The 55102-nt window shown below is 71.8% G+C and carries 56 protein-coding genes and 1 pseudogene (1 of these 57 cut by a window edge); 27 read left to right on the top strand and 30 right to left on the bottom strand.

Translation table 11 applies throughout. From position 1 onward, the window contains the following. The 3 genes from cofD to AC3RJ7_RS00275 all read left to right on the top strand — a co-directional run. A protein-coding gene (cofD, locus tag AC3RJ7_RS00285) for a 2-phospho-L-lactate transferase (RefSeq protein WP_491453859.1) crosses the window boundary here: on the top strand, positions 1–960 show its 3' portion. Its footprint begins 57 nt before the window's first position; 960 of the gene's 1017 nt are visible here — the last part of the coding sequence; its start codon lies off the left edge, out of view; its stop codon occupies positions 958–960. Between the two features lie 77 nt (positions 961–1037). Next, positions 1038–1940, top strand: coding sequence for an EamA family transporter (locus tag AC3RJ7_RS00280; protein ID WP_491453858.1), 903 nt, complete (start codon positions 1038–1040; stop codon positions 1938–1940). Between the two features lie 126 nt (positions 1941–2066). Beyond that, the gene (locus tag AC3RJ7_RS00275) at positions 2067–2285 is read left to right on the top strand and encodes a hypothetical protein (RefSeq protein ID WP_491453857.1); all 219 of its coding nucleotides are present in this window, start codon (positions 2067–2069) and stop codon (positions 2283–2285) included. Between the two features lie 106 nt (positions 2286–2391). Here AC3RJ7_RS00275 and AC3RJ7_RS00270 read toward each other — a convergent pair whose 3' ends face one another. The 5 genes from AC3RJ7_RS00270 to AC3RJ7_RS00250 are packed head-to-tail and all read right to left on the bottom strand — an operon-like array spanning position 2392 to position 6657. Then, positions 2392–2739 (bottom strand): hypothetical protein, encoded by a 348-nt coding sequence (locus tag AC3RJ7_RS00270; protein WP_491453856.1) that lies wholly within the window; start codon positions 2737–2739, stop codon positions 2392–2394. Beyond that, complete coding sequence (locus AC3RJ7_RS00265; protein ID WP_491453855.1) at positions 2739–3578, bottom strand: DODA-type extradiol aromatic ring-opening family dioxygenase; 840 nt, start codon at positions 3576–3578, stop codon at positions 2739–2741. Before AC3RJ7_RS00265 ends, AC3RJ7_RS00270 begins: the two co-directional genes overlap by 1 nt. A 49-nt stretch (positions 3579–3627) precedes the next feature. Continuing rightward, positions 3628–4488, bottom strand: coding sequence for an amidohydrolase family protein (locus AC3RJ7_RS00260; RefSeq protein WP_491453854.1), 861 nt, complete (start codon positions 4486–4488; stop codon positions 3628–3630). Then, a complete protein-coding gene (locus AC3RJ7_RS00255) occupies positions 4485–5648 on the bottom strand; it encodes a CaiB/BaiF CoA transferase family protein (protein ID WP_491453853.1) in 1164 nt (387 codons plus the stop codon). Before AC3RJ7_RS00255 ends, AC3RJ7_RS00260 begins: the two co-directional genes overlap by 4 nt. Beyond that, positions 5638–6657, bottom strand: coding sequence for an alcohol dehydrogenase catalytic domain-containing protein (locus AC3RJ7_RS00250; protein ID WP_491453852.1), 1020 nt, complete (start codon positions 6655–6657; stop codon positions 5638–5640). Before AC3RJ7_RS00250 ends, AC3RJ7_RS00255 begins: the two co-directional genes overlap by 11 nt. A 234-nt stretch (positions 6658–6891) precedes the next feature. Between AC3RJ7_RS00250 and AC3RJ7_RS00245 the strand changes: the two genes are divergently transcribed. Further along, positions 6892–7971 (top strand): ABC transporter substrate-binding protein, encoded by a 1080-nt coding sequence (locus tag AC3RJ7_RS00245; RefSeq protein ID WP_491453851.1) that lies wholly within the window; start codon positions 6892–6894, stop codon positions 7969–7971. Between the two features lie 74 nt (positions 7972–8045). Here AC3RJ7_RS00245 and AC3RJ7_RS00240 read toward each other — a convergent pair whose 3' ends face one another. The 8 genes from AC3RJ7_RS00240 to AC3RJ7_RS00205 all read right to left on the bottom strand — a co-directional run bounded on the left by AC3RJ7_RS00240 (position 8046) and on the right by AC3RJ7_RS00205 (position 15685). After that, on the bottom strand, positions 8046–8897 hold the full coding sequence (locus AC3RJ7_RS00240; RefSeq protein WP_491453850.1) for a helix-turn-helix domain-containing protein: 852 nt from the start codon (positions 8895–8897) through the stop codon (positions 8046–8048). A gap of 189 nt (positions 8898–9086) precedes the next feature. Continuing rightward, the gene (locus AC3RJ7_RS00235; protein ID WP_491453849.1) at positions 9087–9335 is read right to left on the bottom strand and encodes a putative antibiotic biosynthesis monooxygenase; all 249 of its coding nucleotides are present in this window, start codon (positions 9333–9335) and stop codon (positions 9087–9089) included. A gap of 284 nt (positions 9336–9619) precedes the next feature. Beyond that, positions 9620–10459 carry an ABC transporter permease gene (locus tag AC3RJ7_RS00230; protein ID WP_491453848.1) on the bottom strand — a complete coding sequence of 280 codons (840 nt, stop codon included), beginning with the start codon at positions 10457–10459 and terminating at the stop codon, positions 9620–9622. Next, the gene (locus AC3RJ7_RS00225; RefSeq protein ID WP_491453847.1) at positions 10456–11292 is read right to left on the bottom strand and encodes an ABC transporter permease; all 837 of its coding nucleotides are present in this window, start codon (positions 11290–11292) and stop codon (positions 10456–10458) included. Before AC3RJ7_RS00225 ends, AC3RJ7_RS00230 begins: the two co-directional genes overlap by 4 nt. Continuing rightward, positions 11289–12128, bottom strand: a complete 840-nt coding sequence (locus tag AC3RJ7_RS00220; RefSeq protein ID WP_491453846.1) for an ABC transporter ATP-binding protein — start codon at positions 12126–12128, stop codon at positions 11289–11291. The genes AC3RJ7_RS00225 and AC3RJ7_RS00220 overlap by 4 nt, the downstream gene beginning before the upstream one ends. Positions 12129–12280: 152 nt before the next feature. After that, positions 12281–13273 carry an LLM class flavin-dependent oxidoreductase gene (locus AC3RJ7_RS00215; protein WP_491453845.1) on the bottom strand — a complete coding sequence of 331 codons (993 nt, stop codon included), beginning with the start codon at positions 13271–13273 and terminating at the stop codon, positions 12281–12283. 1 nt (position 13274) lies between these two features. Then, the gene (locus tag AC3RJ7_RS00210) at positions 13275–14708 is read right to left on the bottom strand and encodes a dihydroorotase (RefSeq protein ID WP_491453844.1); all 1434 of its coding nucleotides are present in this window, start codon (positions 14706–14708) and stop codon (positions 13275–13277) included. Further along, complete coding sequence (locus AC3RJ7_RS00205) at positions 14705–15685, bottom strand: alpha/beta hydrolase (RefSeq protein WP_491453843.1); 981 nt, start codon at positions 15683–15685, stop codon at positions 14705–14707. The genes AC3RJ7_RS00210 and AC3RJ7_RS00205 overlap by 4 nt, the downstream gene beginning before the upstream one ends. Positions 15686–15962: 277 nt before the next feature. Here AC3RJ7_RS00205 and AC3RJ7_RS00200 point away from each other — a divergent pair, with 277 nt between their 5' ends. The 5 genes from AC3RJ7_RS00200 (at position 15963) to ggt (ending at position 21713) form a co-directional block, all read left to right on the top strand. Further along, entirely contained in the window at positions 15963–16967 is a 1005-nt protein-coding gene (locus tag AC3RJ7_RS00200; protein WP_491453842.1) for a putative F420-0 ABC transporter substrate-binding protein, read from the top strand. Further along, positions 16967–18130, top strand: a complete 1164-nt coding sequence (locus tag AC3RJ7_RS00195) for a putative F420-0 ABC transporter permease subunit (protein WP_491453841.1) — start codon at positions 16967–16969, stop codon at positions 18128–18130. Before AC3RJ7_RS00200 ends, AC3RJ7_RS00195 begins: the two co-directional genes overlap by 1 nt. Then, positions 18127–18999 carry an ABC transporter ATP-binding protein gene (locus tag AC3RJ7_RS00190; RefSeq protein ID WP_491453840.1) on the top strand — a complete coding sequence of 291 codons (873 nt, stop codon included), beginning with the start codon at positions 18127–18129 and terminating at the stop codon, positions 18997–18999. The genes AC3RJ7_RS00195 and AC3RJ7_RS00190 overlap by 4 nt, the downstream gene beginning before the upstream one ends. A 284-nt stretch (positions 19000–19283) precedes the next feature. Beyond that, positions 19284–19787, top strand: a complete 504-nt coding sequence (locus AC3RJ7_RS00185; protein WP_491453839.1) for a nucleoside/nucleotide kinase family protein — start codon at positions 19284–19286, stop codon at positions 19785–19787. A 90-nt stretch (positions 19788–19877) separates the two neighbouring features. Next, a complete protein-coding gene (ggt, locus tag AC3RJ7_RS00180; RefSeq protein ID WP_491453838.1) occupies positions 19878–21713 on the top strand; it encodes a gamma-glutamyltransferase in 1836 nt (611 codons plus the stop codon). Positions 21714–21801: 88 nt separating this feature from the next. Here the strand turns inward: ggt and fgd are convergent, their stop codons facing one another. The 4 genes from fgd to AC3RJ7_RS00160 form a co-directional block, all read right to left on the bottom strand. After that, on the bottom strand, positions 21802–22830 hold the full coding sequence (gene fgd, locus AC3RJ7_RS00175) for a glucose-6-phosphate dehydrogenase (coenzyme-F420) (RefSeq protein ID WP_491453837.1): 1029 nt from the start codon (positions 22828–22830) through the stop codon (positions 21802–21804). 38 nt (positions 22831–22868) lie between these two features. Further along, positions 22869–23615 carry a 2-phospho-L-lactate guanylyltransferase gene (gene cofC / locus AC3RJ7_RS00170; RefSeq protein ID WP_491453836.1) on the bottom strand — a complete coding sequence of 249 codons (747 nt, stop codon included), beginning with the start codon at positions 23613–23615 and terminating at the stop codon, positions 22869–22871. Continuing rightward, on the bottom strand, positions 23612–24610 hold the full coding sequence (locus AC3RJ7_RS00165; protein ID WP_491453835.1) for a TIGR03557 family F420-dependent LLM class oxidoreductase: 999 nt from the start codon (positions 24608–24610) through the stop codon (positions 23612–23614). Before AC3RJ7_RS00165 ends, cofC begins: the two co-directional genes overlap by 4 nt. Positions 24611–24746: 136 nt before the next feature. Next, positions 24747–25493: a GntR family transcriptional regulator gene (locus AC3RJ7_RS00160; protein ID WP_491453834.1), complete on the bottom strand. Its 747-nt coding sequence runs from the start codon at positions 25491–25493 to the stop codon at positions 24747–24749. Between the two features lie 182 nt (positions 25494–25675). Between AC3RJ7_RS00160 and AC3RJ7_RS00155 the strand changes: the two genes are divergently transcribed. Beyond that, a complete protein-coding gene (locus AC3RJ7_RS00155) occupies positions 25676–27112 on the top strand; it encodes a cell wall-binding repeat-containing protein (RefSeq protein WP_491453833.1) in 1437 nt (478 codons plus the stop codon). A gap of 61 nt (positions 27113–27173) precedes the next feature. Here AC3RJ7_RS00155 and cofE read toward each other — a convergent pair whose 3' ends face one another. Continuing rightward, positions 27174–27971: a coenzyme F420-0:L-glutamate ligase gene (gene cofE, locus AC3RJ7_RS00150; RefSeq protein WP_491453832.1), complete on the bottom strand. Its 798-nt coding sequence runs from the start codon at positions 27969–27971 to the stop codon at positions 27174–27176. Between the two features lie 133 nt (positions 27972–28104). Between cofE and AC3RJ7_RS00145 the strand changes: the two genes are divergently transcribed. From AC3RJ7_RS00145 to AC3RJ7_RS00125, 5 genes are all read left to right on the top strand, one after another. Next, positions 28105–28596 (top strand): DUF6328 family protein, encoded by a 492-nt coding sequence (locus AC3RJ7_RS00145; RefSeq protein WP_491453831.1) that lies wholly within the window; start codon positions 28105–28107, stop codon positions 28594–28596. Between the two features lie 116 nt (positions 28597–28712). Further along, positions 28713–30245 (top strand): cell wall-binding repeat-containing protein, encoded by a 1533-nt coding sequence (locus AC3RJ7_RS00140; RefSeq protein WP_491453830.1) that lies wholly within the window; start codon positions 28713–28715, stop codon positions 30243–30245. Between the two features lie 96 nt (positions 30246–30341). Then, a complete protein-coding gene (locus AC3RJ7_RS00135; RefSeq protein ID WP_491453829.1) occupies positions 30342–31184 on the top strand; it encodes an exodeoxyribonuclease III in 843 nt (280 codons plus the stop codon). Between the two features lie 58 nt (positions 31185–31242). After that, positions 31243–32577 (top strand): serine/threonine-protein kinase, encoded by a 1335-nt coding sequence (locus tag AC3RJ7_RS00130; RefSeq protein WP_491453828.1) that lies wholly within the window; start codon positions 31243–31245, stop codon positions 32575–32577. Between the two features lie 76 nt (positions 32578–32653). After that, entirely contained in the window at positions 32654–33472 is an 819-nt protein-coding gene (locus tag AC3RJ7_RS00125) for an alpha/beta fold hydrolase (RefSeq protein ID WP_491453827.1), read from the top strand. Between the two features lie 39 nt (positions 33473–33511). On the opposite strand, the gene AC3RJ7_RS00120 is transcribed toward AC3RJ7_RS00125, so the two are convergent. Then, positions 33512–34282: a DNA alkylation repair protein gene (locus tag AC3RJ7_RS00120; protein ID WP_491453826.1), complete on the bottom strand. Its 771-nt coding sequence runs from the start codon at positions 34280–34282 to the stop codon at positions 33512–33514. A gap of 56 nt (positions 34283–34338) precedes the next feature. Between AC3RJ7_RS00120 and AC3RJ7_RS00115 the strand changes: the two genes are divergently transcribed. After that, positions 34339–34839 (top strand): GNAT family N-acetyltransferase, encoded by a 501-nt coding sequence (locus tag AC3RJ7_RS00115; protein ID WP_491453825.1) that lies wholly within the window; start codon positions 34339–34341, stop codon positions 34837–34839. A 55-nt stretch (positions 34840–34894) separates the two neighbouring features. On the opposite strand, the gene AC3RJ7_RS00110 is transcribed toward AC3RJ7_RS00115, so the two are convergent. Both AC3RJ7_RS00110 and AC3RJ7_RS00105 read right to left on the bottom strand, forming a co-directional pair. Then, on the bottom strand, positions 34895–35353 hold the full coding sequence (locus AC3RJ7_RS00110) for a hypothetical protein (RefSeq protein WP_491453824.1): 459 nt from the start codon (positions 35351–35353) through the stop codon (positions 34895–34897). A 185-nt stretch (positions 35354–35538) separates the two neighbouring features. Further along, positions 35539–36105, bottom strand: coding sequence for a hypothetical protein (locus tag AC3RJ7_RS00105; protein ID WP_491453823.1), 567 nt, complete (start codon positions 36103–36105; stop codon positions 35539–35541). Positions 36106–36472: 367 nt separating this feature from the next. Here AC3RJ7_RS00105 and AC3RJ7_RS00100 point away from each other — a divergent pair, with 367 nt between their 5' ends. The 3 genes from AC3RJ7_RS00100 to AC3RJ7_RS00090 all read left to right on the top strand — a co-directional run bounded on the left by AC3RJ7_RS00100 (position 36473) and on the right by AC3RJ7_RS00090 (position 40454). Next, positions 36473–37924 (top strand): DUF6421 family protein, encoded by a 1452-nt coding sequence (locus AC3RJ7_RS00100; protein WP_491453822.1) that lies wholly within the window; start codon positions 36473–36475, stop codon positions 37922–37924. Positions 37925–38035: 111 nt separating this feature from the next. Beyond that, positions 38036–38707, top strand: coding sequence for an SDR family NAD(P)-dependent oxidoreductase (locus tag AC3RJ7_RS00095; protein ID WP_491453821.1), 672 nt, complete (start codon positions 38036–38038; stop codon positions 38705–38707). 127 nt (positions 38708–38834) lie between these two features. Then, positions 38835–40454: an FAD-dependent oxidoreductase gene (locus tag AC3RJ7_RS00090; protein WP_491453820.1), complete on the top strand. Its 1620-nt coding sequence runs from the start codon at positions 38835–38837 to the stop codon at positions 40452–40454. Positions 40455–40457: 3 nt separating this feature from the next. Here AC3RJ7_RS00090 and AC3RJ7_RS00085 read toward each other — a convergent pair whose 3' ends face one another. Continuing rightward, on the bottom strand, positions 40458–41201 hold the full coding sequence (locus AC3RJ7_RS00085) for a hypothetical protein (RefSeq protein WP_491453819.1): 744 nt from the start codon (positions 41199–41201) through the stop codon (positions 40458–40460). 119 nt (positions 41202–41320) lie between these two features. After that, a complete protein-coding gene (locus AC3RJ7_RS00080; RefSeq protein WP_491453818.1) occupies positions 41321–42652 on the bottom strand; it encodes an MFS transporter in 1332 nt (443 codons plus the stop codon). On the opposite strand from AC3RJ7_RS00080, the gene AC3RJ7_RS00075 reads away from it, so the two are divergent. Beyond that, on the top strand, positions 42570–43082 hold the full coding sequence (locus tag AC3RJ7_RS00075; RefSeq protein WP_491453817.1) for a phage holin family protein: 513 nt from the start codon (positions 42570–42572) through the stop codon (positions 43080–43082). The two genes, AC3RJ7_RS00080 and AC3RJ7_RS00075, sit on opposite strands and share 83 nt — an antisense overlap. 63 nt (positions 43083–43145) lie before the next feature. Here AC3RJ7_RS00075 and AC3RJ7_RS00070 read toward each other — a convergent pair whose 3' ends face one another. The 3 genes from AC3RJ7_RS00070 to AC3RJ7_RS00060 are packed head-to-tail and all read right to left on the bottom strand — an operon-like array spanning position 43146 to position 45189. After that, positions 43146–44045 carry a hypothetical protein gene (locus AC3RJ7_RS00070; RefSeq protein WP_491453816.1) on the bottom strand — a complete coding sequence of 300 codons (900 nt, stop codon included), beginning with the start codon at positions 44043–44045 and terminating at the stop codon, positions 43146–43148. Continuing rightward, the gene (locus tag AC3RJ7_RS00065) at positions 44042–44836 is read right to left on the bottom strand and encodes a hypothetical protein (RefSeq protein WP_491453815.1); all 795 of its coding nucleotides are present in this window, start codon (positions 44834–44836) and stop codon (positions 44042–44044) included. Before AC3RJ7_RS00065 ends, AC3RJ7_RS00070 begins: the two co-directional genes overlap by 4 nt. After that, positions 44833–45189, bottom strand: coding sequence for a PadR family transcriptional regulator (locus AC3RJ7_RS00060; RefSeq protein WP_491453814.1), 357 nt, complete (start codon positions 45187–45189; stop codon positions 44833–44835). Before AC3RJ7_RS00060 ends, AC3RJ7_RS00065 begins: the two co-directional genes overlap by 4 nt. 93 nt (positions 45190–45282) lie before the next feature. Here AC3RJ7_RS00060 and AC3RJ7_RS00055 point away from each other — a divergent pair, with 93 nt between their 5' ends. From AC3RJ7_RS00055 to AC3RJ7_RS00030, 6 genes are all read left to right on the top strand, one after another. Continuing rightward, positions 45283–46716: an AAA family ATPase gene (locus AC3RJ7_RS00055; protein WP_491453813.1), complete on the top strand. Its 1434-nt coding sequence runs from the start codon at positions 45283–45285 to the stop codon at positions 46714–46716. Positions 46717–46782: 66 nt separating this feature from the next. After that, complete coding sequence (locus AC3RJ7_RS00050) at positions 46783–47256, top strand: hypothetical protein (RefSeq protein ID WP_491453812.1); 474 nt, start codon at positions 46783–46785, stop codon at positions 47254–47256. A 51-nt stretch (positions 47257–47307) separates the two neighbouring features. Beyond that, positions 47308–47961, top strand: a complete 654-nt coding sequence (locus AC3RJ7_RS00045) for an HAD-IA family hydrolase (protein ID WP_491453811.1) — start codon at positions 47308–47310, stop codon at positions 47959–47961. 85 nt (positions 47962–48046) lie between these two features. After that, on the top strand, positions 48047–48385 hold the full coding sequence (locus tag AC3RJ7_RS00040; RefSeq protein WP_491453810.1) for an ArsR/SmtB family transcription factor: 339 nt from the start codon (positions 48047–48049) through the stop codon (positions 48383–48385). Continuing rightward, the gene (locus AC3RJ7_RS00035) at positions 48382–48903 is read left to right on the top strand and encodes an SRPBCC family protein (RefSeq protein WP_491453809.1); all 522 of its coding nucleotides are present in this window, start codon (positions 48382–48384) and stop codon (positions 48901–48903) included. Before AC3RJ7_RS00040 ends, AC3RJ7_RS00035 begins: the two co-directional genes overlap by 4 nt. Beyond that, complete coding sequence (locus AC3RJ7_RS00030) at positions 48903–49481, top strand: dihydrofolate reductase family protein (RefSeq protein WP_491453808.1); 579 nt, start codon at positions 48903–48905, stop codon at positions 49479–49481. Before AC3RJ7_RS00035 ends, AC3RJ7_RS00030 begins: the two co-directional genes overlap by 1 nt. Positions 49482–49523: 42 nt before the next feature. Here the strand turns inward: AC3RJ7_RS00030 and AC3RJ7_RS00025 are convergent, their stop codons facing one another. Together AC3RJ7_RS00025 and AC3RJ7_RS00020 are read right to left on the bottom strand one after the other, a co-directional pair. Then, positions 49524–50165: a dihydrofolate reductase family protein gene (locus AC3RJ7_RS00025; RefSeq protein ID WP_491453807.1), complete on the bottom strand. Its 642-nt coding sequence runs from the start codon at positions 50163–50165 to the stop codon at positions 49524–49526. Positions 50166–50281: 116 nt separating this feature from the next. Beyond that, the gene (locus AC3RJ7_RS00020) at positions 50282–51679 is read right to left on the bottom strand and encodes an MFS transporter (protein WP_491455201.1); all 1398 of its coding nucleotides are present in this window, start codon (positions 51677–51679) and stop codon (positions 50282–50284) included. 245 nt (positions 51680–51924) lie between these two features. Between AC3RJ7_RS00020 and AC3RJ7_RS00015 the strand changes: the two genes are divergently transcribed. After that, a complete protein-coding gene (locus tag AC3RJ7_RS00015; protein WP_491453806.1) occupies positions 51925–53001 on the top strand; it encodes a threonine aldolase family protein in 1077 nt (358 codons plus the stop codon). Positions 53002–53103: 102 nt separating this feature from the next. On the opposite strand, the gene AC3RJ7_RS00010 is transcribed toward AC3RJ7_RS00015, so the two are convergent. Together AC3RJ7_RS00010 and AC3RJ7_RS00005 are read right to left on the bottom strand one after the other, a co-directional pair. Further along, entirely contained in the window at positions 53104–54441 is a 1338-nt protein-coding gene (locus tag AC3RJ7_RS00010; protein WP_491453805.1) for a flavin monoamine oxidase family protein, read from the bottom strand. A 124-nt stretch (positions 54442–54565) separates the two neighbouring features. After that, positions 54566–55102: pseudogene (locus tag AC3RJ7_RS00005) on the bottom strand (amino acid transporter); the annotation flags it as partial.

The raw sequence follows: 55102 nt of genomic DNA, 5'->3' as shown, positions 1-55102 counted from the left end.
CGTGAGGCGGTTCGGCGTCGCGCCGCCGAGCCGCGCGACGGCGAGGCATCCGATGATGAGATCACCGTCGTCGTCAACACGGGCGACGACGTGTGGCTCGCCGGCGTGCGGCTCATGCCCGACTTCGACTCGCTGCTCTACGCCCTCGCCGGGGTGAACGACACCGAGCGCGGCTGGGGTCGCGCCGGTGAGACCGAGCGCGTCGCGGCGGAGCTGCGCGAGTGGGGCGTCGGCTGGCCGTGGTTCACGCTCGGCGACCTCGACCTCGGCACCCACCTGGCCCGCACGTCGTGGCTGCGCGAAGGACTCACGCCCTCGCAGGTCGGCGAGCGGCTGCAGCGACGATGGCCGCTCGGGGCGCGCCTCATCCCCGCGACCGACGCCGAGGTCGACACGTGGGTGCGCGTCGCCGACGAGGCGGCGCCCGGCGGCGAGCGCGTGATGCACTTCCAGGAGTGGTGGACCCGCCACCGCGCGACCCTCCCCGCCGTCGCCTTCGTGCAGCGCGATATCGCCTCGGCGCGCCCGGCACCGGGCGTCGCCGAGGCGATCCATGGCGCCGACGTCGTGCTCCTCGCCCCGTCGAACCCGGTCGTCTCGATCGGCACGATCGTCGCGGTGCCCGGCATCCGCGAGGCGCTCGCCGCGACATCCGCACCGGTCGTCGGCGTCTCGCCCATCATCGGCGGCAAGGTCGTGCGCGGCATGGCCGACGCGTGCCTGCCGGTCATCGGCGTCGAGACGAGCGCCGAGGCGGTCGGCCGGCATTACGGCGCGCGGTCGGGCGGCGGCCTCGTCGACGGGTGGCTCGTCGACGAATCGGATGCCTCGGCGCTGCCGTCGCTCGCGGAGGCCGGGCTCGTTGCGGCGGCCGTGCCGCTGTGGATGCGCGACGCCGACACGTCGGCGGCGCTGGCCGACGCCGCCCTCGAGCTCGCGGCGGGCATCGCCCGGCGCTGATCGCGGCGACCGGATGTGCACGACTGCGGGCAGATCCGAGCGGGCGCGATGACACCCGGTGCGGGCAGGATTGACGGGTGATCGCGATCGTGGCGCTCGCACTCGGTGCGGCACTCGCCTACGGCGTCGCCGACTTCCTCGGCGGCGTCGCGGCTCGGCGCGCCACCGTGTTCGCCTCGACGACCGTGAACTACGCGGTCGCCGCGACCTTCCTCGCCGTCGCGGTCACCCTCACGGGCGGCGTCTGGTCGGCGCAGGCGATCACCGGCGGACTCGTCGGCGGCGCGCTCGCCCTCGTCGGCTTCCTCGCGTTCTTCGCGGCGCTCGCGGCGGGCCCGATCTCGCTCGTGACGCCCGTCATCGGCCTGCTGAGCTCGGCGGTGCCCGTCGGCGCGTCGCTCGTGCTCGGCGACAGGCTGAGCCCGATCGCGTGGTTCGCCGTCGCCCTCGCGATCGTCGGCGGGGTGCTCATCGGCCTGGAGCACCGGGTGAACGTCGCCGGCCTCAGCGCCCGCACCGTCGCGTTCACCGTGACGAGCGGTCTCGCGTTCGGCTTCGCGACGGTCGCGCTCGATCGGGTGCCCGCCGACGCCGGGCTGATCCCCGTGCTGCTCGACTCGGGCCTCGGTGCGGTCGTGCTCCTCGTGACGGCGGCGCTCGGCGCGGTCAGCCCGCCGGTGCGACGCTTCGTCGGGCTGCTCGACCCGGCGCCCGTGCCCGCGCTCCTCGGCGAGCGCGGCGGCCGGTCGACCGCGATGTCGCTCGCCGCCGTCGCGGGGCTCCTGACGGGCATCGCGAACCTGCTGCTCATGCTGGGTCTCCTCGCGGGCTCGGTCGCGGTGGTCGCGGTGCTCACGAACCTCTATCCGCTCGCGACGATGGTGCTCGCGTGGATCGTGCTGCGCGAGCGGCTCTCGCGCGTGCAGCTCATCGGCGCGATGCTGGCGCTCACCGCCTCGGTGCTGCTCGGCGTCGCCTGAGCGTCGCGAGCGGGCGGTCGCCCGGCCCGGGCTGTCAAGCCCGTTGCCCGACCGGTCGCAGGCTGCGAACGTTGCCGCGTAGCCGATCCCGCGACCGGCTCCGACCGACCGAAGCAGGAGGCAGCCATGACCTCGATGAACGACCCCGAGACGACCGCCGACACCGAAGCCCGCCGCGCCGGCGACCGAGAGACCGAGCGCCTGGCGCGCGACGTCGAGGAGCGGGGCGAGGAGGAACGCGAGCGCGAAGCGACCGACCCCGAGAACGCACCCGACGACGCCGAGCCGATGACCGAGTCGACCGACGGCGGCCTCGAGGGCGGCGACCCCGGGGTCGAGGAGTGAGCGGCTGATCGGTGGCGGTGGTCTCGATACGGCGCTGCGCGCCTACTCGACCGACCGAGCGCCTACTCGGCCGACCGAGCGCGGCTGATCGACCGACCGAGCGCGGCTACGGGATGTAGTCGACGACGCCCTGCGGCGCGACCGCGGCGCGGTACTGCTCGACGAGGTCGCGCCAGCCGAAGCCCTCACCGAACTCGTGCGCGTGCACGGCCTCGGTGAAGTGCCAGAGCAGGTACGGGTGCGCGCCGAGCGCGTAGAGCGCCTCGTAGTCGCGCGCGGCGAACGCCGCCCGCTCCGCCTCGGTCAGCTCCCGGTCGTCGGCGGCGCCCTCCGGCCCCGTGCCGCCCGCGAGCCACGCGCCCACGTACGCGTCGGGGTCGGCGACGTAGTCGGCCACTCGCGCATCGCTGAGCTCGACGTACCGCATGAACTTGTCGACCATGTACTTCGTCATCAGCGGCTCCCCCAGAGGAAGAACGGGCTCGACGCGAACCGCGACTCGGCGACGTCGACGTAGTCGGCGGGCCGACCCATCGCCGCGAGCGCGGTGATCGCGTTGAGGTACTGGTAGGTCATGCAGCCGGCCTCGGTGATCCGTTCGAAGTCGCTGCACACCCGGATCGCGGCGTCGAGGTCGCCGTCGCGCATCCACCCCGCGGCATCCCGGTCGAACTCGGGGTCGGGCGAGCCCGCGAACGTGCGCGGCCCGCCGACGTCGTTGGCCATGTGCCCCGAGGTGAGGATCGCCACGCGCGCGTCGGACTGCCACGACGAGATCGCCTGGCGGAGGTGCTCGCCGAGCGCGATGAACCGGCGCACCGAGGGAACGGGCGGCATCGACGCGTTCGTGTGGATGGGCACGACGGGCACGTCGAGCTCGGGCCGCACGTACTGCAGCGGGATCACGAAGCTGTGGTCGAGCCGCCACTCGAGGCTCACCGAGAAGTCGATCGCCTCGGGCAGCACGGTGCGCCCCGAGATCTCGTCGGCGAGCTCGCGGTGCCCGGTGACCTCGACGTAGTCCATGCCGAACGTGCGCACCTCGTTCTCCCACGTGCCGTGGTACGACTCGGCCTTGCCCACGACGAACGCGGGCGACGTGTCGTAGAAGAACTGGCGCAGGTGGTCGGTGCCGATGACGACGACCACGTCGACGTCGTGCTCGGCGAACGCGCGGCGGAACCGCGCGAAGTTCGCCGCCACGCCCGCGAGGTCGTCGGGCATCGGCTCTCGCATCGCGCGCCAGAGCAGCGGGTTGTGCGGCGTCGCCGCCGCGAGGACGAGTTCGGCCATGCGGGGTGGTTCCTTTCGTTGGGCGGATGCCTCGGGCGGACGCCGCCGCTCAGATTCCGAACAGCTTGCGGGCGTTGTCGAGGAGGATCTTCCGCCGCGACTCGGGCTTGAACGGCAGCTCGTCGAACTCCGTCATCCACCGGTCGGCCGTCATCACGGGCCAGTCCGAGCCGAACAGCACGCGGTCGGTGATGAGCGAGTCGGCGTACCGAACGACCTCGGGCGGCAGGTACTTCGGCGCCCAGCCCGAGAGGTCGAGGTAGACGTTCGACTTGTGCCACACCATCGCGAGGTTCTCGAGGTGCCACGGCCAGGCGGGGTGCGCGCTGATGATCTTGAGCTCGGGGAACTCGGCGGCGACGTCGTCGAGGTACGGGATCGGCCGCGCGTTCTCGAGCCGGTACCCGCCGCCGCCCGGGGTGCCCGCACCCGCGCCGGGGAAGCCCGAGTGAAACATCACCACGAGCCCGAGCTCGGCGCACGCCTCCCAGATCGGGAAGAAGCGGCGGTCGTTCGGCAGGAACTTCTGCCGCGACGCGTTCAGCTCGCCCACGCCCTTGATGCCGTACTCGGCGTGCGTGCGGCGGATCTCGGCGATCGCCGCCTCGCCCTTCCACGGGTCGATGCCCGCGAACGAGAGGAACACGTCGGGGTGGTCGACCTGCGCGCGACCCAGCAGGTCGTTCGGCGCGCCCTTGATGCCCGACGTCGTCTCGGAGTCGGAGTTCACGATGACCGCCATCATCTTCCGCTCGCGGTACTGGTCGGCCTGTTCGGCGAACGAGACGACGGGCCGCTCGCGCCCGAAGTGCTTGGCCATCTGCTGGTGGCGCTTGCCCATCGCGGCGAGGAACTCCTCGGTCTGCGGGTGGGTGTGCACGTCGATCGCGATGAGCTCGTCGGGGGTCATGCGCGGGTCCCTTCTTCGATCATGGATGCCTCGCGGAGGAGTTCTCCGTCGTGTTCGCCGAGCCTCGGGGCGGCGCGCAGGGTCGGCCGCCCGCTGCCGTGGAACACGGTGCTCGGCACCGGCACGCGCAGCGGCCCGTCGTGCCCGTCGATCTCCTCGACGAGGCTCATCGACGCGACCTGCGGGTCGTCGAAGAGATCGGCGACCGTGTTGAGGGGGCCGTGCGGGATGTCGTGGGCGGCCAGCCGGTCGAGCCAGTACTGCCGAGGCATCCGGGCCGTGATCTTCTTCAGCTCGACGTCGAGCTCGTCGTAGTTGCGCACCCGGCCTTCGCGGGTCGAGAATCGCGGATCCTCGGCGAGCTCGGGATGCTCGAGCACCTCGAGGAGGCCGGTCCAGAACTTCTCGGGCACCGACATGTGGATGACGAACGCGCGACCGTCGGAGCCGCGGCAGGCGTACGCCTGCGCGCGCCGCGGACGGGAGTCGGGCCCCGCGACCTGGCCGGTCTCGAGGTACGTCGACGCGGCCTCGGTGAGGAAGTCGATGAGCGAGCCGACCATCGAGACTTCGAGGTGCTCCCCCGCACCGGTCGCATTCCGGGCGTGCAACGCGGCGAGCACGGCCTGTGCGGCCTGCATGCCCGAGAGCAGGTCGGAGAACGCCGGCCCCATCGGACGCAGGATGTGCTCGGGCACGACCTGGCTGTACATGCCGCCGACGGCGGAGATCACCGTGTCGTAGGCGGGGCGCTTCGCGTAGGGCCCGTCGGACCCGAAGCCCGTGATCGAGCAGGAGACGAGGCGCGGGTTCGTCTCGCGCAGCACGTCGGGCCCGAAGCCGAGCCGGCTCGCGACCCCCGGGCGGAAGTTCTCGATGAGCACGTCGGCGTCGCCCGCGAGGCGCAGCAGCTCGGCGAGTCCGTGCTCGCTCTTGAGGTCGAGCACGACGGCGCGCTTGCCGCGGTTGTACGCGGCGAACTGCGGGCTCATCGCGCCGTGGCCCTCCCAGCGGCGCATCGGGTCGCCGTCGGGCGACTCGACCTTGACGACGTCTGCGCCGAGGTCGGCGAGCAGCTTCGCCGCGTAGGGGCCCGAGATGTACTGCCCCAGTTCGACGACGCGGATGCCGGCGAGCGGCCCGGCCTGTTCAGCTGACATCGATGATCACCTTTCCTGGGGACGAGTCGCCGAAGCCGCGGTACGCGTCGCGAATTCCGGCGAGCGGATGCCGCGACCCGACGACCGGTACGGCGACGCCGCCCGCGACGAGGTCGAGGGCGCGCCGCACCTGCGTGTAGTCGGCGCTCGCGACGCCGACGAGACGCTTGCGGCGGAGGTAGAAGTCGCGCGCGTCGAGTTCGACCCTCGGGTCGACGGAGGCCGCGCAGAACACGGCGCGCCCGCCCCAGCCGAGCGCCGCGATGCCGGCGGCGAGGGTCGGCCCGTGGCCGCTCACGTCGATCACGACGTCGAAGCCGCCGTGCCGCTCGGTCTCGGCGGCGAGCGCGGTGCGCAGTTCGTCGGGGCCCGTCGCCTGCAGCGTGCGCACGCCGGCCGGCGTCTCGCCGAGGGCGCTGCGTGATACCGCGACGGCCTCGGCGCCGACGTGCGCGGCGAGCGCGGCGGCCGCGCGGCCGAGGGTGCCCCCGGCGCCCGTGACGAGCACGCGCTCCCCCGCGACGACGGCGGCGGTGTCGAGCGCGTTGAGCACGATCGGCACGCTGTGCACGGCGGCGGTCGCGACGGCCGCCGAGAGCCTCCCGCGCGCGAACGCGTTGCGCGCGGGCACGGCGACGAACTCGGCCGCCCCGCCGTCGCGGTGCACGCCGACGACCGTCTGCGCCGGGCAGTCGGCCTCGCGCCCGCGGGCGCACGCGGGGCACGCACCGCACGAGATGTTGGGTTTCACGACGACCGCCTCACCGACGCGCGCAGGATCGGCGCCGCCGCCGACCGCGACGATCTCGCCGGCCGGGTCGATGCCGAGCACGCGGGGCAGCTTCGCCGCGACGCCCGGCCCGATGCCGGCGATCACGTTGAGGTCGAGCTGGTTGACACCGACGGTCTCGACGCGCACGAGCACCTCGCCCGCGGCGGGGCTCGGCGCCGCGCGGTCGACGACGGCGAGGCCGTCGAGGCCGTGGGCCGAGAGCACCGCTGCGCGCACCGTCGCCTCCTCGTCGAGTGTTCGGATGGATCCGTTTTGGATACGGTATCCAAAGTCGCCATCGCCGTCCAGCGATCGACAGGATCGGCATCGATCCATGCTCGCCGACGAAGCGCGCGAAGAAAACCATGGACAGTTCTCTTAGTTTTGGATACCGTATCCACAACTTCGCGAGCGGCCTCCGTTTCTCGCCGGGGCCGGCCGCGAGGCATCCCGATTGAGAAATGGAGAGTCATGCGCACATCCATCCCCCGATCCGGCCGTGCCGCGGTCGCCGCCCTGGCAGCACTGGCGCTGCTCGCGGGCTGCGCCGCGACCGGCCCGGGCGCGGCATCCGGCCCCGTCGAACTCGCCGACGGCGAGCCCGGTGCCGCCGAGGACACCGAGATCACGGTGGCCATCCCGTTCCCCGACGTGACCATGTACTCGATGTACGTGCTCGCGAGCGATCTCGGCTACTACGAGGAGGAGGGCCTCACCGTCGAGGTCATCACCGCCGACAACGTCACCGCCGCCGTCGCGTCGGGCAGTGCCGACATCGGCGTCGAGTCGACCGGCACCGTCATCGAGGCCATCCGCGGCGGGGTCGGCGTCGACCTCGTCGGCGGCCACTACTGCCGGCAGAACTTCGACTTCGCCGCCCAGCAGGGCATCACGAAGGTCGAGGATCTCGACGGAACCTCGATCGTGCTCGCCGGCACGCCCGGCGACCCCGCGGAGTTCCAGCGCAAGCGCGTACTGAAGGAGGAGGGCTGGGGCCTCGACACGGTGCAGACCGAGGTCGTCTACCCCGGACCCGGCTCCGAGTCGTGGACCGAGTTCTTCGTGAACGACAAGATCTCGATGCAGCCGTTCTACGCCGACGACCGTCCCGCGCTCGAGGAGCACGGCGCGGAGATCATCGTCGAGACGCTGCGCAACTGGGCCAACGACGTGCAGGTCGCGGGCACCGGCTGGGCCGCCGAGAACCCGAACTCGCTCGTGCGGTTCCTGCGGGCGACGCTCAAGGCGACCGACTACATGACGGCGCCGGCGCCGGGCGAGTTCCCCGAGAACGTCGACTCGGTGCTCGACATGTACGAGGCCAACGACTTCGACGTCGCCGACCTGCGCGACTCGGAGAGCCCCTGGGTGCTCGACGGCCACCTCGCGTGCCCCAACCTCTACTTCGACACCGAGGCGTGGGACACGACGATCGAGACGCAGAACCTGCAGCCGCTCGAGTTCGACGAGTCGCAGCTCGTCTACCTGCTCAAGGCGCAGGAGCTGCTCGGCCTGTCGAACGAGGGCCCGGCCGACCTGGTCTACCCGTAGGCCTACCTCGCACCTCGCACCGAGAGCCCCCGCCGCAGCGCATGACGGCGGGGGCTCTCGTGTGCCCGGCCCCGTTACGAGCCGGTGCCGACGCGTCCGGCGGCGTACGCCAGAGCGATGAGCTCGCTCCGCGATGATGCGTTCATCTTGCCGAGGATGCTGCTCACGTGACTCTTCACCGTGGTCTCGGCGATGAAGGCGCGTTTCGCGATCTCCGCGTTGGTCAGGCCGACCGCGACGAGGTCGAAGATCTCCCGCTCACGCGTCGAGAGCAGGTCGAGACCGGGCTGTGAGGTGACCGCCCCCGTCGCCGGAGTGGACTCCACCGGAGAAGCGGCCGTCGCCGCATCGCTCGCGCGTGCGCGAGCGCGGGCCGGTGCGCCGCGCGACCCGAGGGCCCACATCCCCAGCGCGACGGCGACGCAGACGACCGACCACACCGCGACATCGGGCCAGAGTCCCGGAGCGTTCCACGGCTTCCCGTTGATCGTTCCCCACACGCCCGACATCGAGAGGCTCGGGAGTGTGAGGAGCGCGGCCACCGCGAGCGCGCCGGCGATCACCGACGCCAGGAGCCACCGCCGATGACGGGTCGGCGATGATGCGGCGAGCAGGTAGGGCACGGGAAGCAGCACCAGGTACGCGGTCCAACCCGTCTGGCTGAACCGTGCCGGCCAGAACAGCAACTGGCACAGGAGGATGACGCCGAGCAACGCGACGGCCACCCATGGCCGCGATCGTGCGAGCGCCAACACCAACCCCAAACCGATCACCGTGAGCGCCGCGTACGGCGATCCGGCGAAGGTGTCGGTGCGCAGCGAAACAGACGTGCTGAGGCTGTGCCATTCGACCTGGAACCACCAGGCCACGAACGCCGCCGCGACGGCGCCCTCGATCACCGATCTGAACCGAACCATCGCACGCATGCCGCAAAGCTACGCTCCTCGCAGGCCTTCAGGCGGAGGCCGATCGTCATTCCTCCTGAAGGAGGAGGAGGATTTCGCAATGTGCAATGCAAGTTCCGCCTCACGATGAGGCGGAACTGGCAGAGGCCGATCGGGAACCTCCCGCGCGAAGCCGGCCCGCGTCATCGGGCAGGTCTGGCCGGCCCGTGGCTAGACGGCACGGCGCGCGATGAGTCTCCGACGGAGCCGGTGGAGGACGGGCATGATCGCGTAGATGACGATCGGCACGGCGATCGTGACGACGACGAGCGTGCGCGGCACGAGCGGCAGCGCCGCGAGCAGCGGCCCGAGCGCGAGGTTGATGACCAGCAGCGTGGGCGTCACCGCGAGCCAGATCATGAGGGCGAGCTCGTGGTTGCCGGGCGGCTTGGGGATGGATGCGGGAACGGGCGTGCTCAAGGGTGCCTCTCTCGTGTAGAACCAGCGTGCGTACGAGAGCCAACAGTGCCGAGCCTCCCCGGGCGGGCGCAACGGAGCTTGCCGAAACAGCAACTCGCTCCCGCCGCCACCGGCGCACCGACGCCGTCGATGCGCAGAGGCCGGCCCCCGTCGTCGCGCATGAGGCGGGGGCCGGCGGTCTGCGGGCTGGGTCTCGATACCCTCCTTCGTCGCTACTCGACCGGCTCGGGGTGGCCTCGGTGCGCTCCGCTACTCGACCGACGAGTTCAGCGCGCCCGAGTCCGTCACGACGCCCCCACGACCTTGCGGTCGTCGTACCAGGGCGCGAGCCTGCGGCGCAGCGTCGAGATGAGCACGAGCGTCAGGTTCGCGATGATCACCATCACGATCACCATCGCGATCGCCTCGGCCATGTCGAACTGGTACGCCGCGTACTCGAGCATGTGACCGAGCCCGCCGGTGCCGCCGAGGAACTCGCCCAGCACCTCGCCCGTGAACGCGAGCGCGGCGCCGCGCTGGATACCCGACAGGCTGTACGGCAGCGTCGCCGGGAAGATGACCTTCCAGCCGAGCGCGATGCCGTTGACCCCGTACACGCGGCCGGCGTTCACGAGCGAGCCGCCGACCGTGACCGCGCCCTCCATCGTGTTGAGGATGATCGGGAACACCGCGAGCAGGAAGACGAGCGCGATCTTCGACGCGCTGCCGAGCCCGAGCGCGAGGATGAACAGCGGCGCGAGCGCCACCTTCGGCGTCGAGTACAGCAGCCACAGGAACGGTGCGACCGTGAACCGCAGCGCCGCCGACCATCCGACGGCGAGGCCGACCACGACGCCGACGACGACCGCGAGCACGAGGCCGATGACGACGTTCGTCATGCTGTACGCGAACGCCTGCCAGAACGCGGGGTCGACCATGAGCTCCGCGAACGCGCGCGCCACCGCGGTGGGCGGCGGCAGGAACGCCTCCGGCACGAGATGGAGCCAGCTGACCGCTGCCTCCCAGATGAGCAGGATGGCCGCGACGACTCCGATGAGCAGCCACGTCCACTTCGCCTCGTCGCGACGCACGACGCGGCGTGGCCGCACGATGCGCATGGTTCCGGTCGCACTCGTGACGCTCATCGCCGGCCCTTCCTCGTCCACGGGGCGGTCCATCGTTCGACGAGGCTCACGACCTGCGTCATCCCGACGCTCCACAGCATGACGATCGTGATCGCCGCGTAGGCCTGGCCCGTCTGGTACGTGTTCACCGACTTGATGATGAGTGCGCCCATGCCGACCGCCGAGCCCGAGAGCTCGGCGACGACCATGCCGATCGTCGCGAGCACGACCGCCTGACGCAGGCCCGCGAACAGGAACGGCACGGTCGACGGCAGGTACACCGACCGGTAGAGCTGCAGGCGGCTCGCGCCGTACACGCGGCCCGCCCTGATGATCGACGGGTTCGTCGTGCGCATGCCCGCCGCGACGTTCAGCAGGATCGGGAACAGCGCGCTGATCGCGACGAGGAACACGACCGGCCCGATGCCGAACCCGAACCACGCCTTCGCGAGCGGCTGGTAGGCGATCGACGGAGTCGCGTAGATGGTCCACGCGATCGGACCGACGACGCGGTCGACGGGCAGCGACGTGCCCATGAGCAGCCCGAGCGGGATCGCGATGACCGCCGCGATGACGAACCCGATGAGCCACGCCTGCAACGAGATGAGCAGGTTCGGCCACAGCACGCCCGATGCGACGAGCTGCAGGAATCCCTGCCAGATCGCCGTGGGCGGCGGCAGGAACACCGGGTTGATCCACCCGAGCACCCCGACGACGACCTGCCAGACGAGCAGCATGACGACGACCTCGCCGGCCAGCACGCCCGCCTTGCCCGCGGGGCTGAGCCCCGCCAGCCAGGCGCCGACGCCGCCGCCGCGGCCGAGGTTCGGCCCGCTCGCGAGGAAGGCGCTCATTTCGAGACCGCCGCCGCCGTCGCCTCGCCCTGCAGGGCGTCCCACAGGTGGTCGCGCAGCTCGAGGAACCGCGGGTCGTGCTGCACGCTGCGCTCCGAGCGCGGCCGCTCGAGGCCGGTCTCGATGACCTCCTTGATCGCGCCCGGGTGGCTCTTGAACACCACGATGCGGTCGCCGAGCAGGATCGCCTCCTCGATCGAGTGCGTGATGAAGAGCACCGTCTTGCCGGTCTTCTGGATGAGCTTGTCGATCTCGTCGCGCATCACCTCGCGAGTGAGCGCGTCGACGGCGCCGAGCGGCTCGTCCATGAGCAGGATGCGCGGTTCGGCGACGAACGCGCGGGCGAGCCCGACGCGCTGCTGCATGCCGCCCGAGAGCTCGCGCGGGTACGACGACTCGAAGCCCGCGAGGCCGACCATGTCGATCGCCTCCTGCACCCGCTCGCGCCAGCCCTCGCCCTTCAGGCCCTTCTGCATTTCGAGCCCGAACTTCACGTTGTCGAAGACCGTGCGCCACGGCAGCAGCGCGTAGTCCTGGAACACGACGGCGCGATCGGGCCCCGGCCCCGTGACGGGCGAGCCGTCGACGAGCACGGTGCCCGACGACGGCTTCACGAGCCCGGCGACGACGTTCATGAACGTCGTCTTGCCGCAGCCCGACGGCCCCAGCACCGTCACGAACTCGCCCTCGTGCACGTCGAGGTCGACCCCCTCGATCGCGACGAGTCGCTTGCCGGTGCGGGCCACGTCGTAGGTCACCGAGAGGTCGCGCACCGAGATCAAGGGGGCCGGTGGGGATGTCTCGGGGCGGCGTGGTTCGGTCGTCGGGGTCGTCATTCGCTCCTCCTCGTTGAGGTTCTCTTGTCGATCATCTTCGCCGGTTGAGTAGCGCCGGCGCGGAGCGACGACGCGTATCGAAACCCCTGTTGCTCAGCCGGTGGTTTCGATACGCGTCCGACTCCGTCGGGCGCTACTCAACCGACCGGGCCCTACGCCGCAGCCTGCCCTTGGCGGAACTTCGGCAGCACCTCGGTGCCGAGCAGCTCGATCTGCTCGAAGAACCGGTCGAACTTGAACCGGAAGTCGAACACGAGGTGCTCGACGCCGAGCGCCTCGAACTTCTTGATCTCCTCGACGGCCTGGTCGGGGTCGCCCACGATGAGCTGGCCCTCGAGGTCCTCGACGGTCTGGAAGCTGCCCGACTCGGGCTTGACCGTGAACCGCGCCTTGTTCGCCCACGCGAGCAGGCCCGGGATGTTGACGTGCTTGAGCGCCTCCTCGCGGGTGTCTTCAATGGACGTCGGGGGGATCACGGCGACGGTCGGCATCGGCCGACCCGAGGCATCCGTCATGCTCTTCATGACCTCGATGCGCTTCTCCATCGTGCGCAGCGAGATGCGCCCCGGCATCCAGCCGTCGGCGTACTCGGCCGCGAGGCGGGCCGACGCGGGCGTCGCGCCGCAGTACCAGAACGGCACCGGCCCGCCGACGGGCTTCGGCTCGATCGTGACGTTCTCGAACGAGAAGATGCCGTCGTCGTAGGTGACGTCGTTCTCGGTGAACACGCGCTTCAGGATCTCGGCGTTCGACCGCACCATCTCGACCCGGTTGAGGTCGCCCCAGCCGACCGCCTCGAACTCGTGGTCGAAGGTGCCGGCGCCGAAGCCGAGGATGAGCCGCGGGCCGACGAGCTGCGTGATCGTGCCGGCCATGAGCGCCGTCACGAGCGGGTGGCGGAACGGGATGAGCGAGCCGGTGCCGAGCTCGAGCTTCTCGGTGACGGCGCCGATCGCGGTGAGCGTCGTGAGCGCGTCGTAGAAGGTGCGGTTCGGCTTCTCCATCTCGCCGTGCGGCTCGAACACCAGGTGATCTCGCACCCAGACGGAGTCGAAGCCTTTGTCCTCGGCGAGCTTCGAGCCCTCGAGCAGCTTCTCGCGGCTCGCCTCCTCGCCGAAGTGCGGCAGCAGCAGTCCGAATTTCATGTCAGTTCCCTTCTGCGGCCGAGCCGGCCGCCACGCTTGCGGCCTGCGCCGCGGATCCTTCGGCCCGAGCGGCCGCGAGCCTGCCCTGACCGGGTCGGCCGACGACGACGCCGTCGGCGTAGACGTCCTCGCCGCGCACGAGGGTGCGCTCGATCCGGGCGGAGATGGTGCGGCCGTCGTACGGGGTCCAGCCGATCTTCGACAGCACGTCGTCGTTCGTGATGGTCCACTCGCAGGCCGGGTCGGCGATCACGATGTCGGCGTCGGCGCCGACCTCGAGCGAGCCCTTGACGCCCGCGAGCCCGAACTTCTCGGCGGGGATGCGGGCGACCATGTCGACCGCGCGCTCGAGGGTCAGCTCGCCGCGGTTCACGGCGTCGAGCATGAGCTCGTAGTAGTACTGGATGCCCGGCGTGCCGGTGTGGGCGCTCCACATCTCGGTCCAGCCGATCTCCTTCTCCTCGCGCGTGTGCGGCGCGTGGTCGGAGCTCGCGATGTCGATCGTGCCGTCGCGCATGCCCTCCCACACGGCGGCGCGGTTGTCGTCGGGCACCCAGTAGCTGAGCGCGTACGGCCCGAGGGTCTCGACGTCGTGCCACGTGGAGAGGAACGGCGCCCAGTGGTTCACCTCGCAGGTGACGTCGACGCCGGCGGCCTTCGCGCGGCGCACGGCCTCGATCGAGCGGCGGGTCTGGATGTGCGCGATGTGCACGGGGCATCCGGATGCCTCGGCGAGGCGCAGCACGACGTCGATCGCCGTGTCCCAGATGACGCCCTCACGGGCGGCGTACGCCGAGGCGTAGCCCTGCGGCGTGTTCTCGCCGCGGGCGAGCACCTCGCCCTCGATGTAGTCCATGAGCGCCTGGTCGTGCGGGTGCACGATGAAGCGCTTGCCGGTCGTCGCGATGCGGTCCATGATCTGCAGCAGGTGGCCGTGGTCGTGGATGCCGGTGCCGGCCGGGTGCGGGTAGGTGCGTCCCGTGTCGACGACCATGTAGATCTTGTAGGCGCAGATGCCCATCTCGGCCATCGGCACGATGTCGTCGAACTTCGTCGGCGCCGGATTGTGGTTCCAGTCGACGATCGAGCTCGCGGTGTAGCGGTCGAACACGTCGCGGAGCGTCGTCACGTCGACGGTCGGCGGGTTGAGGTTCGGCATGCCGAACATCGTCGTGACGCCGCCCGCCGCGGCCTGCTGCGAGGTCGTCAGGATGTCGTCCTTGTGCTCGTAGCCCGGCTCGCGGGTGTGCACGTGCACGTCGACCATGCCGGGCAGCACGAGTCGGCCGGTCGCGTCGATCGTGCGGTCGGCCTCGACCGCGACGTCGGCGCCGACGATGCCGGCCACGCGGCCGTCGTCGACGAGCAGGTCGGCGGCGACCGGCCCCGATGGGGTGACGACGATGCCGCCGGAGATCCTCAGGTCGATGCTCATCGCACGGCCTCCAAACGCGTTGCCTCCACGGGCGCCTCCAGTCGTTCTGCGGTCTCGCCCTGGCCGGGCGAGCGGGTGGTGCGGACCTCGACGTCGCTCGGCCGCACGTAGCGGTCGAACCAGTCGACGATCAGCGGGGTGGTCTCGGTCCAGTAGCGGTCGTACGCCGCGTAGTGGGTGGTGTGCCGCTGCATGATGAGCTGCTTGGGCCCCTTCGCCGCGGCGTACAGCCGCTCGGCGTGATCGGTCGGGGTGGTCGCGTCGCCCTCGACGCCGATCACGAGCAGCGGGGTCACGAGGCGGGATGCCGCGTCGATGGGCTTGTACGCGAGGATCTCGTCTGCGCACGAGAGCGGGATGGCGCTCGGGATCCTGTCGTCGACGTCGGCCTTGATGTTCGTCGCGCGGCGCTCGGGGGTCGGCACCATGATCTCTTCCCTGGGGTGCACGAGGCGGCCGGCGCCGGTGGTGACGCGGAGGCGACGATCCTCTTCGAGGCCCGCGAGGAAGGCGAGCCACTCGTGCTCCTGCCGCATGCGGTGCAGCCAGTCGGTGCCGTCGGCCACAGGCACCTGGCTGACCGCGGCCTTCACGCGCGGGTCGGCGTCGGCGAGCAGCACGGAGTTGCCGCCGCCGGTGCCGCCCGTGCCGAAGGCGCCGATCGCGTCGGCGTTCACGTCGTCGCGGGTGGTCAGGTAGGTGACCGCGTTCACGAGGTCCTGCAGCTGGCGCGCGGGCGAGAGGATGCCTCGGTCGCCGGCCGAGTCGCCGAAGCCGCGGTAGTCGAAGACGAGCACGCCGAAGCCCGCGGCCGTGAGGGCCTCGTGGTAGCGCACGTAGAGCTTCGCGTCCTTGAGACCGAGCCAGCCCGGGCCCTGCACGATCGCACGGAGCGGAACCGTGACCTCGTCGGGCGTCCGCCAGATCGCGGCGATGCGATCGCCTTCGCTGTGGAACTCGACCTCGGTGCTCTTCATGCGGGTCCTCCCGGATCTCGACGCGGCGTTGCGCGGGACCCGGACACGGCGGGCGAATCGTCGCCCCGGCCCTGATCGAAGTGCTCGATCGAGGCCCGCGAGGACATCATGACTCATTTTGGATCCAGAATCCAGTATTGATTCCGAAGTCGTCCCGGCGTTAGGCTTCGAAGCGACCACCGGGTTGATCTGCCCGGTCGTGGTGGCCCGGGATTGGGCCGCGAGTCGCCGACCGTCGTCGGACACGCCTGCACACCATCCCGGAGGAACTCTGCCCATGCACCGCCACGCTCTACCCCTCGTCCTGTCGGTCGCCGCCGTCGCCCTGCTCGCCGGCTGCGCGAGCTCCGCGACCGCCGGCGCGAACGGCGCCGACGCCGAGAACGGCACCGGCGCCGAGGCATCCGGCTACCCGCTCACCCTCGACAACTGCGGCACCGAGGTGACCTTCGACGCCGCCCCCGAGCGGGTCGTCACCATCAAGTCGTCGACGCTCGAGCTCATGCTCGCGCTCGGCCTCGAAGACAAGGTCGTCGGCACCGCCTTCAGCGACGGGCCCGTGCCCGAGGCATCCGCAGCCCAGGCCGAAGGCCTCGAGGTGCTGAGCGACAAGGTGCCCTCGCAGGAGGCGACGCTCGCCGTCGAGCCCGACCTCGTCTACGCCGGCTGGGAGTCGAACCTCTCGGCCGAGGGCGCCGGCGAGCGCGACGCCCTCGCGGCGCTCGGGGTCGCGAGCTACGTCGCTCCCGCCGCGTGCAAGGCCGAGGGCTACATGCCCGACCCGCTCACCTTCGACGAGGTGTTCCGCGAGTTCGAGGAGGCCGGCGCGATCTTCGGCGTGCCCGACCGCGCGGCCGACCTCGTCGCGTCGCAGCGCGAGGCGCTCGAGGCGATCACGCCGTCGCCCGACGGGCTGACCGCGCTCTGGTACTCCTCGGGCGACGACCAGCCGTTCGTGGGCGCCGGCATCGGCGCCCCGCAGATGATCATGGATGCCTCGGGGCTCGAGAACGTCGCGGCCGACGTGCACGACACGTGGACGGCCATGTCGTGGGAGGCCGTGGTCGAGGCGAACCCCGACGTGATCGTGCTCGTCGACGCGCCGTGGAACACCGCCGATGCGAAGATCGCGGCCCTCGAGGCGAACCCCGCGACCGCGGAGCTGCCCGCCGTGCAGGCGAAGCGCTACGTCGTCGTCGACTTCCCGTCGACCGAGGCGGGCGTGCGCAATGTCGACGCCGTCGCCTCGATCGTCGATCAGCTGGGCGCCCTGGAGGGCTGATGTCCACCGAGGCGCGCGGCGGTTCCGTCGGTCGAGTAGCGAGCGACGAAGGAGCACGCGTATCGAGACCACCGCACCACGTCTCGACACCCGCACCCGTCGCTCCTCGACCGTCGGGTTCTGCGCGCACGCTCCTCTGGGGCATCGGCCTCGCCGCGCTGCTCGTCGTGTCGATCGTCGTCGCGGTCACGATCGGCCCGGCGGCGTTGTCGCCCGCCGACGTGCTCGCGAGCGTCGGCGCGCACCTCGGGTTCGGCGAGTCGACGCTCTCGCCGCTTCGCGACGGGATCGTCTGGCAGCTGCGCATGCCGCGCGTGCTCACGGCCGCCGCGGTCGGGGCGGGGCTCGCGATCTGCGGCGCGGTCATGCAGGCGCTCACCCGCAACCCGCTCGCCGACCCCTACCTGCTCGGGCTCTCGTCGGGCGCCTCGGTCGGAGCGGTCGTCGTGCTCGTGCTCGGCTGGTCGCTCATGCTGCCCGTCGCGGCATTCGCCGGCGCGATCGTCGCGCTGCTCGCGACCCTCGGACTCGCACTCGGCGCGGGGCGGGCCGGGGCCGGCGTTGCGGGCGCGACGACGGGTGCTCGGCTGTCGCCGACGGCGACCGTGCTCGCGGGCGTCGCCGTGACGAGCGTCTTCGGGGCGATCACGAGCCTCGTCATCTTCTGGAGCGCGACGAACGACAGCTACCGCGAGATCCTCAACTGGCTGCTCGGTTCGCTCTCGGGCACCGACTGGACCTCGTTCGCGATCGCCGGCATCGCCGTCGTGGTCGTCGGCCTGCCGCTCATCGCGAGCGCGCGCACCCTCGACGCCTTCGCGGTCGGCGAGACCGGCGCGGCCGCGCTCGGCGTGAACGTCGGTCGCAGCCGGGTGCTGCTGCTGGGCGGCACCGCCCTGCTCACGGGCGCGCTCGTCGCGGTGAGCGGGTCGATCGGCTTCGTCGGCCTGATCCTGCCGCACGCGGTGCGACTCGTCGTCGGTCCCGGGCATCGCGCCCTGCTGCCGCTGTCGGCGCTCGCGGGTGCGATCTTCCTCGTCTGGGCCGACACGGGCGCCAGAACGATGTTCGATCCGCGCGAGCTGCCGGTCGGCATCCTCACCGCCCTCATCGGCGGCCCGGTCTTCGCCTGGCTGCTGCTGCGCCGAAGGAGCACGACATGAGCCTCGATCTCTCGCGGGTGCGCTTCGACCGCGCCGGACGCACGATCATCGACGACGTCGACGCGACCCTGCCGGGCGGCGCGCTCACCGCGCTCGTCGGGCCGAACGGCGCCGGCAAGTCGACGCTGCTGCACCTCATCGCCGCGGTCGAACGCGCGGCGGCGGGCGACGTCGCCCTCGACGGACGGTCGCTGCCCGGCCTGCGTCGCCGCGAGCGGGCACGGCTCGTCGCCCTCGCGGAGCAGCAGGGCGAGGTCGACGCGCAACTCGACGTCGAGGCATCCGTGCTGCTCGGACGCACCCCGCACCTCGGCGCGTTCGCCGCCGTCGGTGCCGACGACCGCGAGATCGCGGCGCGGGCGCTGGAGGCGGTCGGAGCGTCGGAGTTCGCACGGCGACCGGTCGCCGAACTCTCGGGCGGCGAGCGCCAGCGCGTCGTGCTCGCGCGCGCCCTCGCGCAGCAGCCCGAACTGCTGCTCGTCGACGAGCCGACGAACCACCTCGACCTGTCGGCGCAGCTCACGGCGCTCGAGCTGCTCGCCGGACTCGCCCGCGACGGGCTCACCGTCGTCGCGGCGCTGCACGACCTCTCGCACGCCGCGGCCTACGCCGACCACGTGATCGTGCTCGCCGACGGGCGGGTCGTCACGGCCGGAGCCCCGGCCGAGGTGCTCACGGCCGAGCTCGTCGAACGGGTGTACTGCGTGCGCGCCGAGGTCGTCGAGCACCCGATCACGGGCCGGCCGCTCATCGCGGTCGCGGCGGCGGGTTCGTCGAACGCCGTGGCGCAGGCCGCGGCCGGCCACGATGCGCACTCGGACCTCGATGCGCACGCGGATCGCGGTGCGCACGCCGATCTCGTCGGCTGAACGAGTCGGAACCGGGTCGAGCGCGGTCCCGCCGCTCGCGCGACCGCGCGATCGGAGGGGTTCTCCGCTGAACCCCGACCACATGACCACACGACCACACCATGCGCGACCACACGACCACACGACCACACCATGCGCGACCACACGACCACACGACCACACCGTGCGCGGAGGGACATCCTTCCCGGTCACCGAAGCCCTCCGGGGTCCGCGCCCAGATCACTGGGCATGGGCGAATCGGCACGGCGGTCGCCGGCGCCGGCCGGCGGGCGTAGCCTCGGAACATGAGCCCGATCCAGGCCGGCCCGCTGCGGACGATCGAGTGGATCGCCGACGAGTTCCTGCACAACGCCCGCCGCGGGCGGCGACTCGTCGCCGTCGACGGGGCCGACGCCGAGGCATCCGCCCGCCTGGCCGATGAACTGGCGGCGGCGATCGCCGCTCGACTCGGCTCGACCATGAACCGCCCCGACACGGCCGTCCTGCGCCGCAGCGTCGGCGCGGTCGACGAGGCGACCCTGAGGAGCGAGCTCGTCGAACCCTTCCGCGCGCACGAGCTGCCGGGCGCGGAGGGCGACGACATCGTGCTCGTCGTCGACGGGCAGCACCTGCTCGACGACGCGGTGCGGGGCGTCTGGCACTTCTCGGTGTGGACGCTCGCGGGCGACGAGCTGCCCCATTCCGCGGCATCCGTGATCGTCGACGTCACCGACCCCGAGCGGCCGACCCGGTACTACTACGACTACTGCGCGATCCCGCCGAGCGTGAATCGGCCCGGGCTCCACTGAGCGGCACGGCATCACAAGGGGTTGCCGCCCACCCGCGCCGGGTCTACCGTGAGCCCCAACGTGCAGATGTCACCACTTCGGGGGGTCCCCATGGTCAACGTCGATCGCGGCCGCTTCACCGCAGGCCGCAGCCTCATCGCAGTCGCCGCCGCCGTCTCGCTCGCGGCGTTCGCCGCGCCCGCGACCGCGTCGGCCGGCACCGCGGCGGCGGGCAGCGCCGTCACCGGGCGCCCCGCACCGCCGGCCCCGGCCACGTCGACCGGTTTCGGCGGGGCGGTCTCATCGGTGGATGCCTCGGCGAGCGCCGTCGGCCTCGAAGTGCTGCGCGACGGCGGCAACGCGGTCGACGCAGCGGTCGCGACCGCGGCCGCCCTCGGCGTGACCGAACCGTACAGCGCCGGCATCGGCGGCGGCGGGTACCTCGTGTACTTCGACGCCGAGACCGGCGAGGTGTCGACGATCGACGGTCGCGAGACGGCACCCGCGACGATGCCGAGCGACGCGTTCATCAACCCGGCGACGGGCACGCCCTACGCGTTCGCCGACGCGGTGTCGTCGGGTCTCTCGGTCGGCACGCCCGGCACGCTCGCGACGTGGGAGGCCGCGCTCGACGAGTTCGGCACGACCTCCCTGCGCGACGCGCTGCAGCCGGCGATCCTGCTCGCGACGAAGGGCTTCGTCGTCGACCAGACCTTCCGCGACCAGACGCTCGCGAACCAGGCGCGGTTCTCGGCGTTCCCCGACACGGCCGAGCTGTTCCTGCCCGACGGCGACGCCCCGAAGGTGGGCAGCGTCTTCAAGAACCTCGACCTCGCCCGCACCATGCGGCAGATCGCGCTCGGCGGCACCGACGTGTTCTACGAGGGACCGCTCGCCGACGAGATCGCCGCGACCGCGCAGGAGCCGATCGTCGACCCCGACGCGACCCTGCCCGCCTACCCGGGGTACCTCACCGCCGACGACCTCGCCGACTACGAGGTGCTCGACCAGGCACCGACGCACATCGAGTACCGCGGCCTCGACGTCTACGGCATGGCGCCGTCGTCGTCGGGCGGCACGACGGTGGGCGAGTCGCTCAACATCCTCGAGAACTTCGACCTCGCCGGCGCCGACCCCGTGCAGGCGCTGCACCTCTACCTCGAGGCCACCGCCCACGCCTTCGCCGATCGCAACGCGTACGTCGGCGATCCGGCATTCGTCGACGTGCCGACCGAGACGCTGCTCAGCCAGGAGTTCGCTGACGCCCGGGCGTGCGTCATCGATCCGGATGCCGCGTCGGTGAAGCCCGTCGCCCCCGCCCCGATCTCAGCGGCCGGGTGCGAGACGGTCGCGGCCGAAGAGCCCGCCGACACCGAGAACATCTCGACCACGCATCTCTCGGTCGTCGACCGGTGGGGCAATGCCGTGGCCTACACCCTGACGATCGAGCAGACCGGCGGCTCCGGCATGACCGTTCCGGGGCGCGGCTTCCTGCTCAACAACGAGCTGACCGACTTCAGCTTCGTGCCGAACCCGGCCGACCCGAACATCGTCGAACCCGGCAAGCGCCCGCGGTCGTCGATGTCGCCCACGATCGTGCTCGACGACGGCGAGGTGCGCTACGTCGTGGGCTCGCCCGGCGGATCGATGATCATCACCACCGTGACGCAGGTGCTCGTGAACCGCATCGACCTCGGCATGACCCTGCCCGAGGCGGTCGCGGCGCCGCGCGCCTCGCAACGCAATACCGCCGCTGTCGCGGCCGAGCCGGCGTTCCGGGCCGCGTACGAGGCATCGCTCGCCGCGTACGGTCACACGTTCTCGACCTCGGCCGAGATCGGCGCCGTCGCCGCGATCGAGGTCGACGCCGACGGGCTCATGACCGCCGTGGCCGAGCCGGTGCGCCGCGGCGGCGGCACGGGGCTGGTGGTCGAGCCGGCGTGGTGAGCACGAGTCGCAGGACCATCCGTCGCGATACCCCGCCGTGACCGGCCGATCGCCCGAATCATCCTGCGACTCGACGAACCGACCCGCCTCAGCCGCGCGCCCGCAGCCGCGGCGCGAGGTCGCGCTCGAACAGCTCGAGGAACCGGCGCTGGTCGTGCCCGGGCGCGTGGAACACGAGGTGGTTGAAGCCCCAGTCCATGTACTGGCCGATCTCCTCGGTGACGGCATCGGGGTCGGTGCCGACGATCCAGCGCTTGGCGATCTGCTCGATCGGCAGCGCGTCGGCCGCCCGCTCCATCTCGACCGGGTCGGTGATGTCGTGCTTCTGCTCCTTCGAGAGCGAGAGCGGCGACCAGAACCGGGTGTTGTCGAGCGCCGTGTCGAGGTCCTCCTCGTACGAGAGCTTGATCTCGATCATGCGGTCGTACTCGTCGAAGGTGCGGCCGTCCTCACGGGCGGCCAGGCCCTCGCGAACGGCCGGCATGAGCTGATCGGCGTAGAGCTCAGCACCCTTGCCCGATGTGCAGATGAAGCCGTCACCGGCGCGCCCCGCGTACTTCGCCACCTGCGGGCCGCCCGCCGCGATGTACACGGGCACGCCGCCCGCGGGCCGGTCGTAGATGGAGGCGTCGTGCGTCGAGTAGTACTCGCCGTCGAAGCTGACCTGGCCCTCCTCCTTCCACAGCGCGCGCATGAGGCGCACCGACTCGCGCAGGCGCGCGTAGCGCTCGCGGAACTCGGGCCACTCCTGCTCGCCCGCGCCCTGGAATCCGGTCGCGATCTCGTTGAGCGCCTCGCCCGAGCCGAAGCCCGCGATGATGCGCTCGGGGTAGAGCACGCCGAGCGAGGCGAACGCCTGGGCGAGCACGGCCGGGTTGTAGCGGAAGGTCGGCGTCATGACGCTCGTGCCGATCTTCACGGTCGAGGTGCGCTCGCCGACCGCGGCCATCCACGCGAGCGAGAACGGCGCGTGGCCGCCCGTGTGGCGCCACGGCTGGAAGTGGTCGCTCGTGAACACCGACTCCATGCCGTGCCCTTCGGCGGCGACGGCGATCTCGACGAGCTCGCGCGGGTCGAACTGCTCGGCGCTGGCCTTGTATCCGAGGGTGAGGGTCATCTCGTGCTCCTTCTGCGGGGGTCGTGGTCGGTGGAACGTCAGGGGCGGACGGGCCGATGCCCGGTGTGCGGCAGCGAGCCGTCGGCGAGTGCGGCGACCGTCTCGGCGGTGCACGGGCCGACGCCGAGCTGCAGGGACTGCTCGAGGGCCTCGACGGTGTCGACGTCGCGGCGCAGCGTGGTGAACGGCGCACTGCCCGCGAGGTCGGCGAACCCGGCCTCGCGGTGCCGCGCCGCCGACTGCTCGCCGAACGCAGGTCGCATGGGCACGCCCTCGGCGGCGGTCGCGAGGGTCGTGCCGGTTCCGTCGGCATCGGCGATGAAGGCGAGCGGATGCCTCGCGGCCGCGTCGAGTGCGAACTCGAGCTCGCTCGTGCGCAGCGAGGGAAGGTCGCCGAGCAATACCGCGACGGGCCCGAGCGCGTGCGTGCGTGCCCGGTCGATACCTGCGTCGATCGCCGCGGTGAGTCCGCCGGGACCGTCGCCGGTCGGATCGCGCTCGAGCTCGACGCCGTCGGGCAGCGGCGAGCCGAGGTCGATCTCCCCGGTGACGACGACGATGCCCCCGACGTTGCGAGCAGCACGCGCGGCGGCGATCGTGTCGAGCGCGAACGCACGTGCGAGTGCCGCACGCGCCTCGGCCGGCACGACGGGGCCGAGTCGTGTCTTCGCAGCGGCGAACGCCTTGACCGGGATCACGACGGTCCAGCGGCTCGGCACGTCTGCCTCGCGCGACTCGGCTCGACCGTTCGACTCGGCCGAGGCATCCATGCCCGCCCCGCTCATGCGCGCAGCCCCGGCAGCACCTCGCGGCCGAACACCTCGAGCCACTCGGCCTGGTTGCGGCCGACGTTGTGCAAGTAGATGCGATCGAAGCCGAGATCGAGGTAGCGCTGGATCTCGGCCCGGTGGCGGTCGGGATCGGCCGAGACGACCATGCGACCCTCGAAGTCCTCGGGGCGCACCGTGCGGGCGAGCTGCTCGAACTCGAACGGCGAGCGGATGTCGCTGCGCCCGAACCGCATGCCGGCGATCGGCCATTCGGTGAGCGCGTTGCGCATCGCGTCCTCGTCGGTCGCCGCCCACGAGAGGTGCAGCTGCAGGATCTTCGGCATGCGCCGGACGTCGCGGCCGCCGTCGCGGGCGCCGTCGGCGAACCGGGCGAGCAGCGCCTCGAGGCGGTCGATCGGCCCGGTCGTCGTGATCAGGCCGTCGGCGACGCGACCGGCCCGGCGGGCGGTGACGGGCCCGGCGGTCGCGACGTAGATCTCGGGCGCCTTGGGCGGCATCGTCCAGAGTCGGGTGGTCTCGAGCTTGAAGCTCGGGCCGGCGTGGCGCACGTCGCGGCCGGCGATCGACGCGGCGAAGAGCTTCTTGATGAGCTCGACCGCCTCGAACATGCGGTTGATGCGGTCGGGCGCCTCGGGCCAGTACTGGCCGACGACATGCTCGTTGAGCGCTTCGCCCGAGCCGATGCCGAGCCAGTGCCGACCGGGGTACATCGACGCGAGGGTCGCGCTCGCCTGCGCGACGACGGCGGGGTGGGTGCGGAAGGTCGGCGTCGTCACGCCGGGGCCGAAGTCGCCGCGGGTGCGTTCGCCGAGCGCCCCGAGCACGCTCCACACGTGCGACGACTGGCCGAGCCGGGGCGTCCACGGCTGGAAGTGGTCGGTCGCCATGACCCCGGTGAACCCGTGCTGTTCGGCGAGCGCGGCGAGCGCGACGGCCTCGGCGGGCGGGAACTGCTCGAGCATGGCGGCGTAGCCGATGTGCACTGACACTCCTCCATCCTCTCGCGGGTCGACGGCGCGGGCGTCACGCCGAGGCCATCCCTCGTCGCGTCATAGCCATTGTTTCGGATACTGGATCCAAAACGCAAGCCGAGCTCGGATGCCTCCGCGAACGCCCGCGCGTCCCTCAGCGCCGCTGCGGCGCCGGGGCCGGGGTCGCCTCGCGGTCGAGCAGCGCGAGCACGGCGTCGCGCACGTGCTCGAGGTGCGAGCGCAGCACGCCGACCGCGTGCTCGACGTCGCCGCCCTCGACCGCGGCGATGAGCTCCTCGTGCGAGTGACCGTGGTCCGACCCGTCGACGAGGCGCCAGCCGAGCACGTACCGGCCGACCTTGAGGCGCAGCTGCTCGATCATCTCCCAGTAGACGGGGCGCCGCGCGGCGTCGTAGAGCTCGGCGTAGAACTCGGTGCGGGCGTCGACGAAGTCGGCGCCCTCCTCCTCGGCATCGGCCGTGCGGCCGAGCTCGCGCAGCCGCTCGAGCCGCTCGGGCGTCATGTCGGCCATCGAGCGCCGGAGCGCCTCGACCTCGAGCAGCGCGCGGATGTCGTACACCTCGCGGGCCTGCTCGGCCGAGAGCGACTTCACGACGGCACCGCGTCGCTCGTGGAACTCCACGAGCCCGTCGGCCTCGAGCTGGATGAGCGCCGAGCGCACCGGCAGTCGCGAGACCCCGATCGACTCGGCGAGCGTCTCCTGGCGCAGCTTCTGCCCCGGGGCGAGCGTGCCGCTGAGGATCGCGTCGCGCAGGATCTCGTAGACCATCACGCCGACCGAGCGATAGCCGCCCTGGTGCTTGCCGGCGAGCTGCTGGAGGGCGTCGGCGTCGAGGCGCTGCGCCGAGGCGCGGCCCTTCGGGGCGGTGAGTTCGCTCATGGCACCCGAATGTATCGGATGAAACGGCCACCGGCACGGAATCTGGATCCAAAAGCCGGAGCGTGTCCCCCGGACGGGGAACCCCCGTTCGATGTAACCCCGACCGGGGCTGCCGGGCGCCACCGCGCCGGGCATACCCTGCGCCGAGAAGCAACCGTCGATGAGTTCAGGGGGACACGATCATGGCCGGTTCGAAGCAACACACTCCGTTCGCCGGAGCGATCGCCGTCGCGATCGTCGCGACGATCACCGCGGCACTCGTCGGCACGGCGCCGGCCGCCGCCTCCGAGGCGCCACCCGGGCTGCCGCTGCCGCCGGCCGCTGCCGAGGGTTCCGAGCTTCCTGCGCCGCCGGACCCGTCGGCGATCGACCCCTCGTCCGAGGTCGAACAGGCCTCGCTCGCCGGGGACATCGCGGGTACGATCCGGGCCCGGATCGGTTCGAGCACGCCGCGCCTGGCCGGGGCGAAGGTCCACGTCTGGTGGTACGACCCCGTGGTCATGAGTTATCAGTATCGCGGCATGGTGGCGACCGACGCCGACGGCGAGTACCTCTTCCCGGACGCACCGCAGGGCAAGAACGTCCTCTGGGCCGAGCCGCCGAACGACGAGGACTTCCTCCACCCGATGTACTGGCCCGACAGTCCCGACACGAGCGGGATGGTGCAGTTCCAGGTGAACGACTCCCAGACCACGTCGGGCATCGACGTCACGCTGCCGCGGCTGAAGAAGGACTACATCGCGGGCGCCGACCGCTTCGCGACGGCCGTCGCGATCTCGAAGCGCGGCTTCCCCGGGGGAGCCGACTGCGTCTACGTCGCGGCCGGCCTCGGTTTCGCGGACGCGCTGAGCGCCGGTCCCGCCGCCGCCCACTGCGGCGGACCGCTGCTGCTCGTCCCGCCGACCACGCTGCCGGCGAACGTCAAGTCCGAGCTCAACCGGCTCGATCCCGACAAGATCGTCATCGCGGGCGGACCGGGAGTGATCTCGAACGCCGTGAAGTCCGCACTCGGCTCGATCGCACCGACCACGCGCGTCTACGGCGCCGACCGGTACGCGACCTCGCGCGCGATCCTGTCGTACGAGTTCGGCCCGACGATGCCGACGACGGTCTTCGTCGCCACGGGCGAGAACTTCCCCGACGCGCTCTCGGCGAGCGGAGCGGCCAGCGCCTGGAAGCTGCCGGTGCTGACGGTACGCGGAAGCGCGTCGGCGCTCGACGCCCCGTCGATCGTGCAGCTCAGCAAGTTCGACTACGCCTACATCGTCGGGGGCAAGGCGGTCGTGAGCGCGGGAATCGAGACCTCGCTGAAGAACCTCGGCGGAGTCGTCGCACGATACTCCGGGAGCGACCGGTACGCGACGAACATGGCGGTCAACGAGACCTTCATGCCCTACCCGGTCGACGACGTGTACCTGACGAACGGGCTCAAGTATCCCGATGCGCTCGCCGGCGCCCCGCTGGCCGGCGCGACGTTCGGTCCGCTGTACCTCGTGCCGCCCACCTGCACGCCGGAGCGCACCCTGGATCACATCCGCAAGGTCATCCCGCTCCGCGCGCACCTGCTCGGGTACTTCTCGAAGCTGAGCTTCGGGAGCGAGCTGTTCCTCGAGTGCTGAGCACGACGGTCGCTGCGCCTCGCCGGACCCGGCGGGGCGCAGCAGCGTGCCCGACGGGCGCCTACCCGAAGTCCTCGGGCGAGCTGCGCAGCGACCCTTCGGCCTGCGCCTCGTCGAAGCCCGCGCGGTACCCCTCGTCGTAGGCCTCGTCGGCGCCCTGCCGGAACAGGTCCCGCTCGCTCGGCCGCTGGATGGTCCGGGCGCCGGGCAGGTCGAGATCGCCGACGTAGCGGTCGAGGCCGCGCACGATCGCGACCGGGACGCCGGCCGACTTGCCCTTGACGAGCTCCGCGGCACCGGCGATCTCGTCGGCCACGCACGGCATCGTCACCGAGAGCGGCTTGCCCGAGGCATCCGTGCCGCCCCGCAGGTCGTCGAAGACGTGCACGCCGGCCGCACCGATCGCGAGGTCGGTCTGCCCTTCGCGCCACGGGCGGCCGAGCGTGTCGGAGAGGATCACGCCGACGCGGGCGCCGGTGAGCGCCCGCAGCCCCGTCGCGAGATCGCGCGCGGACGCGTCGGGGTCGACGGGCAGCAGCAGCACGGTGCCGTCGGGCGCGTTCGAGGCGTCGACGCCCGCCGCCGCGCCGATGATGCCCTGGCGGTTCTCGACGATGCGGGTGATGCCGCCGTCGTACTCGCGGGTCGCGACGACGCGCACCGTCTCGGCGGTGATCGCGGCCTCGCGGTCGGATGCCTCGACGATGCGCCCCTCGGCCTTCGAGACGATCTTCGACGTCACGACGAGGATGTCGCCGTCGGCGAGGTCGGCCGCACCGGCGATGAGCGCGGCGAGGTCGTCGCCAGTCGAGATCTCGGGCAGTCCCTCGACGCCCTCGACACTGAAACCTGCAGCCATGGACGCTCCCCCATCGGACTCCGGCGCCGCGATGTCGCGGCGGAACCATTCTGGCAGTTCGCCCGCCCTGCCATGGCGGACGGTCGTCCCGCAAGGGCCTGAACCGACGGATGCCGCGGCGATACGATCGCGTATGGCCAACGATGCCGACGCCAACGCCGAAGCCGAAGCCGCACGCAACGAGACGCCGACCGAGCGCCTCGACCGCAACTGGGCGGACATCCTGCAAGAGCTGCGCTCGGTCCTGACTGGCACGCAGCTGATCTCCGGCTTCCTGCTCGCGGCGGCGTTCCAGCCGCGCTTCACGGACCTCGACGAGTACGAGCTCGTGCTCTACCTCACGCTCGTCGCACTCGCCGCCCTGGCCACGGTCCTCGGCCTGGCCCCCGTCATCCTGCACCGCATGCTCTACGGCCGCCGGCAGAAGGACCGCCTCGTGCGCACCGGCAACCGCATCCTGTTCGTGCTGCTCGGGGTGGTCTCGCTGCTCTCCGTCGGGGTCGCCGGACTCATCTTCGACGTCGCGGTGAGCCGGGAGGCCGGCTTCATCGCGATCGGGGTCGCCCTGCTCGCGGTGGCGGCGGTCTGGGTCGTCGTGCCGATGCTCGCGCGCAACGGCGACTGAATTCCCCGGCGCCGGTGCCGTGGCCCCGAACAGGGGGTGGCGCCGGAGTGTGAAGTCTCCTTACACTCACGCTACTCGCGCCCGCGTGCGCGCACCCCTACATGAGGAACAACCCGATGACTCGAATCACTTCGCGCCTGCCGTGGCGCGCCGCCGCGGTCGCGGCCACCGTCTGCGCCCTCGTCGGCGCCGGCGCGACGACCGCCTTCGCCGAGGAGCTCCCATCCGCTTCCGCCACCATCCCCGTCGAATCGCGGCACGTCCCCGCGGCGACGCCGTCCTCCGCGGAACAGCGGGCCGGCACCCCCGCCGACCCGACGACCCCCCGGAGCCGGAGCCTCGGAGTCTCGGCCGTCGATGCCGGCGCGACGATCGGCGACGACGCCGTCTCGAGGGTCGCGGCAGGCACGGGCTCGATCTCGGGCACGATCACGAAGCTCATCGACTACAAGGCGGTCGCTCCGCTGAGCGGCGCCACCGTGACGGCGCACACCTACGACGCGGGGACCGACGTCCTGTCGCCGGCTCTCGCGACCGCGACGAGCGGTGCCGACGGCTCGTACGCACTCAACGGTCTCGGCACCGGCGCGTACGTCGTGCTCGTCAAGCACACCGCTTCGGGATCGAAGCTGCTGCCCGACTTCTACCCGAACGCCGCGTACGCGTCGCAGGCGCAGGCGGTCCAGGTCACCGACGGCCTGGACACGCCCTCGATCGACGAGCTGCTCGCGCCGCTCCTCAGCGGTTACATCGCGGGCGCGTCGCGTTACGAGACCTCCGCCGCCATCGCGAAGGAGTTCCCCTCGAACATCGATTGCGTCTATCTCGCCTCCGGGGCGAACTTCCCCGACGCACTGAGCGCCGCCCCCGCCGCCGCGACCTGCGGCGGGCCGCTGCTGCTGGTCGAGCCGAACGCGGTGCCCGCGGCGATCGCCTCGCAGCTCGACCGCCTGAACCCGTCGCGCATCTACATCGCCGGCGGTACCGGCGCGGTCTCGAACGCGGTGAAGACGAAGGCGTCGCAGCTGGTCCCGGGTGCAGCCATCACTCGCCTCGCCGGCGCCGACCGCTACGCGACCTCGCGAGCGATCGTCGGCAAGGCGTTCGGTACGACCGAGTTCGTCTGGATCGCGACCGGCGCGAACTTCCCCGATGCACTGTCGGCGAGCAACGCCGCGGCGGCCTACCGCGAGCCCGTCCTGATCGTCCCGGGCACCGCGAAGTCGCTCGACTCGGCGACCATGTCCACGATCGCCGCGCGCCACCCCCAGGCCGTCGCGATCGCCGGCGGCACGGCCGTGGTCTCGACCGGGATCGAGAACCAGCTCTGGAAGCTGTACGGCAAGATCCGCCTGCAGGGCGCCGACCGCTACGGCACGTCGCTCGCCATCAACAAGTTCGCCTGGGACGTGCCGGTGGGCCACTCCACGTCGGTGTACGCCTTCCTGACCAACGGCACGAAGTTCCCCGACGCACTCTCGGGTGCGGCGATGGCCGGCGGCCGATACAGTGCGCCGATGTACGCCGTGCCGCCGACCTGCGTCCCCAACGCCGTGCAGCAGCACATCAAGGACCTCAAGGTCTACGAGGCGTACCTGCTCGGCTACTTCTCGAAGATCTCGTTCGCGGAGCCGCTCAAGCGCTGCTGAGCCTGCCGATCGATGGGCGGATGCCTCGTGGCCGGCCACGAGGCATCCGCCTTCGTCGTGCTCGGGGTGTCGCCGGGCTGACCTACGCTGGAACCCATGCGCATCGCCACCTGGAACGTCAACTCGATCCGCACCCGCGTCGGCCGCGTCGTCGACTGGATGGTGCGCGAAGACGTCGACGTGCTGGCCATGCAGGAGATCAAGTGCAAGCCCGAGCAGTTCCCGCACGAGGCGTTCGAGGCGGCGGGCTACGAGCTCGCCCTGCACGGCCTCAACCAGTGGAACGGCGTCGCGATCGCGAGCCGATCGCCGATCCACGACGTCGAGATCGAGTTCCCGGGCATGCCGGGCTTCCTCAAGGGGCACGACGGGCCCGACCTTCCGAAAGAGGCGCGCGCCATCGGCGCCACCGTCGACGACGTCCGGCTCTGGAGCCTCTACGTGCCCAACGGGCGCGCCCTCGGCGACCCGCACCTCACGTACAAGCTCGACTTCTACGCAGCGCTCGCCGACTACGCCCGAGCCGAGACGACCGCGCACCCCGACCGCCCCTTCGCCCTCATGGGCGACTTCAACGTCGCCCCGTTCGACGTCGACAACGGCGACCCGACCGTCGTCGTCGGGCAGACCACGCACGTCTCGCCCGAAGAGCGTGCGGCGTTCTTCGCGCTCGAGAGCGCCGGGCTCGCAGACGTGGTGCGCTCGCGCGTGCCCGAGGGCCTCTTCACCTACTGGGACTACAAGCAGCTGCGCTTCCCCCGCAACGAGGGCCTGCGCATCGACTTCATCCTCGGCTCGCAGGCGTTCGCCGACGCCGTCACCGACGCCTCGATCCACCGCAACGAGCGCAAGGGCGACGCGCCGAGCGACCACGTGCCGGTGCTCGTCGACCTCGACCTCGGCGACGACGACGGCGACCTGCCGATGATCTTCGGCTGACCCGGCGGGTGACGCAACCCCCAGCCCCGGTGCAGGCGCCCCGGCTACGCTCGAGAACGTGACGAGCACGCACCAACCCGGCGCCGACCCGTTCATCGGGGCGGTGTTCGGCGGGCGCTACCGGCTCGACGCGCTCATCGGCCGCGGCGGCATGGCGAGCGTGTATCGAGCGCACGACCTGTCGCTCGGCCGCCGGGTCGCGGTCAAGGTGTTCGCGGCGACCGCGGAGGGCATCGACGACGCCGCACGGCGCAGTTCGGAGATCGCGCTGCTCGCCGGCGTCGAGCATCGCGCGCTCGTGCGCCTGTACGACGCATCCCGCGACCCGGCGACCGCGCGCGAGTACTTCGTGATGGAACTCGTCGACGGCCACGACCTGCGCGAGGCCCTGCGCCGCGGGCCGCTCGACGCGGCCGACGTCGCCGGCCTCCTCGCCGATGTCGGCGAGGCGCTGCACGTCATCCACGACCGCGGCATCGTGCACCGCGACGTGAAGCCCGCGAACGTGCTGCTCGAGCCCGCGCACCTGCCGACCCGCGAGTGGAACGCGAAGCTCGCCGACTTCGGCATCGCGCGGCTCATCGACGACACCCGGATCACGCGAACCGGTCTGCTCGTCGGCACCCCCGGCTACCTCAGCCCCGAACAGGTCAGCGGTGCGGCGGCGGGCCCCGCGGCCGACGTCTATTCGCTCGGGCTGCTCGCCCTCGAGGCGCGCACGGGCCGCACCGCCTTCCCCGGCCCCGCGGCCGAGGCGGCGAGCGCCCGGCTCGTGCGCGACCCCGAGATCCCCGAGTGGCTCGGCGCGGACTGGGTGGCGCTGCTGCGCGCGATGACGGCGCGCGAGCCCGAGGCGCGGCCCACCGCACTCGAGGTCGCCGTCGCCGCCACCCGGCTCGACACCTCGGCGACGGGTGCGGGAGCCGCGACCGGACCGACGATAGTGCTCCCGGTCGGCGCGGGCGTCGCCGGCGCGGCGGCCCCGGCCGGCGACGCCCCGGACGACGCGATCGGCCCGGCGACCGGCACGGAGGCCCTCGGCGCGACGGCGCCCCTGCGACCACGGGCATCGGCCGACGGTGCCGATCGCCCGAAGCGAATGCGTCCCGCGCTCGTCGTGGCCGCCCTCGCCGGCGCGGCCGTCGCGATCGCGCTGATCGCCCAGGCGGTCATCGGCGCCGTGACCACGGGCGGCGAGGCCGATGTCGGGCCGTCGCCCTCGGTGCCCGCGGAGTCGACGACGCCGAGCGGTGAACGGACGCCCGCGCCGACGCCGACGCCGACACCGACCGAGACCGGCGAAGACGAGGACGACAGCGGGCCCGGCAACAGCGGCGACAACCGAAACGACGAGAAGAACAAGGGCAAGGGCAGCGGCAAGAACGACGACTGATCGGCGCCCTGCCGAGGCATCCCGACCACTCACGGGGTGGTCGCCGGCGCGGCGCCCCACGCCATAGCATCGGGGAATGCCCGAACTCGAAGTCCCCGGCGCCGTCCTGCACTACGAGACCGCGGGAGCCGCCTCGGATCCCGCGCTGCTACTCATCCCGGCCGGGGTCGCGACCCTGCGCATGTGGGACGAACAGCTCGACGCGCTCGCCGCCCGGCACCACGTCATCCGCTACGACCCCCGCGGCTTCGGCGGCACCCGGCACGACTTCTCGGTGCCCTTCGCGAATCACGACGACGCGATCGCACTGCTCGACCACCTCGGCGTCGAGCGCGCGACCGTCGTCGGGGCGAGTCGCGGTGGGGCGCTCGCCATCGACGTCGTGCTCGCGGCCCCCGGCCGCGTCGACGGCCTCGTCACGATCGGCGCGCGCATCGGCGGTCACCCCGACGTGCCGACGACGCCCGAGGAGCAGCGACGGCTCGACGCGGCGGAGGCGGTCGATCCGCTGGCCGAGCCGGCCGAGTACGTGCGACTCGAGGCCCTCGCGTTCGCCGTCGGCGTCGGCCGTGAGGCGTCCGACCTCGAGCCGGGCTTCCTGGAGCGGGCCCTCGAGCTCGCCCGCCCGAACGTCGCGCACGTGGCCGACGACGGCGAGCAGGTGCCGCTCGACCCGCCGGCCGCCGGACGACTCGGCGAGATCGGGGTGCCGACCCTCGCACTGGTCGGCGAGCACGACTTCTCGCCGTTCGCCGTGCAGTACGACGCCCTCGTCGCGGCGGTGCCGAACGCGACCGGCGTGCGCGTCGCCGGCACGGCCCACCTGCCGAGCGTCGAACGCTCCGACGAGGTGGGCCGCGTGCTGGTCGACTGGCTCGACGCGCACGGGCTCTAGCAGCACGTCACGGTCGCTGGCCCGACCGGTGGCCCGCGATCAGCGCATCGCCCGGTACGCGGCCCGCGCCTCGGAGGTGAGGTGCTCGGTGGCGTACGAGAGCATCGTGCGGGGCATACGGGCCGCGTGCACGTCGAGGAAGCCGGTGAGCTCGGCCTCGCCGACCCGCTTGCCGGCTTCGCGGAGCATCCAGCCGACGGCCTTGCGGATGAGGTCGTGCGGGTCCTCGAGCAGTCGCTCGGCGATCGCGAGCGCCGGGCGGGCATCGCCCGCCTTCGTCGCGGCGAAGGTCGCGAGCACCGCGACCCGTCGCTGCCACACCGAGTCGGATGCCGCGAGCCCGACGAGCACCGGCGGATCGACCTGCTCGACGGGGGCGCCCGTGAACAGGACCTCCCCGACGAGGAACTCGGCCGAGCTGTCGACGAGGTCCCAGTTGTCGACGCGGCCGCGGCGAACCGCCTCGAGGTAGGCGATGTGGAGCCGGAGCCGCGCGGCGTCGTCGCGCGTGCGAGATCGGCTCGCGCGGGCGAACTGCGCGACCATGATGAGGAGAGCGGCGAGCCGGTGCTCGTGGATCGGGCTGTCGAGGAGCGCATCGACCTCGGCGGGTGCCAGCCCGGCGAAGCGGGCCACGACCGTGCGGGTCTGCGGCACCGTCACCCCGATGAACCGGTCGCCTTCGGCGTAACCGCCGGGGCCGGTCTTGAAGAACCGGGCGAGCTGGGGCACGCGATCGGGGTCGGCCAAGTCGGCGAGCGCCGCACGCACGGCATAGGCGGTCGGCGGCGGGGACGAGGCATCCGTCATGCCCGTACGCTACCGTCGCCCTTCCCTCGCGCGGGGGTATCCGCGACGATGGAGCGGTGAGCGAATCGATTCCCCAGCTGTCCGAGACCGAGGCACCCGCCATCGACTTCCGGCCGATCACGGGCGACGACCTGCGGCTGTGGCTGCCCGAGTCGATGGCCTACTACGAAGCGGCGCGGCTGCGCGCCGGCGACACCCCCGACGAGGCGAAGGCCGCGGTCGAGGCGTCGACGAGTCGCTTCTTCGCCGACGGCGAGCTGAAGCCCGGGCACGTGCTGCTCGCCATCTACGCCGACGGCGAAGACGCGGGCTGGCTCTGGCTCGGCCCGTGGGCCGAGGGCGGCGACGCGTGGTGGGTGTGGGACGTCCACGTGCGCGAGCCGTTCCGCCGCCGCGGGCTCGGCCGGGCGGCCATGCGGCACGCCGAGCAGGTCGCGCGCGAGCACGGCTCGCCGACCCTCGGCCTCAACGTCTTCGCGTACAACGTGCCCGCGATCGAGCTCTACGAGAGCCTCGGCTTCGAGGCGGCGTCGCTGCACATGGCGAAGAGCCTCTGACGACGAAGAGCCCCGGCGCCCTCGGGGCGCGCGGGGCTCTTCGACGGTGAGCGGATCAGGCGCGCGCGGGCTCCTCGGCGGGGGCGGTCGCATCGGCGTCGTCGGATGCCTCGGCTCGCGCCTCGTCGCGCGACGCTGCGGCGGGCGCGTCATCGGCGGACGGCGCGGCGGCCGGCTCCGCGTCGGACTCGTCGTCGATCGGCTCGACGTCGTCGAGGGCCGACTCGGTTTCGGGCTTCGAGAGGGCGCCGAAGCCGATGAGCGCGCCGAAGAGCGCGAGGGAGACGACGATACCGACGATGCCGGCCGTGACGAGGCCGCTCGAGACGACGATCGCCGACTGGCTGCCGTAGACGTCGGCGGCCGTGCCGGTCTGGCTCGTGAGCGCGGCCTCGAGCGTGGCGGTCGCCGAGTTGGTCGAGAGCGCGCCGAGCACGGTGACGACCACCGATCCGGCGAGCGCGATCGTCGGGAGGATCAGCGCGATGGGGGCGGACGGACGGGCAGTGCTCATGCGGGCGGCTCGATTCGGGTCGTCGTGACGGGCGCTCGCGAACGGAGTCCCGCGGGCCGGCGGATGCGACCCGGTGTCCGACCCTACGGGCGAACCCTATGGTTCGGCTATGGACCGCCTCCCCGCCCGCACAGAACGAGAGCGGGGCCGGCCGGTTCGGCACGAGCCCCGCTCTCGGGTGCGGCTCATCGATTGCGCGGTGAGATCGGACGCGGCGTGGGAGTGGGGACGGGCGTCGCGTTCTCCTGGGCGGTGAGCTGCTCGGCGTACTGCGTGAGGCGCTGGCCCTGCATGTCGGCGGCGGAGGGGGCGTCGCCCTCGCCGGTGACCTCGGCCTGCTTCTGCAGGCGCATGAGCTCCTGGATCGAGACGCTCGTCGTGCCTCGCTGCTCGAGCCGTTCGCTGATCGCCTGCTGCTGCAGGCGAACCGCGTCGAACACGTTCGAGTCGACCGACTGCTCCACGGCCCGGACGCCCTGCTCGGCGCGAGCGGCCCGCTCCTGCGCGGACTCCGCGCGAGCGGTGTCCTGCTGCGCCTTGAGCGAGGTCGCCACCTGCTGCTGCACGCCGTGGGCGTTGGCCCGCTGGAGCGCGGCCTCGCGACGCGCGCTGTCCTGCTGGCCCTGCAGCGACGTGACGCTCGCGGCACCGGCGCCCTGCTCCAGCTGGGAGCGCACGCCGGCGCACCCGCTGATCGAGATGATGATCACGGCGGCTCCGATCGCTGCGGCTCCGCCCTTCTTGATGTTCATGGTCCTCTCCTGTTCTGTCGGGGGTTGATGGGGATCTGAACGATCCTCAAGTTACGGAGGGGTCACACCCTCGACATCAGGACGGCCACCGGATTCGCCGTCGGTGCCGACCCACCTCCGCGACGCGTGCGAGCACCGAGCGGGGTCCGGGCGAGCACTGAGGCATCCTCGGAAACTGCACGATTCGGGCCGTTGCGCGGACTTGGCGATCTCGATCGCCGAATCGAAGCTGAACGCAGGATTCCCGCGTCAGGGCGCAACCATTCGCGAGGGGATGCCTCGTAGCCTTGAGTTGTGCGGCGATTCATGCCGCGCGCAATCAGCCAACTGCAACACCAGACCCCTCAACGAGGAACGGAGGTTCACAATGTCGAACATCACGATCGACCCCATCGTCGGCGAACCCGAGGTCCTCGAGGACGTCACGCCCGAGCAGATCGCGCTCGCGGACGGCGTCGAGCTCGACCCGGCCTGGCTCCGTCTCAAGGAGTCGGCGACGAAGCTCCAGTCGCTCCAGGTGAAGGACGGCTCGGTCCCCGTCGAGACCGACAAGGCCGAGGCATCCGCCCTCGTCGACGCCATCGTCGAGTCGATCGCCGCGCTCGCGCCGCGCTTCCCGCACGAGGCCGCATACCTCACCGCCCTGCAGGCCGACTTCCGCAAGTGGCAGGCCGAGGGCCTCGAGGTGCCCGACTTCCTCGACTCGCTCGTCGAGTTCCAGCCGCAGCGCCACCGCGTCGACGGCATCCGCCACCTCGTCGTGTTCCCGATGTACACGCAGAACGGCTCGCTCGACCGTCACGTCGAGGCGCTCGTCGTCGAGACCATCTGGCCCGAGTTCATCGCCGCCCTCGAGGCCGGCGACTACGGCAACAAGCTGTTCGTCTCGCTCCGCCTCGTCGACTTCACGCCCGGCTACGACACCAACTCGGCGGTGCTCTTCCCCGAGACGGTCGCGATGCGCGAGATCCCGCCGTTCACGTGGGGCGCCATCTTCCAGGACCGCGAGGCCGCCCGCTACCGCAAGGTCGTGCGCGCCGCGAGCGACATCACGAAGCTCGAGCTGCCCGCCGACGCGGCCGAGATGCTCACCGACCAGGAGCTCACCGAGCGCACCTTCGTCATGTGGGACATCATCCACGACCGCACCCACATGCGCGGCGACCTGCCGTTCGACCCGTTCATGATCAAGCAGCGCATGCCGTTCTTCCTCTACTCGCTGGAGGAGCTGCGCTGCGACCTGACCGCGTTCCGCGAGTCGGTCAAGATCCAGCGCGGCCTCGACGCCCGCCTCGCGAAGGGCGAGGAGCTCACCGACGTCGAGGAGCAGATGCGCTCGACCGGCAAGCTCGTGCAGTACGCGGTCATCTTCGACCGGATCTTCCGCTTCGCGATCACCGGCTCGCGCGTGCGCAACTACGACGGTCTCGGCGGCCAGCTGCTGTTCGCGTGGCTGCACAAGAAGCACGTCCTCGAGTGGCGCGACGTCGAGCTCAGCTTCGACTGGGACAAGGTCGCCGACGCGGTCGTCGAGCTCGGCGACGCGATCGACCTGCTCTACTGGGAGTCGATCGACCGCCCCAAGACGGTGCACTGGCTCAAGGCCTACGAGCTGGTCTCGTCGGTCGTCACGCCGAACCCCGCGTCGGTCTGGGCCGAGGGCCTGCCCCGCGAGGTGCTCGCCGGCCCGCCCAAGGGCTACACCGACCTCGTGATGGACGACGAGTTCCCGCTCTCGATGTTCTTCGAGGCGCTCGACAAGAAGATGAAGCCCGTCATCGAGTCGACCGTCGGCATCACGGGCAAGACCGAGGTCTGACGTCACCGTTTCAGGAAGACGTACGCTGCTCAGGACGGAATCGGCGATTTCGTCCTGAGCAGCTTTCTTTCTCCTGATCCCGCTTCCTGTCCGCTCGAAGAGGAGCCCCACATGACCGACCACCCCACGAACCCGGGCGTCGCAGGACGCGTCGTGCTCATCGCCGGGGCCACGAGCGCCGCCGGCCGGACCGTCGCCCGCAGGCTGCTCGACGCCGGCGCCCGCGTCGTCGCCGTCGGCAGCGACCGCGGCCGGCTCGACGAGATGGCGGCCGAGCTGCCCGGCATCGTGACCGAGGTCGCCGACCTCACCGACCAGATGCAGGTGTGGCCGCTCGCGATGCGCGTGCACGGCCGGGTGGGCGACGTCGACGGCATCATCCACCTCGTGGGCGGATGGCGCGGCGGCGGCGGGATCCCGGGGCAGACCGAAGAGGACTACCGCGTCCTCGAGCGCTCGTTCTCGGCGCTGCGCCACGTGAGCCGCGCCCTGTGGGACGACCTCGTCGCCTCCCCCGCCGGCCGCATCGCGATCGTCTCGTCGACGAGCGTCGAGCGCCCGCTCGCGGGCGGTGCGAACTACGCCGCCGTGAAGGCCGCGAGCGAGGCGTGGATGCAGTCGCTCGCGCACGGCCTCGGCAAGGAGGCGCCCGCCGGCGCCGCCGTCACCTTCCGGGTGAAGTCGCTCGCCGGCCTCGAGGACCGGCTCGCCGATGAGGTGGTCGCCCTCTGGTCGACCGATGGCCCGGAGCTGAACGGCCGCGTCGAGACGCTCTCCGACTGAGCGGGCGCGGCCCCGAACGGGCCCGCCTCGTCCGGCCCCGCACGCGAAGTGGGGGTGCGCGGCACGTTGACGGCGCGGATCGGCGAGGTTAGCGTCGCGTCATGAGCCCCGCCGAGCGTGGCAACGCATGATCTCGACCGCTGAACTCCGAGCCATCCCCGCGTTCGCGCGATTGTCGACCGCTGCCATCGACTACCTCGCGGAGTCGGTCGAAGACATCCACCTGACGCCGGGCGAGTACTTCGCGCACGAGGGCGACGAACGCGCCCTGTTCATCGTGATCGAGGGGCGGGCCGAGCTCACGAAGGTCGTGAACGGCGACGAACGGGTCATCGGCGAGCGGGTGCCCGGCAGGTTCTTCGGCGAGGTGCCGATGACGCTCAGCACCCCGTTCCCGGCGAGCGGCCGCGCGGCGGAGCCGACGCGCGTCATCAAGCTCGACGTGACCGTCTTCTACACGCTCGCGGCGATGGCGCCCTCTGTCCCGGCCTTCGTCGCGTCGCTCGCGCGCCGCTACCTCGACTGGCTGCAGGCCGTGGCCGCCGAGCAGGCCGAGCCCGAGGTGCGCGTCATCGCCCTCCGTGCGGATCCACGGGCGCACGAGCTCACCGGATTCCTCACCCGCAACCAGGTCGCGTTCGAGCACGTGGCGCTCGATCGGGCCGACGACGGCGCGCAGCATCCCGTCGTCGAGCTGCCCGAAGGACGACGACTCGAGAACCCCGGCCTCCGCGAGGTCGCCGCGGCCGTCGGGCTCGAGGTCGAGCCGAAGCGCCGTGACTACGAGGTCGTGATCCTCGGCGCCGGCCCGGCGGGGCTGACCGCTGCGGTCAACGCGGCGGCCGAGGGGCTGCGCACGCTCGTCGTCGAACACCTCGCGCCCGGTGGGCAGGCCGGCACGTCGACCCGCATCGAGAACTACACGGGCTTCCCCTTCGGCGTCTCGGGCGACGAGCTCGCGAGCCGCGCACTCAAGCAGGCACGGCGGCTGGGCGCCGAGATCGTGGTCACCCGCACGGCCGAGTGGCTGCGGCCCGGCGACCGGCTCGTCGGGCTCGACGGCGGCGATGAGCTGACCGCACCCGTCGTGGTCGTCGCGACCGGCGTCGAGTGGCGCACGCTGCCGGTGCCCGACATCGACCGATTCCTCGGCAGCGGCGTCTACTACGGGGCTGCGCGCAGCGACTCGGCGGTCGCACGGGGCGCCGACGTCGCGATCGTCGGTGCCGGCAACTCGGCCGGGCAGGCGGCCCTCTTCTTCTCGCGCTTCGCCCGCTCGGTGACCCTGCTGGTGCGCGGCGAGACGCTCGCGACGAGCATGTCCCGCTACCTCATCGACCAGATCGAGGCCGCCGACGGCATCGGCGTCGAGACGCGCAGCGAGCTCGTCGCCGTTCGGGGCGGCCGGGGCCTCGAGGAGGTGGACGTGCTCGACCGTTCGACTGGGTCGACGACCACGCGGCCGTACACGACCGTGTTCGTGATGATCGGCGCCGACGCGGTCACGGGCTGGCTTCCTCACGACGTCGCTCGAGACGAGCACGGCTACGTGCTCACCGGCGCCGATGCGGCGGCGACACCGCAGTGGACTCGGGAGCGGCGCCCGTTCGGCCTCGAGACGAGTGCGCCCGGCGTGTTCGCGGTCGGGGACGTGCGCTCGGGGTCCGTCAAGCGCGTCGCCGCGGGCGTGGGCGAGGGCGGCATGGCGATCGCCTACGCCCACCAGTACCTGGCGCTCGGCGGCTGAGCGTCACCGCTCGGGCGAGGTGGATGCCTCGGGTGCGGCGTCGGCATCGGGCGAAGCACTCGACCCGGTCTCGGATGCTGCGCCGTCGCCGGCCTCGGGAGACGGCGAGGCGGCCTCCTGATCGTGCTCGACGGCGACCACGAGGCATCCCCCGCCGCCGTCGCCGCCGTAGAGGGCTTCGCGCCAGGCCGCCTGCTCGGCCTCGCCGAGCGACTCGGGCATGGCTGGCGCGAGCGAGTTCGGGTCGGGCGACTCCTCCTCCCACCACGTCCAGTGGCGGTACTCGACGCCCGCCTCGGTCATGCAGTCGCGGACGAGCTGCTGGAAGGCCAGCCAGGCCGCCTGCTCCTCGGCGGTCGGGACGAGCGCCTCCGGCGTCGCGGGCGGCGTCGCGACCCCGTCGACCTCGTCGGTCGAGGCGACCGGCGAGGGATCGGTCGGGGCGGGCGTCGGGTCGCCCACGGCGTCGTTCGCGCGGGGGCGTTCGCCGGATCCACCGGCTCCGCGATCGATCTCGCCACGGGACTCGCCCGCCCCGCCGGTCCCGGTCGCGTCGCCGGCCTCGCCGCCTCCACTCGGCCCCGGCGGTTCACCCTCCGCCTGCGGGTCGAGCCGGCCGACCGCACCGGGATCGGTGCGCGCGTCGTAGAAGACGGGCGCACCCGTCCGGGCGACGGCGACGCCGAGCGACAGCGACCCGACGAGGAGCACGGCCATTGCGGCGCAGAGCAGGAGGACCTTGCGCACGCGGCACCTCCTCGTCGCACCCGGCGACCGTTCGGTGGCGCAGGTGTTGGGCCATGTTACGTGCCCCCCGAACAGGGGGCAACCCTCCTGAGGCGGTTTCAGTGGATCGGGCTGCCGCGTCAGTCGACGTGGGGGCCGCCCGCGCCCTCGGCGGCGCCGGCCGCCGGCGACGCCTCGGTCACGCCCGTGGAGGTGTCGGCCGGCGAGTGCTGGCGGCGGCTCAGCCAGACGAACGGCACCGCGAGCACCTGGAGCCCGCTGCTGACGAGCAACGACCCGGGGTACCCCCAGATGTCGGCGGAGCGGCCGAGCACCGGTTGGATGACCGCGCCGCCGGCGCTGCCGAGGAGCGAGTCGAACGAGAGCACCGTCGCACGCTGCGCCGACGGGATCATGTCGTTGAGGTACGCCCGCCGCACGGGCCCCGCGGCCGCGTCGACGAGCCCCCACAGCACGAGCAGCACGAGCGCGAGCCAGAAGCTGCGGTTGAGCCCGAGCGCGACGAGCACGCCCGTGCTCACGACGAGGCTCAGGATGATCGTCGTCGTCCGGCGCCGGAACCGGCGACGCACCCACGGTGCGAGATACCCGCCGATGACCTGGGCGCCCGAGAGGATCGCCGCGGCGAGTCCCGCGATCGAGTACGCCTCCTCGTCGCCCCACAGTTCGACGAGGTACGGCTGCAGGGCGTAGAACACGTAGAAGCCGACACCGGTCGTGAAGAACGAGGCGAACATGAGGTACCGCACGGGCGGGCGGCCGAGTCCGTAGGTGAGCGACGCCGTGAACACCGTCTTCGTCGCCCTCAGCGGGTGCGCCCGGCCCGCGGGCGTGAAGCCGAGGTCGCGCATGAGCAGCGCGGCGACGACGAACATCACGACGAGCACCCCGGCGCGCATGATGAACGGCACGCCGAGATCGGTCGCCTGCGCGACCGCACCGCCCGTGATCGAGCCGATGAACATCGCCGCCCCCGAGAGCGCGGTGCCGCGCCCGAACACGCGCTCGAGGCTGCCGGTGTACCCGGTCGCGGTGAGCGCGTCGACGAGCCACGCCTCGGTCGCGCCCGAGAAGAACGTGAAACCGAGGCCGAGCAGCACCGAGACCACCGCCCACGCCCAGAACGGCGCCTCGATGACCCAGAGCCAGTAGTAGAGGGCCGTCGTCGCGGCGAGCGTGATCGTGCCGAGCAGGTACGACATTCGCCGACCGAGCGTGTCGGCGACGACGCCGGTCGGCACTTCGAAGATCACCATGCCGACCGAGAAGAACGCGTTCGCGGCGAACGCCTCGAGGTTCGAGAGCCCCGCGTCGAGCAGGAACAGCGTGTTCACGCCCCAGATGAACGACGCCGCGAGCGTGTTGCCGATGAGCAGTGTGAAGTACACCGCCTGCACGCTGCGCGGGGTCGGTGTGCGGCTCGATCGTGCGAGGCTCTCCACCCGCCCCATCATCCTCCCGAGCGCCGCCGAGCGGAAGCGGTACGCTCACGCCATGGTGCGCTTCCTCATCCGTCTCGGCGTCTCGCTCGTGCTCGCCGCCCTCGCCCTGGCCGTCGCCGCGCTGCTCGTTCCGGGCATGCACCTGCAGTGGTCGGGTTTCCTCGTCGCGATCATCGTGTTCGCCGCCGTGCAGGCGGTCATCGAATGGCTCGTCGAGACCCTCTTCCATCGCGGCGCCCCCGCCGTCGCGGGCGTCGCCGGGCTCATCTCGACCGCGGTCGCGCTCTTCGTCGCCTCACTCGGCGACGGCATCACGTTCGACGGCATCGCGCCGTGGGTGCTCGCCGCCGTCGTCGTCTGGATCATCACCGCCCTGGCGGGCTGGCTCTCGGGCAAGTACCTGCTGCCGCGCATCGCGCCCGAGAAGCAGCGGGCCTGATCCGCCGAGCACGCGGATGCCTCGGGGCCGACGCCGGCCCCGAGGCATCCGTCTCGTCGAGCATCAGTGCATGTTGTCGCGGCCGTTGACGTGCACGGCGTAGCCGTAGCAGCCGGCGTCCTCCCAGCGGTAGGCCGGCCCGCCGCCGGCGTCGCCGCCGAGGGCGAACGACCACTCCGCCTCCTGCTCGGGCGTGAGGTCGTCGGGCATCGCGTCCTGCGGGTCGATGTCGAGCGGATCGGGCGTGACGTAGTCGGGATTCCAGGACTCGACGTAGAGGTACTCGAGCCCCTTGTCCGCCATGCACTGGCGCACGATCTCGTCTTGAGCGAGCCACTTCTCACGCGGCGTCGGCAGGTCGGGATCGTCGGGCGGGACCTCTGCCGACAGCGGGGTGCCGGCGGCACGGGCCGCCTCGGCCGCGGCGATCCCCTCATCGCCGCACCCGCCGCCGGGATTGTAGAGGTCGGGTCCGAGCAGCGCCCGATCCCAGAGGATGGACGTCTCGTAGTCCAGTCCGACCGGCTTGGAGTCCTCCTCGAGCCACCAGCGCCAGAACCGGTACTCGAAGCCCGCAGCCTCCATGCACTCGCGGACGACCTCCTGCTGTCCGAGCCACTCCGAGCGCTCCTCCGGCGTCACGTACTCGGGGTCGCTCGGCTCGAGGTACGGGTTGTAGCTCGCCGCCATCGTCCCGGTGCCGGGCTTCGGCGGGGTCTTCGGCGTCGGCGGGGGCGGGGTCGGCACCCCGGGTTCGACCTTCGGGAGGGAGGCGAGGTACGACTCGGTCGCGTCGAGCGGCACGCCGTCGCCCTCGCCGGCCCCGCCGGCGGGAGACTCGGCGACCGGCTCGGTCCGCGGCTGGTTCGCCGCGAAGGCGGCGGCACCGAGCGCGACGATCGACGCCCCGCCGAGCACGGCGCCGGAGATCGCGACGACCGCGGCGATGCGCTGCAGGTTCATGCCCCCGCCTCCTCACCGGTGGGCGCGACGTCGACGGTAGGGTCGCTTCGTCGACGGCGCGCCCACAGGCCTCCCCCGCTCGGCAGCCACCACGCCGCCATGGCGACGAAGAAGAGCACCCCGGCCGCCGTCATCACGCGGTTCACGAGGATCGCCTGCTCGATCGCGGAGGCGTAGAACGCACCGAGCGTGGTGCTCGAAGCGATGAGCGTGTACATGCCGAACCGGATGAGCACGTAGCTCGCCGCGGCGAGCCAGAGCGCGCCGAGCCAGCGGAATCGCGGCGCGGTCGTCAGCACGGCCCCGAGCACCGCCATCGCGAGCCCGAAGATTCCGGCCGCGACGAGGTCCCACGCTCCGGCCCAGTCGCCCGAGGCCATGCCCGCGACGGTTCGCCAGACGACGAGCCCGCCCCACGCGAGCAGCAGCGCGGTCGCGAGGTGCGCGAGGGCGGGCATCGCGAGCGGGAAGGTGCCGCGCGGGGCGGTGAGGGCGAGGCGGCGCAGCTGCGCGTGCCGCCAGCTGAGATCGGCGGGGATGCCGCGGACAAGGCGCCCCAGGATCGACCGCGACGCCTCCGTCCGCCCCGCCTCAGCGGCGAACGCCCGCTCCTCGTACAGGTCGGAGGCGATCTCGGCCCGGCGGGCGGTCGCGACGGGTTCGGAGAGGTCGCGCGTGTACCAGCGGCACCAGCCGAGCACGACGGCGTCCACGCGGTCGGCGCCGGTGCGGCGTTCGACCGTGCGCTCGACGAGGGTGGCGTCGAAGGGAGACATCCCGATGCCGCTCATGCGAACGCCGCCTTCGGCTGGGTGACCGGTGCCGCCGCGCGTGCGGCGAGCTCGGCGCGGTGGGCGAGTTCGCCGGCGCCGGTCACGCGGTAGAGGCGGCGGCGCGGGCGGCCCTCGGCCTCGGCGAGCGCGGCGTCCTCCCACGTCGATTCGAGGAGCCCCGCGTCGGTCATGCGGGCGAGGGCCTTGTAGAGGGTGCCGTGCGCCGTGAGCGCGGCCGCCTCGTTGCGCTCGGCGATGCGCTTCGCCAGGGCGAAGCCGTAGAAGTCGCCGTCGTCGCGCTGCAGTTCCATGCCTGCGGCGAGGATGTCGACCTCGAGGTCGAACAGCCGTCCTTCGCGTCTGCGTGCCATACGAGAAGAATAGGAAGATATCTTCCGATGCGCAAGGGTTCAGTCGGGACCGGCCGAGGATTAGGCTGGAGCCTCCGCGACACGGGGGTGCAAATGGACGACGCGACGACGCGTTTCATCGAGACGTTCGCTCGTTTCATGCACGAGGTCGTCGAGCGGCCGCGTCCGGCCGCCTCGAGCACGACCCCGCTCGGCGAGCTCGTCTCCGCGCACCTCGGCGTCCCCTTCGGCGAACTCCCCGTCGTCACCGAGTCGATGCCGCCGCACCACCTCGCGGACGTCGACCTCGCGCTCGACGAGATCGCCGCACGGGGGCGGGGCCGCGTCGTCGGCGTCACCGGCGGACAGGCCCGCGGGCATCAGTCGCTCATCGACCTCCTCGAGAATCCGCACTTCGCGTTCGACGCCGGACCGGTCGACTACACGACCGCCCCGACCGGCCCCGACTCGACCCGACGCACGGTCGCGTTCGGACTGCGGCTGTTCGAGTACGACGGGCGCCCCGTCGCGGTGCTCCAGCGCGGCGCCGCACCCGAGCACGGCCGCGAGGACCTGCGCCTCGAGATCATCGCGACCGATCCCGGCACCGGCGACGCATTCGTCACCGAACTCCGCCGGCTCATGATCGAGCGCAGCGTGCTGCGCGGGCAGGTGCTGACGATCGGCGGCGGCCCGTTCTCGTACGCGACCGGCAGCATGATGTTCCTCGAGCGCCCCGACGTGCCCCTGGATCACGTCATCCTCGACCCCGAGACCCTCGACGGCATCACGCGCCACGTCGTCGGCATCGGCGCCCACCGCAAGGCGCTGCTCGAGGCGGGCCAGCACCTCAAGCGCGGCCTGCTGCTGTACGGCCCCCCCGGCACCGGCAAGACGCACACCGTCCGGCACCTGCTCACCCTCACCGAGGGCACGACCGCCGTGCTCCTCACCGGTCCCGCCATCCGGTACATCGCGATGGCGGCCGATGTCGCCCGTGCGATGCAGCCCTCGATCGTGGTGCTCGAAGACGTCGACCTCGTCGCGCACGACCGCTCGATCATGCCCGACAACGGCGTGCTGTTCTCGATCCTCGATGCGCTCGACGGGCTCGACGGCGACGCCGACGTGACCTTCGTGCTCACGACGAACCGGGTCGAGGTGCTCGAGCACGCGCTCGCCGATCGACCGGGTCGCATCGACCACGCCGCGGAGATCCCGCTGCCCGATCGCGCGGCGCGCGGACGGCTGCTGCGGCTCTACTCCTCGGGACTGCCGTTCTCCACCGCGGCGATCGACGCCGCTGCGGAGCGCAGTGAGGGCACGACCGGCTCCTTCGCCAAGGAGCTCGTGCGGCGGGCGGTGCTGACCGCCGCCGAGGCCGATCGGCAGGTCGGTGACGCCGACCTCGCCCAGGCGCTCGACGAATTGCTCTCGTCGCGGGCGGAGCTCACCAAGCGCCTGCTCGTGGGCGGCGCCGGCGACGACCGCACCGGGAGCGGCGGCGAGGTCGTCATGGGCAGCTTCGGATACGTTCCCGGGTTCTGAGCCGAGGTCCGCCGGGTGTCGGGCGGCCGCGCGGGCACTCACTAGGCTGACGCTGTGAAAACCCGAATGACCGCTCGCCTCGGAACCGCAGTCGCCGCCGCTTCGATGGCCTTCGCCCTCGCCGCCTGCTCGTCCCCGGGCGATGCCGACGGCCACGAGAGCACATCCCACGAGCAGTCGGTGACGACCGAGCGGCTCTCGACCGACGCCCAGACCGACGCGCTCGAGAAGTACGTCGCAGCGCTGCAGACGACGATGCCGGCCATGCTCGATCAGTTCGGCGGTCTGTACTCGGACATCTCGGTCGCAGCGATCGAACCCGACACGCTCAACTACGTCTACACCTTCGCCGACCCGGTCGACCCCGACGCCGCCACGGCGAGCTTCGAGGAGCAGCGGTCGACGCTGCAGACCTTCTTCGACGAGACGCTGCAGCCCGAGATGACCGCGGCGGGAATCTCCGAGTCGCCGAAGGCGAAGTACACCTACCTCAACCCGGACGGGTCGGAGGTCTGGTCCGCCGTGTTCACCTCGGAGTGACCCCGCTCGGCCGGCGGCGGACCCCCAGGCATCGCGTGTAGCGTCCACCGCGTGACCACCACGATCGACGCCACCGCCGTGCTGCTCGACATGGACGGCACCCTCGTCGACTCGACCGCCGTGGTCGAACGGGTCTGGACGGACTGGGCGATCGAGCACGGACTCGATCCGGCCGACGTGATGCCGGTCATCCACGGCCGGCAGGCGCACGCGAGCATGGCGATCCTGCTGCCCGGTCGCCCCGTCGAGCAGAACCTCGCGGACAACCGCGCGATGCTCGAGCGCGAGACCACGGAGACCGAGGGCGTCGTCGCGATCGCCGGTGCGCTCGACCTGCTGCACGCGCTCGTCGATGCCCCGCACGCCCTCGTGACGTCGGCGACGGCCGAGCTCGCCGCCGCCCGGATGGCCGTCGCCGGCCTCGCGATGCCCGCCGTCGTGGTGACGGCCGAGAGCGTGGCCGCCAGCAAGCCCCACCCCGAGGGGTTCCTCGCCGCCGCCGACGCCCTCGGCGTGCCCTCGAGCGACTGCGTGGTCTTCGAGGACTCGGGGGCCGGCATCACGGCCGCCCGCGCCGCGGGCATGCGCGTCATCGGCGTCGGTCCGCTCGCCGAACGGCATGGGGCCGACCATCTGGTCGACGACCTGTCCTCCGTGCGGATCGCCGTCGGCGATGGCACCGCCTTGACGATCACGCTGGACTGACGGCCGCGTTCGAGCACCGCGGGGTTGACGCGCGCTGCCGCGGGACCTACAGTGAAGCAATTCATTAATTAAGGAGTTGCTTACATTGGCCGATGCAAGTGACGAGCTGAGCGCGGTGTTCCAAGCGCTCGCCGACCCGACCCGCCGCGCGATGCTCTCGCGCCTGCGCGTCGGTCCGGCGACCGTCGGCGAACTCGCCGAGCCGTTCACGATGAGCCGCCCCGCGATCTCGCAGCACCTCAAGGTGCTCGAGCGGGCGGGTCTCATCGAGCGCACCGCGACGGCCCAATGGCGCACGTGCACCCTGCGCACCGAGCCCCTCGACGAGGCATCCGCGTGGGTCGAGCACCACCGCGGCAAGTGGAACGACCGATTCGACCTGCTCGCCGAGCACCTCCGCACCATGAAGGAGCGTTCGGAATGACCGAGTACCAGACCACGACGACGGATGCTGCAGGCTCCGCCGCCCCGCAGTTCACCATCACCCGCGTCTTCGACGCGCCACGCGACCTCGTCTGGCGCGCCTGGACCGAGCACGCCGACGTCGCCGAGTGGTGGCACCCGCGCGGCATCGAGATCAAGCCCGGCAGCATCGACGTCGATGCGCGCGTCGGCGGTCGATACCGCTACACGATGGTCGCGCCCGACGGCACCGAGTACCCGACCGCCGGCGTCTACCGCGAACTCGACGCCCCGCGCCGACTGGTCATGACCTGGGGCTCCCCCGGCGATGCCGACGACGCGGCGCCCGTCATCACCGTGACGCTCCGCGAGCTGCCCGACCAGCGCACCGAGATGCTGTTCCACCTGCGCGGCATCGACGGGGCACCGGGCGACGACAACGTGTACGACGGTTGGGACTCGGCGTTCGACGTGCTCGGCGAGCACCTCGACACGGCCCGCGGCACCGACGGGGCCGACGCACCGAACGAGGCATCCTGATGGGCCGGCTCATCGTCGAACAGGTCGTGACGGCCGACGGCTACGCCGCGGACCCCGACGGCGGCATCGGCTTCTTCGAGTCGCTGATCCCGATCGGCGACGACGGCGAACCGCAGCTCAACGACGCCGAGCAGCTCGCCTACGTCTCCCAGGCCGAGGCGATCCTCTTCGGCGCGACCACCTACCGCATGTTCGCCGACTACTGGCCGAAGGTCGACCCGACCGTCGAGCACGTCGCCGCACTCATCGAGCGGCTGCCGAAGTTCGTCGTCTCCAACACGCTGACCGACGCGCCCTGGGGCGACGGCCGCATCGAACTCCTCTCGGGCGACGGTGCCGCGCGCACCGCCGAGCTCAAGGAACGGTTCGACACGATCATCGTCTGGGGCAGCCTCGTGCTCACCGACGCGCTGTTCGCGGCCGGCCTCGTCGACGAGCTCCACCTCCGCATCGTCCCGATGCTGATCGGCGAGGGCCGCTCGTTCACGCCGTCCGCGTTGGGCGACCGTCCGCTCGCGCTCGATCGCGTGGCCGAACGGCCGGGCGGGGTCGTCAGCCTGCGCTACGTCGTCCGCTGACCGGCGCCGCGGCAGCCGTCGATGGCGGCCGAGCCGCGCCCTTCAGCGCTGGAACGTGACGTGCACCGTGCCGCCGGGCGCGGTCTCGCTCGAGACCTCGTATCGCCGCTCGAGGCCGCGCAGGTCCTCCCACAGGCTGAGGCCGCGCCCGAGCACGATCGGCGCGATCGCGACGTGCAGCCGATCCACGAGGCCGGCCGCGAGGAACGACCGCACCGTGCGCACGCCGCCGCCGATGCGCACATCGGCCCCGCCCGCGGCCCGGGTCGCCTCGGCCAGTGCCTCCTCGGGCGAGGCATCGAGGAAGTGGAACGTCGTGCCGCCCGCCATCTCGATCGACGGTCGCGGGTCGTGCGTCAGCACGAACACCGGCACGCGGAACGGCGGCTCATCGCCCCACCAGCCGCGCCAGTCGGGGTCGCCGGCGTTCTGGTGCAGCCCGAACATGCCCGCGCCCAAGATCTCGGCGCCGACGTTCGTGAAGTACGCCCGTGCGTACGCGTCGTCGACGCCCGTCGTACCGGCCCCCGAGGCGTCGCCGAGCACGCGTTCGCGGAACGTCCGCGTCGCCGAGTAGGCGGCGACCAGGCGGAACCAGTCGTCGCCCATCGGGTTCTCGGCGGTCTGGTCGGTGGTCGAGGCGTAGCCGTCGAGTGAGATGTTGAGGTCGGCGCGAACGGCCACGGCGGAGTCCTTCCGGTCATCGGTCGCGGTCCGGGCATCGAACCGCGATGCCACTCTCGCGGGGACTCGAGATCCCTCGGAGTGTTTCGATGGAGATCGAAACTCGCCTCACTCGATCATTCGTCCGACCGGCCGCGCTGCCCGGTCGGCGCCGACTCGGCGGTCGGTGCCGACTCGGCGGCCGGGGCGGCCTCGACCGGGCCGTTCTCGGCCGCATCGGGCACGCCCTGCAGGTACTCGCCGGAGAGCATGCGGTACGAGCGCGTCGTGAAGGCGAAGAGCGCGAGGGCGACCATCACGAGGCCGGCGAAGAAGAACACGAGCGCGATGCCGCGCGCGTCACCGTCGCCGAGCAGCCAGCCCCACGCCGCCTGCCCGTCGGGCGAGGCCATGTACGGGATGATCCAGAACTGGGCGATCGGCGCGATGAGGAACGCCGTGATCGGCGCGGCGGCCGCCTCGAACGCCTGCGCGAACCCGAAGACCCGGCCCTGCCGGCGGAACGGCACGACCTTCTGGATCACCGTCTGCTCGGCCGCCTCGACCACGGGGATGAGGCACATGTACGCCCAGATGCCGAGCGCGTAGAGCAGCCACCACTCTCGGACCGTGAACAGCGCACCGAGCAGGCCCATGACGACGACCACGAGCAGCATCGTGCGGATCGGGTTGCGCCCGAGCCCCCACTTCGCGATCGCGAGGCCGCCGATGATGAAGCCCGTCGCCGTGACCCCGAGCACGATGCCCCACGCCTCGACGGGGAACAGCGTCAGGCCGTACGGGTCCATCAGGGCCATGTACACGCCGCCGATGAGATTGTTGAACGTCGAGAAGACGATGAGCGCGAACAGGCCGGGGGCGGCGCGGATGGCGGTGATGCTGCCGCGGACGTCGATCGCGGGCGCCCGGCCGTCCTCCGCGACGGGTCGCTCCTCTGGGATGCGCACGAACAGCAGGTGCACGAGCGCGACGAGCGTCATGACGATCGCGATCGCGAGCGTCCACCCCATGCCGAGCAGGCCGATCGCGAGCCCGCTGAACACGCTCGTGACGATGAACGCGAGGCCCTGCACGGTGCCGACCATGCCGTTGGCGTTCGCGTGGCGCTCTTCGGGCACGAGCAGGGTCACCGTCGTGGAGAGCGCGATGTTGCGCATGTTCTCGACGACCGAGCCGAACAGGATGATGCCCGAGAACGCCCAGAACCACGGCCCGCCGAGATCGACGAGCGCCGACTCGGGCTGCAGCAGGTACATCACCCCGGCGATGCCGAACGAGCCGAGCGTCACGAGGCTCGAGAACACCATGACGCGATGCTTGCGGTGCCGGTCGACGATGGTGCCGAAGAACATCGCGAAGATCGCGATGAGCAGCATGTACGCGCCGCCGATGATGCCCGTCGCGAGCACCGACTGCGTCTCGAGGTACACCCAGAACGTGAGCGCGAACCACAGGAAGCTCGTCGTGACGTTCGCGATCATCGTGTTCGCGAGCACGTGCAGGAAGGTGCGCATGCCGTTCGGCGGCGGAACGACCGGACCCGCCGACGACGCGACGGACTCCGTCGGCGGCACGTTCGCCGTGTGCCGCCCCGCCTCGGTCGTGTCGAGCTCCTCGCCCACCCTGCGAGGGTAACCGGGGCCGCCGACATCCATAACCCCCGACCTGAGCGGCATCCGTGCGTGCGCGGCGCGAATGCGCCGATTCCGTGCGCCCGCCGTCACGATGCCCGCCCGCCCGCGGATGCGAGGATGGTTCGGTGAACTCTCCGCTCCACGACACGACCTTCCGCGGCTTCGCCTCCGACAACTACTCGGGCGTGCACCCCGAGGTGCTCGCCGCCATCCAGACGGCCAACGACGGCCACCAGGTGGCCTACGGCGAGGACGTCTACACCGAGCGCCTGCAGCAGGTGTTCGCCCACCACTTCGGCGAGGGCGCCGAGGCCTTCCCGGTGTTCAACGGCACCGGTGCGAACGTGACCGGCCTGCAGTCGATGCTCCCCCGCTGGGGTGCGGTCGTCGCGGCGAAGACCGCGCACATCAACTCCGACGAGGGCGGCGCGCCCGAGCGGGTCGGCGGCATCAAGCTGCTCACCGTCGCCACCCCCGACGGCAAGCTCACCCCCGAGCTCATCGACGAGGAGGCCTGGGGCTGGGGTGACGAGCACCGCGCGCAGCCGCTCGTCGTGTCGATCACGCAGACCTCCGAGCTCGGCACCGCGTACACGGTCGACGAGGTGCGCGCCATCGCCGAGCACGCCCACTCGCTCGGCATGAAGGTGCACATGGACGGCGCGCGCCTCTCGAACGCGGGCGCCTCGCTCGGCCTGCCGCTGCGCGCCTTCACCCGCGACGCGGGCGTCGACGTGCTGAGCGTCGGCGGCACCAAGAACGGATGCCTCGGCGCCGAGGCGATCGTGGTGCTGAACCCCGAGGCATCCGAGGGCCTGAAGTACCTGCGCAAGCTCAACATGCAGCTCGCGTCGAAGATGCGGTTCGTCTCGGCCCAGCTGATCGCGCTCTACGAGGGCGACCTGTGGCTGCGCAACGCGACGCACGCGAACGCCATGGCCTCGCGCCTGCGCGAGGCGCTCGACGCGGGCATCGCCGCCGGCGAGCTGCCCGGGCTCGGCTTCAGCCAGGCGACGCAGTCGAACGGAGTCTTCGCGACGCTGCCGCAGGGGGTCGCCGACAAGCTGCGCGACCGCGGCTTCCGCTTCTACGACTGGGACGCGGCGCGCGGCGAGGTGCGCTGGATGTGCGGCTTCGACACGAGCGAGGCCGACATCGACGCGTTCGTCGCCGGCATCCGCGAGGAGCTCGCCGGGGCGTAGCCTCTCCGTCGGTCGAGTCGCGAGCTACCCCTCGAGGAGCGGGCGACGGAGGAGCACGCGTATCGAGACCCTCGTGAGTGGTCTCGATACGCTCCTTCGTCGCTACTCGACCGACGGGTGAGGCCGCTGCGCGAGCCGCTCGAGCGGGAGCCGCTCGCCGAGGATCCGCTCGGCCGCACGGTGGCCCGAGAGCAGCGCGCCGTTGACGGTCGCCGGGCAGTCGCCCCACGTCGCCTCGCCGGCGAGGTGCAGCACTCCGCCGACGGGCGTGGCGATGACGTCGTGGTCGTCGTACGAGGCGCCGCGGGCGACGTACGAGTACGAGCCGAGGGCGAACGGGTCGGAGCCCCAGCGGGTGATCCAGTGGCCGGTCGGCTCGGGCACGGCGTCGCCGTAGTTGCGTCGAAGCCCCTCGAGCACCGAGTCGACGATCTCGTCGTCGGCCATCTGCTCGATCCGGCGCGCCCACTCGCCGCCCGCGAACGTGAGCAGCATGGGGGTGCCGCTGACGACCGACACGTCGTACCAGGAGTGCCAGGGCACGCTGTCGGCGCCGAGCCGGCGGATCGCGTACGCGCCGTCCTGCCAGAACCGCTCGGGGAACTGCAGGAAGACCTTGTCGAACGTGCCCATGCCGACGCGCGCGATCGCGCCGGTCACCGTCTCGGGCAGGGCGGGCTCGAAGGCGATCGCCCCGGCCTTGAGCACGCCGAGCGGCACCGTCACGACGACGTCGGCGGCCTCGAACGACTCCGACGCGGTCGTGATGCGCACGCCCGACGCCGACCACTCGACCGCGGTGACGACCTGCTCGAGGCGGATGTCGAGACCGTCCGCGAGCGCGGTCGCGAGCGCGTCGTAGCCGTCCGGGAACACGACCTCGTCGCCGTCGATCGCATCCTCGTCGAGCCCGTGCGCGTCGACCTCGGCGCTGTCGGCGCCGCACTGCTCCTCGGTGCGGTGGCGATGGAACGCGCGCACCCGCTCGGTGCGCTCCGCGCTCCACCCGAGCTCGGCGAGCGCGCGGTCGACGACGTCGGCGTAGCTCGCGGCGTCCTCCGACGCGGCGACCACGTCGGCGAGCCGTCCCTCGACCTCTGCGACATCGGCGAGCCACGCCTCGGTCGCCGCCGCATCGAGCTCGCCGTGCGCCTCGTCGTAGTTCGCGATCGGGCGGCCGCCGGCCTGGTGGCTCCCGACCGTGAACTCGGCGGTCTCCATGCCGAAGGCCTCGACCAGGCCCGTCAGCGGGTTGCCGTCGAGCCCGTGGATCCATGAGGCGCCCCGGTCGACGCAGAAGCCCGGGGTGCGGTCGGTCCAGGTGCGGCCGCCGATGCGATCGCGCGCCTCGAGCACGACGACTCGACGGCCGGCCGCGTGCAGGAGCCGGGCTGCGGTCAGTCCGGCGACGCCGGCTCCGACGATGACGGTGTCGAACATGGGCTTCTGATCCATTCGGTCGGGTGCGGTGGGCGAAGTCGGCGGGACGCAGCGTGCCGGGATGCCTCGGGCGGTTCGACGACCGGTCGTGCCGGTGCATGCCGCCGAGGCATCCCCCTCGCTCTCACTCGGGCGCGAGCACCTCGGTGTCGCGGTTGAGCGAGCGCTTCTGGAAGTAGTCGCGGGACCCCGGGAACATCGCCCAGAGGAACATCAGCACGACGCCGAGCAGGAGCGAGCCGATGCCGACGATGAAGGCGCCGCCGACGCCCGCGACCTGCGAGTAGCCGTAGTCGGGGTTCAGCATGTCGATCGCCGACTGCACGAACGCCCAGGCCATGAAGACGCCGCCGAGGAGCGGGAACACGAGGCGGTAGAAGAAGTTGCGGCTGCTGGCGAAGAGCGTGCGGCGGAAGTACCAGACGCACGCGAAGCTCGCGATGGCGTAGAAGAAGGCGATCGCGAGGCCCATCGAGAGCAGCGAATCGGCGAGCACATCGGTCGAGACGAGGTTCATGCCGGCGTAGTAGACGATCGCGATGACGCCGACGAGCGTCGTCGAGAACGTCGGCGTCTTCGACGCGTCGTGCACCTTCGCGAAGCGGGCCGGGAGGGCCTGGTACACGCCCATGGCGAAGGTGCCGCGCGCCGTCGGCAGGAT

This window comes from Agromyces solani (genome assembly GCF_058349925.1).
Note: the sequence above shows the minus strand (reverse complement) of the source record. Positions and strands in the feature narration are given on the sequence as shown.

Coding starts and splice junctions, on each gene's coding strand:
- AC3RJ7_RS00125 (WP_491453827.1), top strand. CDS start 32,654: ATGCCCGAACTCGAAGTCCCCGGCGCCGTCCTGCACTACGAGACCGCG.
- AC3RJ7_RS00220 (WP_491453846.1), bottom strand. CDS start 12,128: ATGACGACCCCGACGACCGAACCACGCCGCCCCGAGACATCCCCACCG.
- AC3RJ7_RS00265 (WP_491453855.1), bottom strand. CDS start 3,578: ATGGCCGAACTCGTCCTCGCGGCGGCGACGCCGCACAACCCGCTGCTC.
- fgd (WP_491453837.1), bottom strand. CDS start 22,830: ATGACCCTCACCCTCGGATACAAGGCCAGCGCCGAGCAGTTCGACCCG.
- AC3RJ7_RS00210 (WP_491453844.1), bottom strand. CDS start 14,708: ATGAGCATCGACCTGAGGATCTCCGGCGGCATCGTCGTCACCCCATCG.
- AC3RJ7_RS00255 (WP_491453853.1), bottom strand. CDS start 5,648: ATGTCAGCTGAACAGGCCGGGCCGCTCGCCGGCATCCGCGTCGTCGAA.
- AC3RJ7_RS00020 (WP_491455201.1), bottom strand. CDS start 51,679: ATGCGCACCTTCCTGCACGTGCTCGCGAACACGATGATCGCGAACGTC.
- AC3RJ7_RS00145 (WP_491453831.1), top strand. CDS start 28,105: ATGGCCAACGATGCCGACGCCAACGCCGAAGCCGAAGCCGCACGCAAC.
- cofE (WP_491453832.1), bottom strand. CDS start 27,971: ATGGCTGCAGGTTTCAGTGTCGAGGGCGTCGAGGGACTGCCCGAGATC.
- AC3RJ7_RS00205 (WP_491453843.1), bottom strand. CDS start 15,685: ATGAAGAGCACCGAGGTCGAGTTCCACAGCGAAGGCGATCGCATCGCC.
- AC3RJ7_RS00095 (WP_491453821.1), top strand. CDS start 38,036: ATGACCGACCACCCCACGAACCCGGGCGTCGCAGGACGCGTCGTGCTC.
- AC3RJ7_RS00260 (WP_491453854.1), bottom strand. CDS start 4,488: ATGACCCCCGACGAGCTCATCGCGATCGACGTGCACACCCACCCGCAG.
- AC3RJ7_RS00065 (WP_491453815.1), bottom strand. CDS start 44,836: ATGAGCGGCATCGGGATGTCTCCCTTCGACGCCACCCTCGTCGAGCGC.
- AC3RJ7_RS00275 (WP_491453857.1), top strand. CDS start 2,067: ATGACCTCGATGAACGACCCCGAGACGACCGCCGACACCGAAGCCCGC.
- AC3RJ7_RS00030 (WP_491453808.1), top strand. CDS start 48,903: ATGGGCCGGCTCATCGTCGAACAGGTCGTGACGGCCGACGGCTACGCC.
- AC3RJ7_RS00185 (WP_491453839.1), top strand. CDS start 19,284: ATGAGCCCGATCCAGGCCGGCCCGCTGCGGACGATCGAGTGGATCGCC.
- AC3RJ7_RS00195 (WP_491453841.1), top strand. CDS start 16,967: ATGTCCACCGAGGCGCGCGGCGGTTCCGTCGGTCGAGTAGCGAGCGAC.
- AC3RJ7_RS00060 (WP_491453814.1), bottom strand. CDS start 45,189: ATGGCACGCAGACGCGAAGGACGGCTGTTCGACCTCGAGGTCGACATC.
- AC3RJ7_RS00230 (WP_491453848.1), bottom strand. CDS start 10,459: ATGAGCGTCACGAGTGCGACCGGAACCATGCGCATCGTGCGGCCACGC.
- AC3RJ7_RS00225 (WP_491453847.1), bottom strand. CDS start 11,292: ATGAGCGCCTTCCTCGCGAGCGGGCCGAACCTCGGCCGCGGCGGCGGC.
- AC3RJ7_RS00075 (WP_491453817.1), top strand. CDS start 42,570: ATGAGCAGTGTGAAGTACACCGCCTGCACGCTGCGCGGGGTCGGTGTG.
- ggt (WP_491453838.1), top strand. CDS start 19,878: ATGGTCAACGTCGATCGCGGCCGCTTCACCGCAGGCCGCAGCCTCATC.
- AC3RJ7_RS00240 (WP_491453850.1), bottom strand. CDS start 8,897: ATGCGTGCGATGGTTCGGTTCAGATCGGTGATCGAGGGCGCCGTCGCG.
- AC3RJ7_RS00245 (WP_491453851.1), top strand. CDS start 6,892: ATGCGCACATCCATCCCCCGATCCGGCCGTGCCGCGGTCGCCGCCCTG.
- AC3RJ7_RS00090 (WP_491453820.1), top strand. CDS start 38,835: ATGATCTCGACCGCTGAACTCCGAGCCATCCCCGCGTTCGCGCGATTG.
- AC3RJ7_RS00215 (WP_491453845.1), bottom strand. CDS start 13,273: ATGAAATTCGGACTGCTGCTGCCGCACTTCGGCGAGGAGGCGAGCCGC.
- AC3RJ7_RS00190 (WP_491453840.1), top strand. CDS start 18,127: ATGAGCCTCGATCTCTCGCGGGTGCGCTTCGACCGCGCCGGACGCACG.
- AC3RJ7_RS00160 (WP_491453834.1), bottom strand. CDS start 25,493: ATGAGCGAACTCACCGCCCCGAAGGGCCGCGCCTCGGCGCAGCGCCTC.
- AC3RJ7_RS00010 (WP_491453805.1), bottom strand. CDS start 54,441: ATGTTCGACACCGTCATCGTCGGAGCCGGCGTCGCCGGACTGACCGCA.
- AC3RJ7_RS00080 (WP_491453818.1), bottom strand. CDS start 42,652: ATGGGGCGGGTGGAGAGCCTCGCACGATCGAGCCGCACACCGACCCCG.
- AC3RJ7_RS00035 (WP_491453809.1), top strand. CDS start 48,382: ATGACCGAGTACCAGACCACGACGACGGATGCTGCAGGCTCCGCCGCC.
- AC3RJ7_RS00120 (WP_491453826.1), bottom strand. CDS start 34,282: ATGACGGATGCCTCGTCCCCGCCGCCGACCGCCTATGCCGTGCGTGCG.
- AC3RJ7_RS00135 (WP_491453829.1), top strand. CDS start 30,342: ATGCGCATCGCCACCTGGAACGTCAACTCGATCCGCACCCGCGTCGGC.
- AC3RJ7_RS00070 (WP_491453816.1), bottom strand. CDS start 44,045: ATGAACCTGCAGCGCATCGCCGCGGTCGTCGCGATCTCCGGCGCCGTG.
- AC3RJ7_RS00200 (WP_491453842.1), top strand. CDS start 15,963: ATGCACCGCCACGCTCTACCCCTCGTCCTGTCGGTCGCCGCCGTCGCC.
- AC3RJ7_RS00100 (WP_491453822.1), top strand. CDS start 36,473: ATGTCGAACATCACGATCGACCCCATCGTCGGCGAACCCGAGGTCCTC.
- AC3RJ7_RS00110 (WP_491453824.1), bottom strand. CDS start 35,353: ATGAGCACTGCCCGTCCGTCCGCCCCCATCGCGCTGATCCTCCCGACG.
- AC3RJ7_RS00105 (WP_491453823.1), bottom strand. CDS start 36,105: ATGAACATCAAGAAGGGCGGAGCCGCAGCGATCGGAGCCGCCGTGATC.
- cofC (WP_491453836.1), bottom strand. CDS start 23,615: ATGAGCGGGGCGGGCATGGATGCCTCGGCCGAGTCGAACGGTCGAGCC.
- AC3RJ7_RS00050 (WP_491453812.1), top strand. CDS start 46,783: ATGACCGCTCGCCTCGGAACCGCAGTCGCCGCCGCTTCGATGGCCTTC.
- AC3RJ7_RS00055 (WP_491453813.1), top strand. CDS start 45,283: ATGGACGACGCGACGACGCGTTTCATCGAGACGTTCGCTCGTTTCATG.
- AC3RJ7_RS00270 (WP_491453856.1), bottom strand. CDS start 2,739: ATGACGAAGTACATGGTCGACAAGTTCATGCGGTACGTCGAGCTCAGC.
- AC3RJ7_RS00155 (WP_491453833.1), top strand. CDS start 25,676: ATGGCCGGTTCGAAGCAACACACTCCGTTCGCCGGAGCGATCGCCGTC.
- AC3RJ7_RS00140 (WP_491453830.1), top strand. CDS start 28,713: ATGACTCGAATCACTTCGCGCCTGCCGTGGCGCGCCGCCGCGGTCGCG.